Source organism: Clostridium grantii DSM 8605, from assembly GCF_900129965.1.
Taxonomy (GTDB): domain Bacteria; phylum Bacillota; class Clostridia; order Clostridiales; family Clostridiaceae; genus Clostridium_AF; species Clostridium_AF grantii.
In genome coordinates this window covers 1-57671 of sequence record NZ_FQXM01000019.1, presented here as the reverse complement: position 1 = coordinate 57671, position 57671 = coordinate 1, and the positions used below count along the sequence as shown (strand labels likewise).

The following is a 57671-nucleotide window of genomic DNA, read 5'->3' as shown; positions in this document are numbered from 1 at the left end:
TATTTGTAACAATGAAGGGTGCAAAATATTTATCAATACCATGAAAAAATTTGTTAAAAGCATTTCTATATGTATATTCTGTTATGCCTTCCAGCGGTGCTAAGTAATATCTCATTTGTAAACTCCCTATAACTTTTTACTTCTATTATATCTAAAAATCCTATATTTATAAACATACCTTAATATTCTAATACATATATTTGATTATACTCTAATATTGAATTACTTTCATCAAATATGAATCTTTCTGTAAATTTATAATCAAACTCCTCTAATTTTATATTGTTATTGAAGTAATTCTCTTTATATCTAGCCCCATTTGTATCTGCTGATACTTCAATAATTTCATATTTGAATAATATCTCTTCTAAATTAGTAAACATTCTTTTCCCCTCCTTCTGATACTATATTTGCTACTTTGTCTATATCATATAGCATTTACAGAATTTGAGAATTTATGCGAATATATGTTCAAAGGTTCAAAAATTCCTTTATAAGTTTAAATTTTATAAATCTATCGAAGTAGTGACTACAGTAGAATAATATTTTACATTAAATAGGCAAACTAAAAAACAAAAGCACCGGCTAAAAGATCCGGTACAATTTGTTTGAGTATATATGAAGTTATTTAAATTATTCTCATAAACAAAAAATGAATTAAAAGAACTGTTAAAGATTAATTTAGAAGAAGTTCTGAAGAATTATCACATAAAACTAATATATATATTTGGTTCTTATGCTAAAGGAAGTAATAATTCTAAAAGTGATTTAGATATAGCAATTCTTCTCAATAATAATTATAATCCATTGGATAAACTAAGTTTAATAGGTGATCTAAATTTACTATTGTTGACATTCTATTTTATTTACATAATATTTTTTATGTAATATAACTAGTTTTACACTGAAAATAAAAATAACCAACACTGGTTAAGTATTAGTTATCTTTATTTTACACTTAATACCTCTTATATTATAGGTATTTGCTCATCAAGTCTATTTCCAGCAGCTTTTCTGAAAAGTTTACTTTTTCTAGTTAAAATTTTATGAATTATTGCATCACCAGTTTTGTTAGAACTTCAATCAATAACAATCCAGTCACCAACTGCAGGATATTCCCCTTTTTCAAAATTATCGTTCATAATCTTACCAGAAACAACTGCTAATACTTCTTCTTTTTCTTCAGTTACCACATTATAGCTACCCCTATTCTGTATAACAACTCTACCCAAGACCATATCGCTATAATCTTTACTGAACTCTTTTCTTTTAAAGAGCCAAGCATGTATTTTTATAAATTGGGTAATGATTTAGCCTTTGTTTTGATACTGCCATACTGTAATACTATTTCAGGCACATTTAATCCTTTGTGTGCATGAACACTTGGATTAATATATGGATGTCTTTTATCAATGTGTTTATTTATATTTAGTATTATCTTTTTTATATCCATTGTTTCATCCCCTTAAATTATTTATCACTACTATTTGCCAATTTTTCTGAATTATTATGTAATAAAGTAAGGTAATTATATAGACAGGTTTTATCTTCCTCAGAAAAACCATGGAAAAGATCCTCTTCCACATTCTTTTTCACCAGCATAAGTTCATCAATAATTTTTTCACCTTTTTCCGTTACATAACATTGAAAATTCCTTTTATCCTGCTGATCAACTTCTCTACGTATAAAATTGTCTTCTTCTAATTTTTTTAAAGCCTTTGTTACACTAGCCTTTCCAACCTTTTTAATTCTTCCTATTTCCAACTGATTGATACCAGGTATATTAAATATAAGTAAGAAATATTCATATTGACCTTGCTTAATGCCATATTGTTCAATATTTAGACCTATAAAATAATTGACATTAGCTGTTATACCTCTGATTAATGAACCAAATTCTATTGCTTTCATAGCTTTTCCTTTCGTTATTTATTCCTACTTTTTTTTAAGTAAGCACTTTTAATTTTTTCATAATCTCCTGATGTAAATGGACATTCCTTAATGCAAATACCACAACCGTAATGTAAAAATCCTTCACAACATTTCTTATAATCAATGCATGTGGGGTTTACTCCATCTAAAGTTATTGATTCTTGAAGAATAGCTCCAGATGGACATTTTCGTATACACTTACCACACTTTTTACAAAATTCTCTAATCCATTCCATATCATGAGTATCACTTGTAATGAATTTATCTAAATTTACTATATCCGTGTAGACAATAGAAATTCTATGACAAGCCCCGTTGTTTTTTGTTATTGCCATACTATGTCTTCCTACAATTGCAAAGCCTGCCCATTGTGCTCCCATAGAATAGTCCAATTGCCCGCCCATAGAATGATTGGGGCTGGCACCAAACCCTTCCTTTTGTAAAAACTCTGCCACCTTGTTTGCTGCATCACCGGTTTGATGATATACCTTTGCCACCTCTAACTGACATTCTATGCTTGGGGCTGTTTTGAATGCAGCTTTATCCATTGATGAAGAAATCACAAGTGCATATTTATGTGGAACACCACAGTTTTTAAATACTTTGTCTGGTGTAATTTCAAAATAACCATAATTATCTACCCCAAGAGTTGATAACAACTTTTTTAATTTATCAAATTTCTCTTTTGACATATGACTATTGGAACTTGGTTTATCTTTCTCAATCAACTTCATTGTCCTATATAATGTGTGTGGAATCTGGTATACCTTTTTTAAGTTCTTAATTAAATATAAAAAATCACTCTTATTTAAATTTGGTTTTTCCCCCTCTACATAAAGTCTTTTTGTAGGTGAGTTCTTATTAGCGAATAAAATTGCTTTTTTATTCAATTTATTCATTTGTGGCTTTACAACCTTATTTAAACTTAATCCCATATAATCCCCAACTTTCATATACCTTTTGCAAATCATTCACCAGTAAACTAATTAATTCAATTATAAATCTAATTAGTTCACTAGTCAACTAATCAGTAAAATAATATACAGAATTTTTATTATTAGTTAAAAAATTTAAAGATTAGAGTTATAATATACCTAGTAGTGTTTAGCAAATATATAGGAGGAATCTGCTATGAATAAACTTAGAATTGGCCTTGGTCAAATAAATACCCGCACCAACGTAGATGAGAATTTTAAAGTCATTAATAAAATTGTATCTGAATGCTCACAGCAAGGAGCTGAAATGGTTATATTTCCAGAATGTTCTACTTATTTATCTCAGAAGGGTGCTATAGAAAATGCACAGTTTTTAAATGGGACTATTATAGATAAATTTAAAAGCTTGGCAAAAGAATATAATGTTTATATCCATAATGGAAGTTATATAGAAAAAGATGAGAATAGTGATAAAGCTTTTAACACTTCTGTACTAATTAATCCAAAAGGCGAGATTGAAGCCACTTATAGAAAAATACATTTGTATGATGTAGATATGGGTGAAAATCTAGTGTATAAGGAATCAAATATATTTAATAGAGGAGATTCCATTGTTAATATCAGTAATGAACTTGGAGATTTTGGCATGACTATTTGTTATGATTTGAGATTTCCTGAATTATTTAGAAAGCTTACATTAAATGGAGCTAAATTGATTTTCGTTCCTGCTGCCTTTACTGTGCATACTGGAAAAGATCACTGGGAAGCATTGTTAAAAGCTAGAGCAATCGAAAACCAAATTTACATTGTTGCGGTAGGTCAAATTGGAGAAAGAGCTGATAAAAAAGTGTCCTTTGGAAATAGTATGGTAATTGATCCTTGGGGAACTGTTATAGCAAAAGCTTCAGAACGGGTATGTTCAACTGTGGTTGACGTCGATTGGGATTATCTTGAACATACAAGAAAAATATTGCCTAGTTTAAACAATCGAGTTGATATTGATAAATTAAAAACAGTTAAATAAGCTAGCTTTTTCAAATACCTACAAAATTAAGGAGCAGACTAACATGGAAAAAATACTTATAGTAAAAGGAAATATTTTATTTACAAAAACCTTAGATAAATTAACAGTTTATAAAGATAGTTATATAGTAGTCAAAGATAGTATAGTAGAAGCAATTTACAAGGTACTCCCCCAAAAATATATGAATTATCAGATTAAAGATTATAAAGAAAAATTAATAATACCAAGTTTTGTTGATTTACATTTGCACGCTGCACAATTTCTTCAATGTGGAATGGGAATGACAAAACAATTACTGGACTGGTTAAATGACTATACTTTTGATTTAGAAAAAGAATTCAAAAATGAAGAATTTGCAAAGGAAGTTTATACAAAATTTGCTGACAAATTAATTGCAAGTGGTACTCTTAGAGCTTGCATATTTGCATCTTCTTCAACTGCGGGTACGGAAATTTTATTTGAAATATTAAAGGCAAAAGGTATTGGTGCTTATATTGGTAAAGTTAATATGGATAGTAATGCCCCTGACTTTATTCTTGAAAGTACTGAGGATTCAATAGATGGTACTAGATATCTTATAGAAAAATATAAGGATGAGCCTTTAGTTAAACCAATTATAACCCCCAGATTTGCTCCCACAAGTACGAATAAGTTATTAAAAGAACTAGGTTCACTAGCTAAAGAATATGCTTTACCTGTTCAATCTCATTTAAATGAGAATCTAGATGAAATTAGATGGGTGCAAGAACTTTTTCCTAATGCAGAAAATTATTTAGATGTATATAATGATAATTCTTTATTTGGACAAACTCCAACTATATTGGCACATGGCGTTTACTTATCTGATGATGAAACTGAAATTATAAAAAGAAATAATGTTATTTTGGTTCATTGCCCTGATTCAAATATTAATGTACGAAGTGGTATAATGCCTTTAAGAAAATATTTAAATTTGGGACTTAAAATTGGACTTGGCAGTGATATAGCTGGTGGACATAAAATAGCTTTAAATGAAGCCATGGTTAGAGCAATTCAATTATCAAAATTATTAAGTTTAAGCAACCCTGAATATACCCCTCTTACTGTTTCTGAAGTGTTTTACTTAGCTACTAAAGGTGGCGGAGAATTTTTTGGTAAAGTTGGTAGTTTTGAAGAAGGCTATTTCTTTGATGCCTTAGTTATTGAAGATGACTCTCTTACTGCTGATAGATATTCTTTAGAAGATAGATTAGAAAGATTTATATATATAGGTGATGATAGAAACATAATTGCTCGTTACGTCGAAGGTAATAAAATTACTTAAACCTAAAAAAGAATAGATAAATTTGCAAAATGCAAATTTATCTATTCTCAAATTCTTATTGTCTTACTGGTTTAGCTCCTCCAGGATTTCTCCCTGCATTACCACCACTTCCAGAATTGCCTTGCCCATTATTTGTGCTTGGAATTTTTCCTGAGAGTTGTTGTTCTACATTAGCCACTCTTTTTTCAACAAAGCTCATTAAACTTAAAGAGTTTCCTTCATCTTCAAACAAAGCTGTTTCAAATTGTTGGTAGGAATAAAACGCTGTTGGATCTGTTTCTACATAATCCTTAATCATATTATAAGTTGATTGAACTTTTGAATTTATATTATCTTCAGCTAAATATCCTTCACTTAGAATTTGAAGATATTCATGATATTTATCTACATATTCTTCATTCTTAAATATTGCTTCTATTAATGGATAATTTGACATTGCACCTGATACAGGTTCATCTATTAAATGTTCAGTTGCTTCCTCATCTGAAGCCGCTGATCTAGAAAAACCATTAAATATCTCATTTAAATCCCATGCAATCCACTCAAAGACACCATTGTTATTATAAAGATAATAATTATGAAACATGCCGCCTTGATAGCCATCATAATTAATAGTCATAGTGCTAACAGCTAAATACTTTAAGAAAGAATCTACGTTAAATATTGATTCTAAATCTCCACCTTCGTTTATTGTTTTTATAAGCTGAACTAATGCTTCATTATCATATTCGTCCATGTCATCAGGTACCATTCCCGTATAATCCATACCATTATCAGAAATATATGATAAATCCGCTCCTACTCCTTGCTCTGGTTTATATAGCTCTCCAGAATCATTACCATAGTTTTCATCTAAAAATAAACTATTCACTTGCTCTACTGCTAAATATAATCCAAAATATTCTCCATTTATAGATAAAGAAACATAAGTAGTTCTTGCAGCAACTGCATCTAGATCTTCAAGCATTTCGTAGCCTATATATTCTGCCATCATTGTTGGATCTTTATATATATTATTAAGATTTATTTTAGTTACTCCTAAAAAGTCTTGGTCTTCTTCATAATAATTAAAGTCAATTTTAAAACTATATCTATCACTAGTGGATTTTGCTACTGAACTTAAACTAGAATTGCCTTTTGGTCTTATGGCTACACTATCAAAGGTATAACCATTGTAAGTTATATCAGCCATAACATATTCTTCTTCTGTAGCATTATTATTCATTTCTTCATATAGATCTTCATCAATTTCAATATTTACATCTACAACTTGATCATGAGGAAAAATCACACTATCAACACTTGCATTATTATCCTCTGTTGTTGATTTTACTTCTTTTGTTGAATTTGTTTCACTATCTTCACTAGCTGTAATACTGGTACTATCAGTTTCAGTTTTATTTGATGAACTATTAGAAAATAAACCAAATTTTATAGCCACTGCTATTAATATCACTAAAATAACTACTGACACACTTTTTATCCATTTCATTTATAATTCCTCCTATCCAAAGATTGATTCTTAAGTTAATTTAACTTTACAAGATAAATGTCACAATTACATTACATTGTTTTATTACCTTTGTATATAATCAATAAGGATATTAGAGAAAATTTATCTATATCTACTGATTTTTATAATTCTTAATGCAATCGGATATATGGTTATTCATTATACCAATAGCCTCTAAGTAAGAATATGTTGTAACACTACCCATAAACTTAAATCCACGCTTTTTTAAATCCTTTGAAACTTTATCAGATAAATCATTAGTTTGTACAATTTTATCATCTTCAAGATAAACAATCTGATTATTAGTAAAGGACCATATATACTCACAAAAAGTACCAAACTCTTGCTGCACCTTTAAAAAGCATAAAGCATTATTAATTGTTGCTCTTATTTTAGCTTCATTTCTAACAATCTCTTTATTGGATAAAAGCTCTTCAACTTTAGTTTCGCCATAATCCTTTATTATAGATGGATTAAAATTATCAAAGGCTTCTTTAAAGGCTTCTCTTTTATTCAAAATTATAAGCCAGGATAAACCACAATGGAAAGATTCAAGTATCAGCATCTCAAATAAGTAGTCATCACCATAAGAAGCCACTCCCCATTCATTATCATGGTACTCTTTGTACGTTTCACTTCTATCTAAATTTTTCCAATTACATCTTTTCATTTTATTTTTCTCCTATCTAGGTATACCGGTTCAACTATTATGGTTTTTGATTATTATTTTGAATTTTAAATACCTTTTTCTTCTCATTCCATTTCGCTAATATACGCAGTTTCCTATATCTTATAGATTTCTTACAGCAATACACCATTTTTTGATACTTCAGTTATAGTGCAACGACTATGATCAAAACAGCAAGGTCTTTTTTTCCCGGATGCCACCATTGAACATAATGTTTTTATTCTTTTTTCACTTGTTTGAGGATTATGTGTTGATCGAATCCATCGAATCCATTCCCAGTGTGCCTTTGTTGTAATTGTGTCCCATTGGTTCTCCAACTTGCATAATTTTAATGCATTCTTTAAGTCCACAGGTAATTCTGGTTCAGGCCACAATTCAAGCGGTTTAATAGAAATTTTTGCAATTACTCCTAATTTTAAGTTTGCTTTTTCCCACAAATTGTCACTTACTCTAAACCAGTGGCTTCCCGCTCCATCCGGTTCTAGTTCAGTATGAAAATCCACACCATTAATAGTTCCTTCAATCATAACCATTCCCCTTGATGAAAACTTAGCGCTACAACTCTCAGGAATTCTAAATATTAACCAATCATTTATCTTTGATAGTGTTGATTCGAATTGTATAAATGTCATGTTTCTGATTCTCCTTTCCATCCTTTGTTCATTAGCTTCAGTGCTAGATCATAAACTAACTTCTTTCCATTTTCACCTTACTTCCTCCTTCCCCTGATTCTGCTGCTGTCACCAATAACTTTACAGGCACTCTATTTTTTATTGAGTCAACATGACTTATTATTCCAACTTTAAGTTTATCATTATGTATCTTCTCTAAAGCTCCCATAACAACTTCAAGTAAATTATTATCAAGAGTACCAAACCCTTCATCTAGGAAGAATAGTTCAAGAGGTGCAGTTCCTTTTAATTGAATTTGTGAAGATAAAGCTAGTGCTAGTGCAAGAGAGGATAAAAATGTTTCTCCACCTGATAAAGTAGATGCATCTCTTTCTGCCCCACCATTTTTATAATCTCTTATAATAAACTTAGCATTTTCATCTACTTCTAAAGCATAATTTCCACCTGTTATTTCTTTTAAAATCTTTGATGCTTCAACAGAAATATATTTTAGTTGATTTGATGCTACATATTCTATAAATCTCTTTCCCTTAAAAAGTTTTTCTAAATCATCCAATAAAGCTAATTTATGATCAATTTTTGCCTTTTTCTTTAATAAACTTAAGAGATTTATTAATTTTTCTTTTATTGTATTTATTTCCACTTGTTTTTTAATCCTAGCTTCATCAAGATCTTTTACTATTACTTTGATTTCATCTTTTTCTTTTTTCAATTGTTCCCATTGTTCTTCCAATAAACTTTTCCCATTAATCTTTTTATTAATATTTTCTATAGATCCAATAACCTTAGTTAGTTCATTTAAATACCCTTCTATCTGATTTTTATAAGAATCTATTTTCTGCTTATCTATGTAGAATTTTTTTACCTTTTGTAGATCTTCAAAATTCTCTTCCATTAACGATTTTTCTAATTTATTATTAGCTAATATTTTACTTTTAATTAAAGTTTCTAATTGTCCTTTCCCACCTACGATGCTATCATTTATTTTCTGATATTTGCTATCTATATCTTTTTTTCTTTCTTCAGTAATTTTAAAAGTCTCTTCAATTTCTTTAATGGTTTGAGTGATCTTTTTATTTAATCCAACTAAATCCTCCTCATCACCCACTTTATCTTTAATTGATGCAATCTTTTCATCTTTACTAATATTCTTTTCAGTTATGGTAGTAAGCTTTTTCATTATTTCTTCTCTTAGTTCAAATACTTCTTTGCTTAATTCCTCTTTTTTCTTGGAGAAATTTTCAAATTCAATTCTATGGTTTTTAACCTGTTTTTCTAAGGTTTCTCTTTGTTTCTCCTTTAATAAAATTTCTTCATTTTTTTCTTCAAAATCTTCTATATTTAACTCTTCTGTTATAGCTTTCAGTTTTTTCTCAACCTTCTCAATTTCCTCTTTTAATTCTTTTATACTATCCATAAAATCATTATATTGCTTAGTATTTTCTTCAAGACTTGCACTTGCACTACTAAATTTGTTTTCTGATTTATTTTTTTCATCTGTAGTTTTCTTAATATTCTCTTCTATAATATTCTTCTTTTCATTAAATTCTTTAAATTTATCACTAAACACATTAAAATTACTTTCTAACTCTGTTACACTCAATTCTTTAAAAGCGTTTCCTAGTTCATCAATTTCTCTTGATTTATCTTTTGATTTATTTACTTCATTTTCAATATTAGTTTCTTCTCTTGTTATGTGCTGCTCAAGTAACTTCAAGAGGTTTTCCTTTTCAACAAGGTCTTTTTTTAACCCTTCAATTTCAGATAAATCATTAATTTTTATGCTTTCAATATGATGTTCCCTTGAACCACAAACCGGACAAATATCCCCCCATGAAAGTTGTTCTCTCAAAACCTGTGCAAGGCTTTCTGCTTCACTTCTTTTTAATTTTTTCTTTAATTCCTCTACATTATTTTTAAGATTGACTTCCTCTTCTTTTTTGATAGAAATCTCTATTTTTAATTTTTGAACTCTATCTTTTATTCCTTTAGTATCTTTGGTTAGTTCATTAAATTTATCCCATTTATTTTTCCCATTAATAAATTTTTCTTTTAACTCTAATAATTCCTCACTAGTGCCTGGAAATTCGTTTTTTATCATTTCTAATTGAATAATTAAGTTTTTTAAACTATTAGAATTTTCATAAACTTCTTTTTTAAATAAATTGTAATTTGTAAGATTTAAATCAATATCTTTTTTAATTTTTAAAATTTTCATTTCAGTTTTTTCTCTTTGACTTATTAATTCAGAATACTGGTTTTTAATTAAAAGTCCTTGTTGAACTTTGTTTTTATAATCTAAATCAATTTTAACTGACTCCATATCTTCTTCTTTCTTTAAGATAGCAGCCTTGAGATTTTCCATATTATTCTCTAGTTCTTTTCTTTGTAAATCTTTTTCTTTTAGTGTTGTTTTTAATTCATTATGTTTTTTTTCTAGTTGTTCAATTTCTTTAATAAGAATATCAAATGAATTCTTTTCTTTAATTGCCTGTGAAACTTTTTCCTCTTTAACCCTCAATAATGGTAATTCATTTTCTTTTTTTCTACTTAATTCTTTTAACTTTTCTTCAATCATAACTTTTTCTTTATTAATAAGTTCTAATTCTTTGTCTAAATTCATTAATGTTTTTTCAACAATATTAATTTCATTTAATATACTTTCATATGTATCTATATAAGGTTTAACCTTTAATGCACTTTCCCCTAACGCAACTTTATTTTTTATATTATTAATATTTTCTTCTTGCTGTTTTAATAAATTTTCTTCTTTTTCATAACTTATTAATTCCTCTTGAAGATTCCAAAGTTCTTGACCTTGCTTAAAATTCTCATCAATTTTATTCTGGTTCTCTTTAGCATCTTTTAATTTGTCTAAAATAGTTTTTAATGCTTCATTATTATCCTCCAAAGCTTTTTCACTAATATTCTCATATTCTTTTAGTTCACCAGTAAGAATATTCTCTTCGCTTCTATTTTTTCTCATGGCCAAAATAAGCTTGCTTGATAATTCATCACCATATTTTTGTAGATTAAAAAGTCTTTCAAGCATTTCTCTTCTAGATTTGCCCTCCAACTTTAAAAATTCGCTAAATTTTCCTTGAGGTAATACAACTGTTCTTGAGAAATCATCTATTTTTAATCCAATTATTTCTTCACACATTTTATCAACACTTGTCTTACCTTCTGCCAAAACTTCTACTTTATCACCAATTAATTGAACAATCTTAGTATTACCACTTCTAGGATTGCCTGAAGCTTTATCTCTTTTAAATTCTCTATCTACAATGTATGTCTTAGTCTCTTTCCCTGAAATCTGAAATTTATAACTAACATTTGCAGAATTGCAATTTGTATTAATAAAATTTTTACTATTTCTTGCAACTACTCCGTACAAAGCTAATGTGATGCCATCAAGTATTGTTGATTTTCCACTACCCGTATCTCCAAAAATCCCAAATAATCCTCTATCCGTAAGTTTTTCAAAATCTATTTCTTGCTCTTGGATAAAACTATTTAATCCTTTAATCTTTAGCTTAATAGGTTTCATTTTCTTCACCATCCTCGTTAACAATTGATAATAATAATTCTACTAATTCCTCATCTGGATTTACATTTCTTTCTTTTAAATAGAATTCAGTAAAAATTTCTTGGAATGATTTTTCTGATAAACTATTTGCATCAGTTTCCTCACTTTCTATTCCTTTAATCAGTGGAGTAATTTCTAAAATATCCTTTTTTAAATCTTTCATTTGTTTTATTTCATCTTCTCTAATATATCTGTCAGTTGATATTTCTAAATAAACCCAGCATTCTTTATTTTTATTTTCTTCACATTTCATAATAGCGGATTCAATATTTTTACACTTCCATATTTCTATAGGCTTATAAACTTTAAATTCAACTTCTTCAATATTACATGGTATCCCAGCTTTAGCATCAATTACATAACACCTTTTAGTAAAATTAATTTCTTTTTTACTGTAATGAATAGGCGATCCAGAATAACGTGCTCGACCCTCTGTTCCTGGAACAATTTGTGGTTTATGAATATGGCCTAATGCAATGTATTGTGCCTCACTTGGGAAACAACTTCCATTCACAATAAAACTTCCTCCCAATTGTATACTTCTCTCAGAACCTGATTCTTGACTTCCCATTGCAAAAAGATGAGATGCAACTAAATTTATTGTATCTTCTCTATAATTATCTTTTAATGAATTAAATAAAGAATAAATTCTATCACTATATGATTTTAATCTATCTTCATCTTCATCCATTTCTCCATATAAAACTTCATTTAACCTTTTTTCACTAGGATAAGGTACAGTTAAAATAACTGCTTTTTCTCCATTTATGTCTAACTCCACAAATCCCTCCCCTGATTTTACGACTTTATGAATGCCATATTCCCCTGTGTCAACAACGGTCTTAGGTGTACCCACCATTATTATGCCATGATCTCTAGCTAGAGGACCTGCTGCAACTAACCTTTCTGGGTTATCATGATTTCCTGAAATAACTAAAGTAAGCCTCTCTCCATTTGAAGACAGTTTCTTTAAAGTATCATAGAATATTTTTTCGGCATAAGCGGGTGGATTGCTATGATCATATATATCCCCAGCTATGATAACTAAATCTATATTATTCTCCTCCACTATTTGCAGAAAATCTTTTAAAAAAGCTTCTTGCTCTCCTAATCTACTTTTACCCTCTAAATTCTTACCTAAATGCCAATCACCAGTATGTAGTATTTTCATCATTAACTCCTTTTTTTATGATTTTATTTAATATATCTTAACTGTAACTTATTATTTTTACGCTTTAACAAAACCTCATCATGTAGATTTATTAAAAATATTAACCATCTATCTGAAGGCTTTGTTATATATATTATACCAATTTTTTCATTGAAATTCATTCCCTTTATTAACCATTACCCTTATACTATTTCCAAGAACTTGAGTTTATATGCATACATATGTTCTTTTTTAATAACAACTTTTATGATTTTTCATTTTTACCTTTTGACTACACTGTTTTATCAAATCTAGTTTTGCTTTGCTTTGTTTGATGATTATGTTATTATTGTAATGTAATTTTTCTGCGAAATAGAAGTTCTTTTATTGTTAAATAACCTAATGTAATTTTATTTTTACAATATAATTCATCTACTAACAAAAGAAAAAAATCAAAAAGATGTATCCTCTACTCCCTTTAATACTGAGGGTTTAGAGGATACAAAATCTTATTTCTTTATAATGCTATCTAATTGCTTGTATTTTACATGGTGCCGACTTCAATCCTAAAGTTTTACAAATTGCCACTACCTCAATCTGGCCTTCATCAATTGCTTGTAGAATCATCAAAGCTCTACCTTGACTAGTGACAATACTATTATTTTGGAAATTTTGAACATTGTCTGGATGACCATTATCTACTCCTAAAATTTTAGCATTTCCTTTTATATTAAAAAATAGTTCTTCATTGACTATTTTGACTGGATGCCCTTGTTTATCTACAAGTTGTACAACTATATGTGCCACACTGTCTGAGGAAACCTTTATTATATTTTTGTCAGTAGTTAAATCTATTTTATCAATTGGTCCAGTAGTTGGAATATTATTCTCAACTTTTTTATTACCCTTTCTACCAATTGCTTTAACTGTTCCTTCTGTATAAGGCACAAACCATTTATAAATATTATCCTCAAACTCATTAAGATGTCTTGTACTTACAAGCTCATCATTGACATATAAAGAAACTTCTTCACAATTTGAATAAACTTCTACAACTATACCTTCTTCACTCATGTAATTCCAATGAGGATTAACATCATGCCAAAACCATAATCTTTTCTGCCAAGCATCTTTTTCCTTTTCAACTAAAATCCCATCTTTATCAAGATTATATAAAGATTTATCTAATGTTTGCGTAAATATTTTTATATGAGGTTCTTCATTCCATAACCCTTTAAACATATGATAAGATGGTTTATCAAAACCAGCTAAATCTATTAATCCTAAATTTGAACCTTTTCTTGGCCATGGACCCTGAACTTGTGCTTCCCCAATATGGTCACAACCAGTCCACAAAAACGTTCCTGCAATATGTTCTTTTTCAAGCACAGCCTTCCATTCATGCCATTGAGGTACATTTTCAGTTCCCATTATAGGTTTTTCTGGATAATGAGTATGACCATAATCATATATCACTCTTCTATAACTATATCCAACTATATCCAAAGCGTCTGTATACCCTGTTTCATAGCTAACACTTGGCAAAATACAATTTGCTATAATAGGTCTTGTTGTATCCATTTCTTTAGTCCAATTAGCCAACTTCTTAGCTGTGGTTCCAACATCATAATAATCCCTAGGAATTTTAGAAATATTTTCTTTAATTACATCAATATCATTAGGTGGCAACTTCCAAAAGTAAGACCCATCTGCATCAATACCAAAATAACCTGTAGCATTATTGTACTTAGTATAGGTCCATTCAATCTCATTACCAATAGACCATTGAATAATGCTAGGATGATTTATATCTCTTTTAATAGTATTTTGTAAATCATCTTGAGCATACTCTCTGAAAAATTCTGTATAGCATCTTGATAAATAGTCAACGGTTTTTTCTTCTCCATTTTGACGTTTATCTTTTGGATTGTCCCATTCATCAAAAAATTCTTCTTGAACCAAAATTCCTAATTCATCGCATAAATCAAGAAAATCCTCTGACACTTGATTATGAGCTGTTCTTATAGCATTACATCCACACAATATAAGGGCATCTAAACGCCTTCTCCATACATCTAATGGCACTGCTGCACCTACTGCTCCTCCATCATGATGCAAACAAACACCTTTGATTAAAGTTCTTTTGCTGTTAATAAAAAAGCCTTTATCTGCATCAAACTTAAACTCTCTTACCCCAAATTTAACTATTTCTGTTTGAATAATATTATTATCTTTAAGTATACAAACTTCAGCTTTATAAAGATGTGAATTTAAAACTTCCCATCTAACTGGATTATTAATTGATACATTGAATTTGATGTTACTTGAAGAATGCTCTGAAAGTTTCACCCTTTGTTTTTCTTCAACAACTTTCTTACCTTCTTCATCTATAATTCTCATTAAAACTTCAATATCTTGATTTTCACTGAACTCATTAACTAGCTCTACATTACCTTCTACTTCTGCCAATAAATCTGTGATTTTTGGAGTTATTACACTGACTCCCCAAACAGGAATATGAACTTTTGGTAATATATGCATAGATACTTTTCTATATATACCAGAACCTGTATACCATCTACTATCTGCATGTCTTGAATGATCAACTCTAACGGCTATAACATTCTCCTCATTTAAAGGATTTAAGTATTTAGTGATGTCCGCAAGCACAGGTGTATACCCATTTGGATGAAAGGTTATCATTTCTCCATTACAATAAATAGTTGAACGGCAATATATTCCATCAAAATTCACTATTACCCTTTTATCTATCATGTCTTCTGCGGTTTTAAAATGTTTTCTATACCATCCTATGCCTCCAAGAAGAAAACCTGTGCAAGCTTCCCCTTCTTCTTTGTTAAAGGGAAGTTCTACACTCCAATCATGAGGCAAATTTATTGTTCTCCACTGAGTGTCATCTTTTGATAAAAGATGTGCTTCTTTTATATCCCCTAAATTAAACTTCCAATTACTAATTATTTCTTTTCCTCTCATATTTTCACCTTTCCTTCATAGTTTATCAACTTATAATAATTTATTGATATTTTTTATAATTAAATATTTTGCTTTTACAAGTTATTTATATTATACTATTGTTAAAACTAAATTTCTTTAAGGATTAACGATAGTTTTATAACTATTCTGTTATATGGATAATATGAAAAATAAACCCGAATTTCAAAGAATACAATTAAACCCTAATTTTCCTGTTACCTACGTTGAAATGAATTCACAGCCAGATATAGATTTATTTTATTGTCATTGGCATCCAAATATAGAGATTATTTATGTAGATAAAGGTACTATCTCCATGAAAATAGATACTCAAGATTTTCAATTAAATACTGGTGATATCTGCATTATTAACCCAAATCAAGTACATTACGGCATTTCAGCAAATAACACTTATTGCTCTGTTAAACTATTGGTAATATCCTACGATATACTTTCTATGGAACTAAACAATCCTATTTATGAACGCTATATTGAACCTTTAAACAGTGGCCGATTATTATTGCCAAATGTGATTCCACATATTAGCACAAAAAAAGACACCCCCACATGGCAATTGGAGTGTCATCAATCAATTTCAAAATTACTATCTTGTATTTCTCAAGATTATATAGGGAAAGAACTTGCTATACAAAGCAGCTTCCTAATGCTATTAGCAACACTATACCGAAGTGATAAATTAATAGGTAAAGCCTTTATTCAAAACAAAACATTATCCACACGAGAAATGAATATTCTCAACTATTTAGAAGAACATTTTACAGAGTCAATTTCCATACCTGTGTTAGCCAGCCATTTTCATGTTAGCGAAGACTATTTTTATAAATTATTTAAAAAAATCACAGGCCAAACACCTATAAAATATATTTTACAATTAAAAATTCAATATGCAAAACAGCTATTAAAAACCACCGATATCAGTATTTCTGACATAGGCTTTCAAATAGGCTTTGAATCTACCAGTTATTTTTCTAAAACATTTAAAAAACTAACTGGATTTACGCCTATGACATATAGAAAAATAATTCAATAATTTTATGTTTTATTCTTTATAATTACAAATTCTTAAATAACTCCTCTGCATGCTGTTGTACTTTTATTACATTATCGCAGAAAAGATCAAACTCTTTATCTTCAACTTGAACTTCAGGGTGGGATAATATATATTCAACACACTGTCTAACACCTTGATCAAATCTAGTGGTAGCAACGTAATCTGGAACAAGCCTTTTAATTTTGGTATTATCAAATACTACTGAATTGGATTTATCCCCTACTAAACCACCTTCTAAATCAGCTTGGCAGGCCACAAGAAAATCAGTGGATACATGCATTTTTTTAACTTCTACATCAAGGGCTTCTCCTATACAATCATAAATTCTATTCCAAGTAAGAGACTCATCTGAAGTTATTTGTACAGACTCTCCAATAGCTCCGCCATTTCCCATAAGGCCAACAAAAGCTTTAGCAAAATCCGAACTATGAGTAAGTGTCCACAAAGAAGAACCATCACCATGTATAATTACTGGCTTTCCTTTAATAATACGGTCTATCACTTGCCAGCTTCCTTTTTTTCCATGAATAGCTGTGGGAATACTTCTTTCATCATAGGTATGACTTGGTCGCACAATAGTTATAGGAAATTTATTTTTACGATATTCTTCCATTAAAATTTCCTCACAAACAATTTTATCACGAGAGTACTTCCAATAAGGATTATCTAAGGGAGTACTTTCTGTTATCTTGTAATGAGATAGTGGTTTCTGATAAGCGGATGCCGAACTAATAAATATAAATTGTTTGGTTTTTTTAGAAAAAATCCTTATATCTCTTTTAATCTGTTCAGGAGAGTAAGCTATAAAATCAACTACCACATCAAACTTCATATCTTTTATAAGTTCTACAACGGTTTCTTCATGATTTATATCTGCTTTAATAACTCTAGCTTTTTCTGGAATTCTATCAGTTTTATTTCCACGGTTAAGTAAATAAAGATCCCAATTTTTTTCTACTGCTAATTTTGATATTGCTGAACTTATTGTTCCTGTTCCACCAATAAATAATGCTTTCATTATTATCACCTCATATTTTCTTCTTTAAATTGTATCTTTTTAGATTATACCATAATTACATTATTTTATTCTCTCATTGTATTTTAACCCAACCCTAGTTCTTATTCTAAAGAATACATTTCCTTTTGTCAAAAATAATTATGCTACTACTAAAAAAGTTCTAAGTACTCACCATATCCTTCTTTTTCTAAATCTTCCTTAGGTATAAATCTAAGTGCTGCTGAGTTCATGCAATATCTAAGTCCAGTAGGTTCTATACCATCATCAAATACATGCCCCAAATGTGAGCCTGAGATTTTACTTTTTACTTCTGTTCTAACAGAAAACAAACTTCTATCTTTTTCATAAGCAATATAAGCATCATCTATAGGTTTTGTAAAGCTGGGCCACCCAGTTCCTGATTCATATTTATCTGTAGAACTAAATAAAGGTTCTCCCGATACCAAATCTACATATATCCCTTCTTTTTTATTATCCCAATATTCATTATTAAAAGCTGGCTCTGTCCCCTTTTGTCTTGATACCTCATATTGATTTTCTGTTAATTTTTCTTTTATTTCTTTTTCTGGCAAAGTGCTATATTTTTTCATTTTATCATCTCCGTAAATTATAGTTTCAAATTTTTTTTCTTCTCCCCAAATTTCTTTTAAATAATCATCTCTTCCAGATGCATTTCTATAATATTTATATTTTAAACTATTTTTCAAATAATAATCTTGATGATATTCTTCTGCTACATAAAATTCATCAAAAGAAATAATTTTTGTTACCACAGAAGCTTCATAAATACCCGATTTATCAATTTGTTCTTTTGAAATTTGAGCAATTCTTTTCTGTTCCTCATCTTTATAAAAAATAGCTGAACTATATTGTTCTCCTCTATCTACAAACTGCCCTAGTGCATCTGTTGGATTTATTTGTTTCCAGAATACATCTAATAATTGTGCATATGAAATTACTTTAGGGTCATATATAATAAACACAGATTCTAAATGACCTGTTGTCCCACTAGAAACGTCTTTATAACTAGGATTTTTTACATACCCACCAGTGTACCCAGATACTACAGCTTGTACTCCTTCAAGTTTTTCAAAAGGGGGCTCCATACACCAAAAACATCCTCCGGCAAATATTGCTTTTTCATATTTAGTATCATCGTATTCAATTGTTGTTTTATCTTCATTTGATTTATCATTATTTTTATTTGATATAGTAACCCTTGCTATAATAAGGATGATCAAAAATACTAGGGATAAACTAAATATAATTTTTATTCTTTTTTTAACCATTAAATCACCTTCTTTAATATTTGTTATTAATCGATAATTGTTATCACTTATATTATACATCTACATCTTTAAAAAGTAAATTGTTTATATTAAATACTTATATCTTTATTTATATTTTTGTTTTAAATTAGCTCTGGTCTTGCGTGTCAAACATTCTGTTTAGCAGCACATGCTAAAGGTGTTGGAACAGTAATTATGGGAGTTATTGATGATGACTCAATTTCTAAAATAGTAGGGTTACCTGAAGAAGAAACAGTAGCTGCACTTATTGTTTATGGTTATCCAGATGGAGCACCAGCAGCAACTCCAAGAATGTCAGTTGATGAAATTAGTAGATTTATTTAATTTAAATATAAAGTGCTTAGTTCCCTTTAGTGGAAACTAAGCACTTTCATTTTTATTAATATGTTTAGTATTGCCTTTTAGTCATGTATTAGCTAGTTTTTTTTCTGGTGGTGATAGCCAGGTTTTATTTCATACAGTTAATGCAATGGGTGTATACTCTATATCTGTAATCCCTTGGGCAGTATTTCAATTAACTAATGGTGTTTTCCAAGGCACTGGGCAAACTAAATATAATATGATTACTAGTATTGTTAGAATATATTGTTTTAGACTACCCATTCTATTATCTTTAATAACATAACTTTAATTCACTAATTTATTCACTATATGTGTTATTGTACCACCTATGAATCTAATATTCTATGTTATAATCTAAATTTTAATATAAATGTAAAAAAATATATATAATATGTAAAAAAAAAGAAAAAAAATTGATTATAAGTGGACTTTATTGTAAACTAAATATAAACTAAAGTATTAATTAAATTTATGAATTCAGGAGTAAACGTTATGAAAAATAATAAGAAAACTATTGGTATATTAATTCCTTATATAGACCAAAACTATCAGGTAGATTTGTGGGATGTAATTGCTGAAGAAGCAAGAGCATTAGATTATAATGTTTTGTTTTTTTGTGGTTCAGTGCTAGATCCACCATTAAGTAATCAGAAAGAAAATAATATCATATATAACTTACTAAATCTTGATTATATACATGCCATTATCTCTATTTCAGGCACATTATCCAATTATGCTGGAGAAAATACTTTTAAAGAATTTATGAGTAAGTTTGATAAGGTTCCTGTAATAAATATATCCATAGATAGTCAAAATATAAGTTGCATAACAATGGATAATTATGAGAGTATGCGTAAAATGATGGAACATATAGTAAAAGAACATAATTATAAAAATTATGCTTTTGTTTCTGGACCAATGAAAAACAGTGAATCAAATGAAAGACTACAAGCCTTTATAGATATAATGAATGAATATGAAATACCTAATAAAAATATAATATTATATGAAGGTAATTTTTCAAAAGAATCAGGTATGATTGCTATAGAGTATTTTTATGACGATATACATTTTTCACCAGATATAATTATTTGCGCTAATGATGAAATGGCATTAGGTGTCTATAGTGAGTTGAAAAAACGTGGTATACATATGCCAAATGAAGTTGCATTTACAGGATTTGACGATATAGAAAATGCCACAACATTTTGGCCAACTTTTACTACAATAAAACAACCTTGCGTGGAAATGGGGAAAGCTGCTGTAGTTGGGATTCATAATCTATTAACTAAGAAAGCTACAATAATTAAGCAATCTTTTTGTGGTAAACTTGTTGTTCGTGAATCCTGTGGTTGTTTTAATTTCTTAGAGAATACTTTCAAAGAAAATCAAGAGAATCAGCTACAGAACTTTAAATCTATCCAAGGAATTAAAGATGAATCAATAGGTAATATAATAAATAGAATAAAAAATAATTATTTAGATGAAATTATTTCGTTCACAGATAAAGATAACTCTAGTAAATATGAGATTCAATTAATTAATTTGCTTGATATCCTCGTAGCGGAATTAGAGAATAAAGTACAAAAAGGAGCCTTTTTACACTTGTACTTTAAAATTATTTATCAATCTTTTACAATTGAATCCAATGGACCGGACTGGACTATTTTGATACAGTGGCTTAGAGATAAAATTTATGATCTAGGGGCACTAAATATTTGTAATGAATTAAATAAAATTTTCTATGATGCTACACTGATTTTAAGCAATCTAGCAATACGTAGACAACGCAAAGAGAATTACGAGTTTAGTGGAATGTTTTATTATTCCTCAGATATGATTATGCAGTTAACTGAAGTATCAACCACCGAAGACCTTTTTAAAGTAATTATACCTTACTTGAAGGAGTACAATATTAATGACTTTTATGTTTGTTTATTTGATGAACCTATGACATTCAGTAGTAATAAGACCTTTGTCTATCCTTCAGAAGTTACTATGGAATTAGGAATTGATGATAATGTGATATTGCCAAAGTGTCGATTTGAATCTAGTCAGATGCTGCCCTCACATCTATCAGAATCCAATAGACATCATGAATATGTATTCTATCCATTGTTTTTTAAGAAAACTCATTTTGGCTACGTTATTTGCAATTTTAATTTAAAAAACAAATCCATGTTTGGTATAATAAGAGCTCAAATTTCCAATACACTTGAACGCTTGATGATTCAAGATAAAATAGAAAAATATAATTTACAATTAAAGATATACAACCAACAATTAGAGGAAATATCAATCAAAGATCCATTAACAAACGTTCTCAATAGAAGAGGTATTTTTGAATATATTGATAAGGTATCTTCAACGGAAAAGTACAATTATGAAAGCATTGGAATCGTATACGGTGATATTGATAAGTTAAAATTCATTAATGATGCTTATGGTCATCAAGAAGGAGATTTTGCTATAATAAGTATTGCAAATATTCTTGAACAAGCCTTGTATGGAACCGGAAAAGTTGGCCGTCTTGGTGGTGACGAGTTTATTTGTATTATAATTAATGCAGATGAATCTAATTATAAAGAAACTTTTTGTGAAAATGTTGATAACTTACTTGAAATTCATAATAAACAAGAGAAACGTTTTTATAATTTAAATATAAGTCTTGGTTTTTCATTGTGGAAACCTAATGGTGAACTTACTCTTAACCAGTTACTTAATAGAGCTGACACCAATTTGTATAAAAATAAAAGAAAAAAGTAATTAACAGGGCTATTCACTAATTTATAGTGTAATAGCCCCATTCATGTTATGATATCATCAAATCAATAATTCAATTAAACATTAACACTTTCAATTAATTTCATTAAGTACTTAGATTGAAACTTCTCACTTACCAATAGTTGTTTCACTGGTGGCAATCTTAGAAATGCACCTGTAAATGCTGCCATAAATCTATGGCTAAGCATAGCTTGATAATCAAATATTAAAAAGTAATTAAATCTTGTCTCACATCTTTTTATTACTCTATCAGATATAATATCTAATTTTTTTGATTGATTTCTTACTTTTAGTCATAAAAATAAGGCGGATTTTTAACCATAATATGGTATAATCCACCTTTGCAAATTTCTTGAGTTTTATGTTATGACAATCGACTCTTATAATCATCAAAATTAAATGACTTCACAAGAGTTATATCATTATCATCCATAACCATAATAGATGGTAGATTTACACCATTAAAGGTGTTATTCTTAACCATTGTATAATGGGCCATGTCCTTGAAAATTAATTTATCTCCTACTTTTAGTGGTTTCTCAAAAGAATAATCACCAATAACATCCCCTGCAAGACAAGTATGCCCTGCCAAACGATAAGTATATTCTTTTTCTGAAGATAAGAAACCATTTTCGATTTCAGGTCTATAGGGCATTTCTAAAACATCCGGCATGTGACAAGCTGCTGAAGTGTCTAATATAGCAATATTCATATTATTTTTAACAATATCTAATACTTCTGCTACCAAGTACCCAGTATTTAAAGCAATTGCTTCACCTGGTTCTAAGTACACTTCAAGATTATATTTTTCTTTAAACTTCTTTATTATATTAATTAATTTCTCTACATCGTAATTTGGTCTTGTGATATGATGCCCACCACCAAAATTTATCCATTTAATTTTATCAAATAAGTGACTAAATTTTTCTTCTACAACTTTAAGTGTTCTTTCTAATGTATCAGAATTTTGCTCACACATAGTATGAAAGTGTAATCCACTTAACCCTTCTAAATCAGCATCTTCAAGATTTTGTAGAGTAGTTCCTAGTCTAGAATTAGTTGCACATGGATCATATATTTCTGTTTCAACCTCTGAGTATTCTGGATTAATTCTAATTCCACATTCAATACCAAGATCAAGTGCTTTATCTCTAAATTTATGATATTGGGCTACTGAATTAAAAACCATATGACCACAGTAACTCATAATCTCATCTATTTCAGAATCTTTGTAAGCTGGGGCATATATGTGAACTTCTTTTCCCATATATTCATAACCTAATCTAGCTTCAAATAAAGAGCTTGAAGTAATACCTTCCAAATAGTTACCCACAAGTGGAAAGGCTTGATGCATAGAAAATCCTTTTAAAGCTAATAAGATTTTACAACCTGATTTATCCTGAACTTCACGTAATAATTTCAGATTTTTCTCAAGTAATCTTGTATCAACCACATAAGCCGGTGTTTCAATAGTACTTAATTTTTGTATATCTTCTATATTCATAATATTTCAAATCTCCTTACTAATCAATCAGTGTAGGATTGAAATCCTCATGCCAAGGTAATCCCTGTTTATTTAATTCATCCATAAATGGATCTGGATTGAATTCTTCAACATTATAAACACCAGGTTTTTTCCATTTACCTTCTAATAACAATTTAGCACCTATCATTGCTGGTACACCAGTTGTGTATGAAATTGCTTGTGAACCAACTTCTTTATAACACTCTTGATGATCACATATATTATAAACATAATATTTTACTTCTTTGCCATCTTTAATCCCTGTACAGATACAACCAATATTAGTTTTACCTTTAGTTCTTGGTCCTAGTGTAGATGGATCTGGTAATACAGCTTTAAGAAATTGTAAAGGTTGAATTTTCATACCTTCATACTCAATTGGTTCAATTGAAGTCATACCAACATTTTGTAATACAGTTAAGTGATTAATATAATTTTGTGAAAAAGTCATAAAAAATCTTATTCTTTTTATACCAGTAATGTTATGTGCTAAAGATTCTAATTCTTCATGATACAATAAATAAGTATCCTTTGGTCCAATTTCAGGTAAATCATAAACACGTTTTATTTCAAGAGGCTCAGTTTCTACCCAATTACCCTCTTCCCAATAACGTCCTTTAGCTGTGATTTCTCTAATATTGATCTCTGGATTAAAATTTGTTGCAAATGGATATCCGTGATCACCAGCATTAGCATCAACGATATCAATATAATGTATCTCTTCAAAATAGTGTTTCAAAGCATAAGCTGAAAAAACACCAGTTACACCTGGATCAAATCCACAGCCTAAAATTGCTGTAAGTCCAGCTTTTTCAAACTTTTCTTTGTAAGCCCATTGCCATTTATACTCAAATTTCGGTGTTTCAGGTGGCTCATAGTTAGCTGTGTCTAAATAATGAACTCCAGTAGCTAAACAAGCATCCATTATAGTTAAATCTTGATAAGGCAATGCTACATTAATAACCAACTCTGGTTTATAATCATTAATTAAATCTATAACTTCTTGAGTATTATCAGCATCTACTGCTGCTGTTGTAATAACAGTTTTTCCACCATCTAATTTTTCTTTTATAGCATCACATTTTGATTTTGTTCTGCTAGCTATACATATTTCTTCAAATATTTCTGGATTCATACAACATTTATTAATTACTACATTTGAAACTCCGCCTGCTCCAATAATTAAAACTCTACTCATAATTTTTCTCCTTTTCTCTGGGCAAATCTTTAAATCCCAATTTCATATTTTATCATAAAAACGCATAGTAGCATAGCATACTTATCTTTTTTTTTAATAAAATTAGAATTTAATATAATAATCACAAGTTATACCCTGTCGAAAAATAATAAATAATACAAAAATGTAATATCTTCCAAAACACTTTTCAATTTATTGATAATATTACCTTTAAAGTATATAATTTAATAAAGTCTATTAATAGCAATATTGCTATTAATAGACTTTATTCTAAAAAATGGGGGTTTTGAAAGTGAAAATATCAATAATTTACCATAGTGAATCTGGAAATACAAAGAAAGTTGCGAAACTTATTTCAGAGGGTGCAAAAAAAGTAGAAGGAATTGAAACAAAATGTATGTCTATAGATGATGTTGACAAAATATTTTTAGAACAATCAAAAATAGTATTTTTCGGAACACCTACTTATGCAGGAACTTATTCATGGCAAATGAAAAAATGGTTGGATACATGTAAGCTGAATTTTGCCGGAAAAGTTGGTTGTGTATTTGCCACTGAAAACTTTGTTGGTGGTGGAGCTGATAACGCTGAATTAGCACTTATAAGTGAACTAATAGTTAAAGGTATGTTTATACATTCAGTAGGTGCTAGTGCTGGTTTACCTTATACCCATTTTGGCGCTGTATGTATAAAAGATGGAACTGAACAGCAAAAAGAAAGAGTATTAATTTTTGCTGAGAGAGTAGTGAGAAATGTTGAAAAATTTATTAGTGCATAAGATAAAATTAAAAATTACATTAGCAAGGAGATAATTCCCATCTATCTCCTGCGACCTCTGTAGTGTAATTTTTAAAAGTTCATCTGCGAATAAAGTATTGTGTAATAGAAAATGATGATAATCACTAATATTATTTTCAAGAGTTTTTATTCCTCTTATTAGCAATTTGAGTTGCAATTCCAATAATAGCAAATATAAAACCAATTACAAATATCCAAAACACTTCACTACCAATATTGTTGATAGCCAAAAATATGTTAAGTAAAGCAAGTGCAATTAATCTAATTATCCCAAAATTTTTCACAGAAAAGCCTCCTATTCTATAAAGTTTTTCTAGCAAAAATAAATATAACTATCAATCCTATGAATATATATATATATCCCTCTAATGAATATTTCTTCCCTTTGAATTTATTTAATTCAATTTTGATATGCCTAAGTAAGTTCAAACGAATTTTTTTATCAATCATTTTTAAATTGATTACTATACTTGAGAAATTACAATCTATATTGATTTTCCCTTTATATCTGCCTGATAAAATTAGTTCATTTTTTTCTTGTGCTATTTTTACACCTTTAAAAGTTAAATATTCTCTAATAATCTCAATAATCTGTTCACTATTCACGTTGCAGATTATATATTTGTTTTTTTCATTTAAAATCATGTATATAATAAAAAATAAACCACTAATTATTAATATAGCTATACTTATTCTACCTTCAACGATACTTGAAGTTATGAAACCCGCCCAAAGAACAAATAGCCAATATATTCGTTCAATAAGTTTTGGAATTACAAACTTCTTTCCTGAAAGAATAATAACCCCATATATTATTAAAATTACAGCACTCACTTCTATAATTAAAGCCCCCATATTTTTTCTTCCTTTCGTTTTTAATAGTACAATTTCTAGTTTAGAAAAAGAGCTACTAACAATTCTGCAGCAAGTAAAAATTCTTTACACCTAGAGACCGTTACATCTACTCGACCATAGTTATCCTGTGCCCCATGATAGTGTGTGAGAAATTAGTATATTTTAGAGTTATATAATAACTTCTTCAATAACTGACTCCCCTTTTGAAAAATCACCTGATGTCCATTCCCACTTTTCATTCAATCTTATTCTGCCCAAACTATATCATCTTCTTGAAAATAATAAAAAGTTGTTTCACCATTTACTTCTGCATTGTTACTAGTAGCTGCAGCTTTAAATATTTTTCCATTATAATTAATCTTCATCGTAGTCGCTCCCTTTATTTATATTTTTAATTTCTCTTAATATAAGCCTTGTACAAATAATTAAGGTAGCAAATATAAGCCCTGCTCCAATATAAATTGGTCTTAAGTTGTCATCTCCACCTGGAATTAATAATGGTAAATACTCACTCATCATTAAGCTAACAAATAAAAAACCCAGATAAGAGACAAACCAAATCACTGCTTCAATAATTTTTGACATTATTTACTCCTCCTCTTTAATTCACTTTAGAATATGAGTTATAAATACAATTGAGATACCTATAATAATACCAATATCTCCTGGAATACTTTTATCTCCTTTGTTCTTTTTAAGCAATGAGAGACTTTCTCCTATTATAAAAAGAAATAATGCTATGCCTATAGATATTTTACTAAATAAAGAACTAAAGGTAACATCAGTAACAAGTAATATAGATATTAATATTTGTTTTAATATCTATATTTTAGTATAATTAAACTATTATTACAATAAATATTCATTGTAACCTTTGAAATAATGTATAATTTAGGATTAAAGTGTAATAGTTCTACTTTATCTTAATTTCATAATCAAATAGATTTTCCCGCCATAGTTCTAAATTTTCCTGGTGATATTCCTTGGATTTTTTTAAAAACTTTTGAGTAGTAACTTTGATCTTCAAAGCCAACCATATTAGGAACATCTATTAAAGGGATTTGTGTATCTATAAGTAGTTTCTTACTTTTTTCCACTCTTAGATTTTGAAGATAATTTTTAAATGTAGTTTTCATTTCATCTTTAAAAATCTTTGAAAAATATGTTGGACTCAAATGAACATAGTTAGATATTTCTTCTAAAGTGATTTTTCTTCTATAATTTCTTTTTATATAATCTAAAGATTTATATATGACGTCTATATGTCTAATTTCATTCATATTAAACACTAAATTAGAAAATTTAATGGTTATTTTATAAAGCCAGTCCGTCAAATCCTCAACATTAGTGAAGGAATTTACTTGATGAATATATTTATAATTTAGTCCAAAAATTTCTTCACTATTTCCTCCCCCTTCTAGAGAAGCTCTTGAAAGTAGTATTATAAGTTCAAGAATTCTGATTTTCATTTTCTCTAGACTTCCCCCTGTAATAAATAAAATAGATCCTAATATTTCATTCAAGATACTATTAGCAGCTGTAACATCTTTTGATTTTACACATTGAATTAATTCCTTTTCTTTTTCTATTGGATAGTTTATTTTAATTTTCTCTTGTTTATCCAAACTTTTTATATATTGAACGTATTCTGAAATATCTGATTGCTGTTTCTCTTTAAGTTGTTTATTAATATATCTAAAATGATGAATATCAGAGATATGGCTTGAAGTCACAAAAAGCATTTCACTCATACTATTAACCTTTTGTGGGTCAATAATATCAATAACCTTTAAATTATTCATTACGTAATCAACATCATTTTTATTAATTAAAAATTTCTTTACTATATCTTCTAAAAGAATTTTATCAGGTACTGTCATTAATATAGGGCCAGCAATTACTGCTCCTTCCATAATACCATTGATAGTTATAGGGGAAACCCAATTCACAAAACCAATAGGACAAAAGAATATGTATTTTCCCTCGAATCTTTCCGCTTGATAAGCACCATATAAACGTGATTGTTTACAAAAACAATTATTTGGCATGGTAGCTTTGATATAACTGCAAATAGCGCAATTTTGAGTTAAATTTGTTTCAAAAACAACATTTCCTTCTAAATCAATTATTGTAGAATCTACCCCGGTGGATTGGCTATAATTTTGTACAATTTTTTCTGCATAAACCAAATCGAATTTTACATCATATAAGCTATTATTTGTATTCAACTAATCATATCCTTTCAATTTATTTGTATCTAAAATTTTTCTATACTCCAATAATAATTTACTATATAAATTTATCAAATAATATAATTTACATTAAAGATAGTAAAAAAGTACAAAAAATAGTGATTTTTTTATATAACCAACCTAAGTAATATTCTATTATTATTATAAAGAGAAATGAAAATAGCTGATTGGGGACAGGAATTATTATATTTCAAAGATGATGCTGCATGCCCTAACTATAACAATAGATTTATAAAAAGTGTAGAAGATTATAGAAAAATATGGAGATAAAACTACTTTAATTGCTTGTTTAAATCCTGGTTGGCTTGGTAGTGCTACATCAAATGAAGTAGTAAAAGAAAGAAAAAAGCTATCATCATGCACATGGCATATGATAGCTTTAAAATTCATTTTAGCTTTCCGTTTCAAGAATATTTTTTATATACTCAGTTTCCAAAGTCTCTTTTAATCTTACCAAACCTTCCATCATTACCTTTGTTGGGCATGCTATATTCATACGCTCATAAGCATTTCCTTCTTCACCAAATACATATCCTTCATCGAAGAATACAAAAGCTTCCTCATGCAGTAGTTTTTCAAGCTGATTTTTATCCAAACCAAGACCATTGAAATCCATCCATTGTAAGTAAGTCCCTTCAAGATCGAACACCTTAATTTTCGGAATGTTTTCTTCAATGTATCTTTTAAGTTCTAAGTGGTTGTGATAAATTAAGTTTATTAGATCATCTAGCCACTCTTCACATTCTCTATATGCAATCTCACATGCTTTAAATCCTAAAATGTTAAGAGTAAAAAAACCCTCAGATTCAACCTCTTTACTATATCCATGTCTAAGTTTTTTATTTGGTATTATGATATTTGAAGTTTGCATTCCTGCTAAGTTAAATGTTTTACTTGGAGAAGTACATACTATCATTATATTTGCTAATTCCTCTGAAATTGAAGCAAATACTGTATGTTTATATCCTGGCATAATAAGGTCAAAATGTATTTCGTCAGAAATAATTAAAACATCATTTCTTAAACAAATTTCGCCTATTTTTTCTAATTCTTCTTTACTCCATACTCTTCCAGTAGGATTATGAGGGCTACAAAATAATAATATTTTATTATTTGGATCTTGTGCTTTCTTTTCCAAATCTTCGTAGTCAATTAAATAGGTAGAACCATCATTTATTAATGGGTTTTTAACTAGCTTTCTATGATTTTTTTCTATAGCAAAATAGAAAGGATAATAAACTGGAGTCATAATTATAATCCCATCTCCAGGATTTGAAAATGCCTTGATTGCTGAGAAAAAAGCACCTACTACACCCGGTGAACCAATAATCCATTCAGGATTTATTTCCCAATTATGTTTTTTTTTCATCCAGTCACATACAGCTTCCAAATAACCTTCCGTAGCCTTTGTGTATCCTAAAATAGTAGAATCAATATATTTTTTTAAACCCTCTACTATTTCCGGTGGATTTTTCAGTTCCATATCTGCAACAGAAAAAGGAACTATACCTTCTGGTACATTAGGATTCCAGTCTTTCATTTGCTCCCATTTTGCTGAGCCAGTATTTCTTCTATTAATAACCGTTTCAAAATCATATTTCATATTGTACCTCCTAATAATTCACAAATTTCAATAGCATGAATTGTAATTTCTACATGTTTTATATAATTAAGCTATATTATATCATTTAATCAATGATTAATCATCCATGTTTATTGCCAATATCTTTTTATATTTTACCGCTTTTATTATCTATTATTACTTGGGTAAAAAAGCCTTAATTTCTATGCATAATAAAGGGTACCGACATAAGGCGGAACTATAAAAATTTTAGACTTACTAAAATAAAATAACTGATCTCACTAAGAAGATCAGTCATTTTACATAGCAACTACATTCAATTATTCTTTGATTTTTTCAAGACAATTTTTACAAATATTCTTACCTTTAAAATTTGTGATGTCTTTAGCATCTCCACAGAAAATGCAAGAAGGGTTGTATTTCATAAGTATGATTTGATCCCCCTCAACATAAATTCCTAAAGAATCTTTGATTTCAATATCTAATGTTCTCCTCAACTCTATAGGTATTACAATTCTACCTAATTCGTCAACTTTTCTTACTATTCCTGTTGATTTCATTTATTCTATCCCCTTATTACCGTATTTTTAATTTTTAACTACAAATATATATTACCATAAACACTATAATAAGTCAATTAATTACAAAATATTTCTACAGAAAAATATCTATATTATATATTTAAGTAAGTGCTTTTCAGCTTTTTTCACATTGTAACCCATATCTCATAAATCGAACATAATCTTCAAGATTTTTAGCAACTTTCTCTTTTTCATATTCAGATGAAAATTCTTGCTTGTTAAAAGCATCTTCTATCATAACAATAAGAATGTCTGTAGAGTCACCACCAAGTGCTTTTAACGCAACTTCATAGATTGGATTTGACTTTTCTTTAGAAAACATTTGACTTAACTTAAAATATTTAGGATGTTTATCTGCAAAACCAAAACCTAGTCTGGCTTGATATAGAAATTTATCTGTTAATGCCATTACTGCTTCAATATTTTTTTGGTTCTTTGAGTACTTACTTGAAGATACACTTTTGCTGTTCTCATCAAAGTATTGTCCTGTTATACCTTTCACCTTTAAACTAGTAGCAAGATACACATATTTTTCAGCCATCTTCTGAGGTGTTGTGGAAAAAGTATATTTTTTCACTGGATTAATGGAATTGAATTACATTTTTAAACTGAAAAAAGAACCCTAGTTAAAGGATTCTTTTACCAATTAAAGTATAGGTTTTAGTTTTGAAGTAAAGTGTCTTAACACCTTAGGTTGCCAAGTAATTTCATAACCATTAACCTCTGCTGCTCTACTCTTAATCTCTACAAGTGCCTCTACCACTACATCTAAGTGAGCTTGAGTATAAACTCTTCTAGGGATTGCAAGCCTACAGAATTCATTTAGAGATTCAAGTTGTTCTCCAGTTTCTGCATCTACCCCTAACATATATGACCCAATATCACAAGCTCTTATTCCGGCTTCTTTATATAGTTCAATTGTAAGTGCTTGACCGGGAAATTGATGAAATGAGATGTGAGGTAATAATGCTTTTGCATCTAAAAATATAGCATGTCCTCCGGCTGGATATTGGAATGGGATTCCCGCTTCTCTTAATTTATCTCCCAAATACTCTATTTGTCCAATTCTATATTTTAAGAAATCATAATTTATCCCTTCTTTTAATCCAATAGCTAAAGCTTCCAAATCTCTGCCCGCAAGTCCTCCATAGGTTACAAAGCCTTCATAGGCAATAGTTAATTCCTTTACTCCTTGATATAAATCCTCATCATCTTTTATACAAACAAGTCCCCCCATATTTACGATAGCATCTTTTTTAGCACTCATAGTAAGTGCATCTGCATAACTAAAGGTTTCTTTTGTAATGTCTTTAATTGATTTTTCTTTATAATCTTCTTCTCTAGTTTTTATAAAATAAGCATTTTCAGCAAATCTAGCTGCATCGATAACTAATTTTAAATTGTATTTTTTACATAAAGCACTGGCATCTTTGATATTTTGCATAGAAACTGGTTGTCCCCCAGCGCTATTATTTGTAATTGTCATAACTATCACAGCTATATTTTCTACGCCAACTTTATTAATATAAGCTTCTGTTTTCTCAATATCTAAATTTCCTTTAAAATCATAGTAATTTTCTGTATCTGCTGCTTGCTCACATACAAAATTAATAGGTTTTCCTCCGCTTAATTCCACATGAGCTCTAGTTGTATCAAAGAACATATTAGAAATGGCATGTTGTCCTTGCTTTATTAATAAAGGAAACAAAACTTTTTCAGCAGCTCTTCCTTGATGAACTGGTTGAACATATCTATATCCAAATATATCTTGAGCATTCTCAACTAAATGTGCATATCCTCTTGCACCAGCATAGGATTCATCCCCTATCATTATGCCTGCCCACTGCGAATCACTCATTGCACCTGTTCCACTATCTGTTAATAAATCAATATAAATATCATCAGATTTTAAAGCGAATACATTATAATTAGCTTCTTCTAAGTAATTTATTCTTTCTTCCATTGTGGTCATCTTAATTGGCTCTACCATCTTAATCTTAAAAGGTTCTGCAACATATTTTTTCATGATTTATATCCCCCTATATTTTAAAAATCGATTTTTTTCTCTAAACTTACTTCATTAATCATAATATAATTTTATCACTTAAGGATAATTGCTGTATATTGTCTTTAATTTGTCTTTAATTAAGAATATTATTAGTATATAATTGAATTATTGTAGGGGCGGGTTTCTATGCACGTCCTTGTATATGCAATAAACCAATTACATTTAAAATTGGAGGTCTCCCATGTATTTAAAATTGGCACTTGTCGGTCACAAAAGAAGAATTAAATTGATTAATGAAATTGTTAAAACATATTTCAAAGAAATTGAAACCATAGATATAGAATTTGAATCCCTAGCTCAAAGTGAGAGCATAAAATCCATTATCAAAAATCAAGAACAATATTTAGATGGAATATTATTTACTGGTAAAGCTCCCTACCAGATTATTAATAGTAAAATGATACCTTCAATACCTTGGGACTATCTACACAATGATGAAAGTCAACTTCTACGAGCAATATTAGAAGCTACTCTCATACATAAATATAAGGTTTCTAAAATTAGTATTGATTCTTATGAAAAAGAAAAGATATTAAAGATTTTTAATCAGATAGGAATAAATAATAACAATGTTGATGCTTTTATTTGGGAGGAAACTGAATATGATGAGAAATTTCTTGAGAAATTAGAGCTATTTCATAGCCAAAATTATTATAATCAAAGGGTTTCTTGTTGCTTTACTGGCTTTTCAGCTGTATATGAGAGTTTAATTAAAAAGAATATTCCTTGTATTAGCTTAGATCCAACCTTAGATACAATTGTTAATATACTCACCAATTTTGAATTAAAGCAGGAAGCATTAATAAATAAGAAAAGTCAACTGGTTATTTTATCCATAGAGATTGATTTGCCAAATGAATACTCATTAATCAATGAAAATGAATATGAGACCATGTTGGAAAAAGTGAAGGTTACTAAGGAAATTTATTTGTTCGCTCAAAAAATCCAATCCACTCTAACTGAAGTTGGTGATAAAGGATATCTGCTTTTTTGTACAAAAAGTATCCTTGAAACAGAAACTAACAATATTGATAACTTTGATCTATTAGCCACTATTGCAAGAAATACCTGTAGCACCATAAGCGTTGGCATTGGCTATGGAATTACCGCTAGAGAAGCAAAATATAATGCAACTATAGGTATGAAAAAAGCTCAGAAAAAAGGAGGTAATAAAGCTTTCGTAGTGTATGGCGAAAATAATATTATTGAACCCATATCCCCTACTATTATTCATCCACCTGAAAAGGAACCTTTTATTGATAACACTTTTCATAATATTGCTGTAGAAACAGGTTTAAGCATTAACACGATTTTTAAACTTCACTGTATCTCAAATGAAAATACAAATGAAAGTTTCACCTCTATGGAGCTTGCTAAAAGTTTTGGCATTACCCCTAGAAGCATGAATAGAATCATAGATAGATTAGAAAGACATAATTACATCAAAATAGTAGGTAAAAAAGTACTAGGCAAATCAGGTCGACCTAGTAGAATTATTAAATTATTGTTCTGATAATTTTTTTAACAAGACATAACAAGACAAAATCCCCGATAAAAATCGCGATAAAAATCGGGGACGGTTCAGTAATTATTTGAATTTTTATCTTTAATAACATTCAGATAAATTCTCATCAATTCTCCATTTTGGTGGTTTTCCATTATCTTCCCAATATTCTTTTCACATTTTCAGCATATTCCTCATTATAATCTTTATCTTCAAATTTGCTTAAATTTGTAAAATCTATATTTTTTCTAACACCAATTTGTAATAATTTTTCATCTATATGTTCTATAGATAGTTCGTACGCATCATTATCGCTATCTATACTTGCTGAAATTAGATTGATAATTTTCCCATCCTTTAACTCAATTTTATAGTACAAATTGTGATCTTTATCTTTTGAAATCCCCGTATAAATTTCACTCACATCAGAGTAATCATATACTTTTCCAGATAAGTTTAAAATATTATGTACTATTATTTTATCCTCTGTTATCACATTAAAAGTTCTATAACCATAAAATAATCCTAATATAGATATTAGTATAAATGTAAAAACTATTTGATTTTTATATCTAAATTCAATTACCTTTGGTTTTTCAGTTTCACTATTCACTATATTAACCAATTCTTTTTCATTCTTAGTATCTGTTTGATTCTTCTTCCCAATTCTCCATGAAAATATTCTTATTAATAAAATCAAAAGCCAAATATATATAATCACTATTGCTATGCCAAAACTTATAGATGGTGTTGAATATATAACGTAATCTTCATACCCTGATAAAAGATTGCTTGTTATTGCAAAAAAGGCCATTGGAACTATAGCCATAATAACTATTAACATTAATGCTAGAATAAATTTACCTATACCTTTCAAAAATAAAATTATATAATTTGTTTTCATGAAAAATTACTCCTTATAAATAAGAACCAGGGACGGTTCAGTATTTATTTATTTATTTTATTGGCTATGTTTTAAGATAATGTTGATAATAATATAGGACAGCCTCCTGTATAAAGGTTGTCTTATTGTTGCGTACTTTAAGAAAATCCAATACCTTTCTATGTAAAAATGGTTGAATCAAAGGATATGTTAAATCATTAGAGGAATTTCCCACGTCTGCCTGTTTTTATGCCTTGCATAAATCCATTTTCCATTAAACTTTGCCATTATCACAGCAAATAATAATTTTTTATCTTCAACTGTATTTAAATCATAAAAATTTACTTTAATCATTCATACCCCTTACTTTGTTAATTATAATTGCTTTTCCATTAATATATAATCAGTTCCACCTTTTTCAAAGATTTTAGTGGTTTCTATTAATCCAAATTTCTTGTAAAAACTAGTTTTGTTTCTTCTTGCATTACAACAAATAGTTTTAGCCCCTTGAATTTTTGCTTCATTTATTACATGTTTTAATAATTTACTTCCATATCCCTTACTTTGATACTCTTCCATTGTAGCAAATTTTCTAAATTGAGCTTTTTCATTATCAATAAAAAGCGAAATTACAGAAACTAATTGATTTTCATGAAAAATACCATAATGTATACCAAAGTCATCATCCTTTAATTTTACATAATCTAATTCTTTGTTAGGCCACATTACTTTATGCCTTATTTCCCATGTTTCTTCTTTACTTATCTTTTCTACTATCATTTCATTTGTTTTTCCATGCTTTACAAAAAAGTCCCCAAATCCCTTATAAGTAAAATCTTTAGTTTCACTTATATCATCATGAATTGCTTTAAAAAAACAGGAAGGAATTTCCCCTTCTTTAAGGCATTTTTTGATGCATAAATCACATCCCAAAGAATGATTATGAGGATTAAATTTACAATCAAGGTCTGTACATGTACAAAAGTGTGTTTTATTCAATTTACCCATTCCTCCTAAAAACAAATAATTCTTATTTCATTTTGATTTAATTAATTTTCCTTCTTTAAATACCTCCTTATACTCCTGTTGATTATCTTTATTAAACCTTATCCATACACCATGTTTCTTGTGGTTATGAAGATTTCCTATTTGCCATAATTGTCCATTCTCCCTGAAAAATTTCCATTCACCGTTCATTTGCTCATTTTCAAAAGGTCCCTCTGCTTTTAATTTCCCATTTTTATAATAGTAGGTAAGTTTATTTTCATAATATGTGTAAACATCTTGACCATTTGCGTATTTCTTTTTTTCTAACATACAATCTCCTTTCTAACATTAAGTAAGAACATTATGTTTTTACTTATTTGAAAAACATTTATTTATCTTTTGAAATAGCCTTAATCACCATTCTAATTACACCAACAATAATAACTACCACTGCAATAACATAAAAATAAAATCCAACATCTTGTGAAATCTTTGATATTACTATAACTGATATTAATGCAATAATACCGCCTATGTAAGGTAACAATACTTTTTTATTAACATTTTCTTTCTTCATAAATGATTTCTCTCCTTTGCAATAGTATTTTCAATAGCATTTTAATTAACTAATTCTTACAAATTTTTATCACCTATAATTTGAGATTTTTCAAAGCACAGCCTTTAATTAATATATAATAATTTATAGTTTAATCTTTCTTTTTTATAAAATAGTCATCATATTCAAAAAGTTTCTCATTGATTTATTCTAAATAACTAATCTTCATTCTTTTTAGCTATTTTTTCTGTGGTTCTTTGATCTATTTCTTTCTTAAGCTCTCTTAAATAAGATGAGAATTCTACCTTGTCCGCACCATAAGTAAACTGTAGGTCATATTCTAGCGGAATCCAAGTGCTAATATCCGCCTCGTTATGCTGAATCACTGCTTCTAAATTATCTAATGCTTTGTAAAGCTTCGCTTCATTAGTTTTAAGTTCATTCATTTCCTTTAATAGCTCTGTGAATTCCTCACGATAATGAGTAGGGAAAGTTGCAATCCATTGGAAAAATATCTTATCCTCTTTTTCACTGTCTTCTTCTCGCTTCTCAAAAGTAGGAATATCACCAGTAAAGGCTTCTCCTAAATCATGAATCAAACACATACGAATTACCTTATCCATATCAATCTCTGGAAATTCATCACGCATTAACAATGCCATTAATGCTATACGCCAGCTGTGTTCTGCTACGCTTTCATGACGTCCACTGGATGTCCATGAGTGCCTAGTATTACATTTTAGTTTTTCTGCTACTGTTAATATTTCTAAAAATGTTGCTGTATTCATATAAAGTTCACCCTCACAAATTCTTCATAAATATCTTTCATCATTATAATTCACCCTTTATAATTCACCATTGCATCTGATTTTTTCCATAATACTTTTTTTGATTTTTTTATTTTCTTCTACTGGAATATCCTTAGTATTATAATACTCAATTACATCAACTATTTTTACTTCTAGATCAGAAAGTGATTTAACCATACCTTCTACTGTATATCCCATAGATTCTTTTGTTTTTCCTTTACAAACACCTAGAATTATTGCTCTTTTGTCTTCTGTCAAGCGACTCTTACAACCATCTTCGTAATCATTCAAACAAAAAGTTCTATCTAATAAAGCTTTAATTTGAGCCGTCATGTTATAATTGTAGGATGGGGAAGAAAAAATATAGCCATCCACAACTTTCATTTTATCAATAATTGAAGAAACATTATCATTAATCCTACAAATCCCAGTGCTTATACAGTACTCACACCCATTACAAGATGAAATCTTTTCACTATCCAAAATATATTTTTCAACATCAATGCCTTTCTCGTTTAATCCACTTATTATATAATCTGTTAGTAGTTCTGTATTTCCACCTTTTCTAGAACTACCCACTACCGCTATCCATTTTTGTCTCAAATTAAATCCTCCTATAAGGCAAATACAAACTTTTATACAATTAAAGTTTTATACAATTAAAGCTGAATCCAGTAACGTTGAATCAATTCACCATCTTCTAGAACCTCATTTTCAAGTACTCCACCATTTTTAATAATTGTTTTAGCGGAAGCTAAATTATCTTTATCACATACAATTAAAACTTTATCAATTCCCAATTCCTTTGCAATGGGTAGAGACATAGCTAACATTTTTGATGCATATCCTTTTTTTCTCTCAGATGGACAAATTCCGTAACCAATATGTCCACCAAAGTTAAATAAATAGTCATTTAAACTGTGTCTAATATTAACTGCTCCTATAATTTTTTTATTATCTAGCACTAAAAAATAAGTATGTGCAGAAACCCATTGAGATGGACAAGTATCCTTATTTTCAATTTTATATGTATAATCCAGCCATTCTTCATAATTCATATCCAATAACCTGGCCGCATATGGTGTGATTTCTTCTTTATTATCTTCCCATTCCTTGATAAAATCTTTATGTAGTTTTTCTATTTTTACTGTAGGTCTTACTAATGTTAAGTTCATTTTTTTCCTCCTTAATGATTACATAAATATGGCATAACTAAAATCCATAAGTGTATGTGCTATAATTGTTGAAGTTAAGTTGTTATATCTAGTGTATAAATAAACTAGATATATATGAATAATGAAAGTAATAAATAAATGAGCACAGTCATACATCAAGAACTCTACCAAATTCATATGAGCTACCATCATTTGAAAAGGTATATGTATTGCAGCAAACAATACTCCAACAACAATTATACCTATCCATTTTCCTTTTATAAGCTCAAAAATACGAGTTTGAATAAATCCTCTAAAAACTACTTCCTCAACAAATGCTATACATATTAGAAAGTATAAAAAAATATAAATAAAATCTAATATATTTGTGTTAATGTTTTTTCCAGCTTGTAGTGCTCCATTAATATTAAGTAGTGAGAAAGGTATAGCCCCAACTATCCCTATTAATAAAGATTTAAAAAGATTTCTGCAACTTAAACCTATGGTTTCTAACCTTTGATTTCTTACTTTAAGTATAATAAAAATTGGAGCAACACTTATAACCGTTATAGGTAAGTAGAATATAATCCTAGCCAAGTAATTATTAGTAAATAACTTACCTACCTCTTTATATATACTTGTGTTAAAGCAAATCAGTCCGAATCCAATTAATAGTATAATATAGTACCCAAAATAAAGTAAACTAATTATCCCATCATTTTTCTTTAATTCATCAATCGTATTTCTAGTAAATTGAACCTTAAATTTATTTATGCTCATAACTTTTAGCCCCCTTAACTAATTCTATAATTTCTCAGTTTTTATTAAATCAATTATAACATAATTTCCAACAATTCATTATAGTTATATTCTTTTGACTTGCTTGTGATGATACAAAAATAATTCATAGGAAACATAAAAAATCTTACTTGACAAAACCCAAAAATATAATTAAACTTATACATAGATAATATATGTATAGATAAAGGAGGTATAAGTATGCAAATTGATAAATCCCTTATTAAAGGCAGCACCACCATGTTAGTTCTGAGTTTACTAAATACTAGTGAAATGTACGGATACCAAATGACAAAAGAATTAGAATTACGTTCTGACAATACTTTCACACTGAAAGAAGGAACTCTTTACCCAATTCTTCACTCTTTAGAAAGTGATGAAATGATAGAATCTTATTGGGAAGAAACCTCTTCTGTAAGAAAGCGTAAATACTATAGAATAACAACAAATGGGAAAAAATATTTAGAAAACAAGCAGAAAGAATGGCAATTCTACATTAATAAAGTAAATAAAGTTATAGGAGGTCCTTGCATTGAATAAATATGTTTCTGAATTTCTAGAAAAAGTATGCACAGAAGTTAAATATAAAAAAATCCACCCTGAACTATCTAGAGAACTACAGGGACATATTGATGAGTTAATAAGTGAGTATATAGACAAGGGTATGAGCGAAGAAGAAGCTTCCACAAAAGCTGTTAAACAAATGGGGGACCCTTTTGAGATTGGAAAAGAATTAAATAACACCCATAAACCTAAAGCTGAATGGTCTATTATAGCTTTAATTATTGCTATGATTTCCATAGGTGGAATTACTTTTTTCTCCTTTTATAACTCCAATTATATTTATACATCACTTGGAAATTATATAGCTTATTTATCACTAAGTATTATACTTTTCACAGCCTGCTATTTATTTGATTACACTAAAATCGAAAAATACTCATTACATATATTTATATTAACTTTAATAAGCTTTGTATTTTTATTATTTAGTCCAATATTTACTGTAAGAGTTAATGGTGTTCCTTTTTTACAAATAGGTCCATTTACTGTTTCACTTCCTACTATTGTAATACCATTACTTCTTGTTTCATTTGCTGGACTTTTAAATAAATGGGCTACAGGTTCCATAAAGGATATGTCAAAACTAATAGCATTGGCTTTACTAAGCATTTTACTTTTTACAATCATTCCATCGGCTGCAAATATTATAATATTAAGTTGCAGCTACATGGTAATGCTTTCAGTTGCTATTAAAGGTAAAAACTTTAAGAGAAATAGCAAAAAATCACTTATATATTTTTGGGGTAGTACACTAACTTTAATTCTTTTATCTGCCTTTAGTTTTATTGTTTTTTCACCATATCGCGTTCTTAGATTGTTAACCTTTTTTGATCCCTACTCAAATCCTAACGGTGCAGGTTATCAATATGTTGTTTTGAATAAACTGATTTCATCTTCAAAACTTTTTGGAAGTAGTAATAATTTATATATAAGATATAATGGAACTAATCAATTAGCTTTACAAGATTTACATACAGAACTTGTCTTTACTTATATAGTTTCAGCTTTTGGTTATATCGCTGGATCAGTTGTGTTAATTATATTTACATTGACAATTATTCGAATGTTCTTAGCAACTAAAAAAATCTATTCTTACTATGGAAAGTACTTAGCTTCTTCCATAGTAACTGTGTTTTCAGTTCAAGTAATCACAAATATTCTTATGAATCTAGGGATACTCCCTATAGTAGGGATTAGTTTGCCCTTTATCTCTTATGGTGGTTCAAATTTTATGACTAATATGATTTTATTAGGATTGTTACTTAATGTTTATCGTAGAAAAGATTTAGTTGGATTATTATTTCCTGTACAAAAGAAGCTATAATGAATTATTCCGGATTAAAAGAAAAAAGGCTTGTAATCTATATTAGATTACAAGCCTTTTTTTACACTACTATATTACCGTAGAAATACACATAATAGCGCAAATTAGGAATTCAAAAAATTTATTTCACTACATAAATTTTATTGTTGAATTTTATAATTTCTTCTCCATTATCCATTTTTGAATTTCCATTATAATGTCATTATCATACTTTTCTTTTAATGTTTCCAATTTATTTATAATATCTTCATTTGTAAATTTTATTCCATGCAATGATTTTTTTATATCTAAAACCAAACTTGAATCCATGGCATCAGAATATACTACTACTTCATTCACATATGAATTTTTTAAATTCAGAAGAAGTTCAATATCACCAAAATGAAATCTTTTATAAAATTCTATTTGGAATTTTGGAGTTTGTCCATATCTCCATTCCCAAGAAGAATATTTTTCGTAGATATTGTTAATTTCATTTATATCTGTATCAGCATTTTTTTCAATTCTTTCACTTATATTACAATCATAAATTTCTGTAAAACTTTCCTCTAAAGCATCACTGAGCTTTTCAATAGTTAACATGGGATTTATATCTTTAAGGTTTATAACTCTTGATTTTACAGATTTAATTCCTTTAGATTGAATTTTTTCTTTGCTAACTTTAAGATACTTCGCTAATTTTGTCATATCTGCGGAAACTAACAATGTGCCATGATGATAACATCTATCACCATCATAATAAAATGCATTTCCCGAAAATTTCTTTTCATCTGTTACTATATCATTTCTTCCTGAAAATTCCGACTTTATCCCAAGCTTATTTACAGCATTAATTATAACTTGTAATTGTCTATCTATACTAAAGAAATTCTTTTTCATAATAAATGTAAAATTTAGATTTCCTAAGTCATGATAAACCGCTCCCCCACCGGAGAGCCTTCTTGCAAGTTTACCTCCATCCTTTTCTAACTCATTATATCTACATTCTCTCCAAGGATTTTGATTTCTTCCAATTACAACAGTATTTTTGTTTTGCCATAAATATAAAAGTATTTCATTATCACTCACTTCATAAAAAAGCTTTTCTTCTAGAGCTAAATTATACCATGGGTCATAGCTCAATGATTTTATAATTTTTAATTTAAAATTATTTTGCAAAATTCAACACCTCTTCTTTTGAAAATAAGCTATATAAGCAAACTTTAAGTAAATTTAATATAATTTTATATTATTTTATAGAATAAATCAAACTAAAACCTACCATCTTAAGTATGGTAGGTTTTAAAATTATTTTGCCATTGATTCATTTGAATATACTGCATTAGCAGTAGCTTGCATTGGATCGGATTCTGCAATTGCTCCTGTAGATGAAATACTGACTTTGTTACCTACTTGAAAATCTCTTGAGATATTTGCAATTCCCAAAGAAGAATCAGGAGATTCATTTTCAAAAAAGTTTGTTTCCTCTGTTATTGTTACCCATACCTGTCCTTTAACATTGTCTGTAGTACTATCAATTAATAGAGCCAAGTCTCCATCATTTCTTACCTCTAAGACTTCTCCAATTATATCTGGTGCTAATAAAGATGCTCCCATCCCTGGATTATTGCCGTTATTTCCATTGTTATCCATAGGTAAACCTTGATCGTTACTTCTTGTTCCGCAACTAGTTAACATAAACATACCCAATACTATAATTATTATAGTTAATATGTTGTTTTTTTTCATTTGTATCTCCTCCTTATTATCCGAATTTTCTTATATAGACAACATACTTCAACTATAAATTAAGTCTATATAATGTTTATCTATAATATATACGAATATAAAACAGAAAAGTTCTTATTAATTACTAAATTTTCAGATTTAATTCTTGAAATAAATCCGCCAATCTTTTCTTTTCTTTTTCTTCAACTGGAAAACTTGTATTATATAAATTATGTTCTAGAACATCTGCATCTTTGAGGATTTCATCATAAACCTGGTCTACGTTATATTTATTACTGTGGTTAAGTATAGCATTACAAATAATATCGATTTCCTTCTCATTAAAACTATTAGTCTCATTTAAAATTTTTCTTGCTTCTATTGAACCTAATTTTGCATGATCCACGCTAGAGCCTGTTTTATAAGTTACTATATCATGTAACATCCCTGCAATTGCGCATAGCTCAGCGTTTAGTCCACGCTTAATTGCAAGTAAATTAGAAAATGATGCTACCCCATAGATATGAAGGAAACCAATCCTTCTTAGCTCTAAATTAGCTTGCTCCATTAAAACATTATCGACTATCTCACGAATTTCTTCTAATCTATCCATAAATATTTCCTCCTTAATTTATTCCATCATTGTAGAATTTTTATTATGCTTTCAGCAAGATTTTTTATTTTTTAATTTCCCATTTTACACCTACTATTCCAAAAGTTTACCTTATATAAATAACTTAATCAAAATATAAAAACTCAAGTCTAATATATACACTACTAAACTTGAGTTTTTTCCTTTGATGAATTGAAAGATTTCTGAAGAAAATCTTTATATTTAATTAATCCGCTTTAATAAAACTTGATCCTTTTTTTATAACCATCTTTATTTTCGACATGACAAAAGCATAACTTTCTTCATCATGAGGCTTGGTACATCCCGAACAATCTTTAACTCCATTAGTAACTTTAAAATTACCACCACATTCATTCCCTAACATATACAGCGGACAATAACAAAACAAACAATTAAATTTATCTTCATCCACCCCTTTATGACAGGGAAAATATTCACACTTTTTATTTTGATTAAACTTATAATTTTGCATAAAACTCTCCTTATAATAAAAATTAACTGGCCTTATATTAACTAAATTTATGCTTATTTATTAGTAATTTTTTTTGCGAATTCTGCTGCTTCTTTTAAATCCTTTTTATCTGGTTTTCCACGATGCAATAAAGTAAAACTACCTCCACAATGATATTCTTTTTGCTCCTTGATTTTTTTACTTTTTACAGTATAATTATTACATACACACACCAATTTGAAAATACATCTATTTTTAATAGATACTATCATTTTAGATACTGAGAGGAGGTATGATAAATGAATCAAAAATATTTAGATGAATGTGGTTCTTGTCAAATAAGTGAAGATGTTAAACAATCACTTTGCCCATATTGTATGGCACAAAAAGTTATAAACTGATAATTAATAGAATCAAAATATCATTTATACTTTTTATTTTTTAGCACCTAAAATATCTTCTATAATTATATGGAAAAATTTCAGGCGCTAATCGATCAACAAAACCATTGTCTTTAACAATATTGCCATCAATACAAGTTAACCCATAATCACAAAAATAACACTGAGAAAATGCACCCACTAAAAACTTTGATACCTCTTTTCGTTTATTTGTTTTGAATAGCTGATAGTGCTGTCAAAGTCTCACTTGGTTCAAGTCTCTTAGTATAATCTGTATTCACATAAGCCATAACAATTTCACCCTTACCATCAATAACATAAGTAGCTGGAAGAGGCACTTCATATTTATCATTTCCCTGACCTGCTTCAACATCAATTCCAAACTTCTTGTAAACCTCAATAATTGCTTCATCCAATTTGAAAACTAATCCAAACTTTTTGGCAACCACATTCTCTAAATCACTAAGAATTTCAAATCCAAGTTCATGTTTTTCAATTAATGAAAATGAATTATCAGGAAGTTCTGGTGAAATGGCCACTAAATTAGCACCTAATTCTTTGATCTGTGGAAGTATATCTTTATATGCTTTCAATTCCAGGTTACAATATGGACACCAAGCCCCTCTGTAGAAACTAATAACCATTGGTCCTTCAGCTAAACAATCATAAATATTAATTTCTTCCCCGTTAGCATTACCTAATGTAAAATTAGGAATTTTATCGCCAACTGCAAGCGCATTCTTACCTATTTTATCTTTAACTAGTTGCTCTGCTGAATTAGTCATAATATCTATTATTTCTTGCGGTCTCTTTGCTGCCGCTGCTTCATTATATTCTTTTAATGCTTTTTTTAAATCCATAATTTATCCTCCCTTTTCTAATTTTATACTGTTAATAATTTTCCATTAGTTTTAAGAACTTCAGTTAATGGTAGTCCCATTGGTTTTAATTCAAAACCTAATGCTTCAATCTCATCAACAACTCCAATCTTTGTTGCACAAGCTATACAAAAGCGAACTTCAACACCTTTTGCCTTAATATCTAATAATTTTTCTTGAATATGTTTATTTTCTGCAACTAATTTCGCTGTTGAACCCCAAACGATAATCTCAACATCTTCCCACCACTTGTATGTCAATGAAGCTTCCGCATACATAAACACCATCATTTCAGCCGTAAGAGGATCTGCATTTGTCCAAAGTATAGTTAATTTTTTATCTGTATTATTATTTTCCACTTTATTTACTCCCCTATTATTGTTTTTATTTATTTATTTACTTATTTATTTATTTATTTATTTATTTACTTATGTTGCCCTATAAAACTTATACTTATTTTAAGCTTTCAATTATCTTAACAAAAGCATCCACTGGTTGTACCCCATATACTGCCTGTTTTTCATCAAATACAAAATAGGGAACCCCATTAACTCCTCGTTCATAAGCACTTTGTTCATCTTGTCTTACTTCATGGCTAAAATCTGTTGTATTTAAAATAATTAAAGCTCTTTCTTTATCTAAACCCACCTTTTCTGCGATGGATACTAATACTTCAGCATCTGATATAAGCTCGCTATCTATAAAATAACTTTTCATAACAGCTTCAGTATATTCTTTTAACTTTCCTTCTGCTTTTGCATAATGTGATAATCTATGTGCATCAAAAGTATTTGTGTACTTTAAATCTTCAAAATTATAATCAAGCCCTAATTCCTTTGCAGCACTTATAATATTCTTATTATTGGCCGCAGCTTGTTCAAGACTTACACCATATTTTTCGGCTATTAATTCATTAATATTTTTGTCATATCTTTTCTTAGCGTCTGGATTTAATTCAAAAGATTTAAATACAATTTCAGTATTTTCCATCATTCCTGTTTCTTTAAGTGCCAATTCAAGTTTTCTTTCACCAATATAACAAAACGGACATGCATAATCTGACCAAATTTCTACTTTCATTTTAATTTCCTCCTATGCCTCACATATGGCAATATTTTTATTTTATATTTTGCAATGAACATTGCATAAGTTTCAAAAAATTTTATTTCACTGCTTTATTACTACATAATCATGTTTATAAATTTAACTAAATATTTCAATAGCTTAAATTAGTATTTCCTTTAAGTTTACTATTGTTAATAATTATACAACACCCGTTGCACAATAGCAAGGAAAAGTTTATTTACTTAAATCGCTTAAAGTTATTGCTACTTTAGCGAATACTCCTTATTCAAGTATTCTATCCATTAGTTTTTTACCATTGAAGTAATTTCTATTCACCTCTTGGAATAAATTATTAAAATATGAATCCATCGTATTTTGTTGTTCTCTTCCAATTTCTTTTGCCTTTTCAGTATACAGTTTTAGAAATAATTTATTTAATTTTCGATTATATTCTCTAAATAAAGATGCTCCTTCTGATGGTATTCCCTTAGTAGGAAATCTATGTTCTCCAACTAAATACAAAGGTTCTTCAATTTGTCCCCCAAACAATATGGCTCTTGCCACACCAACAGTTCCTGTTAAGTCCAATTTATCTGCATCAAAAATAATTTTTGCTTCTATTGTTTGTGGTTCTCTACTTTTTTTATATCTATGCGTAAGGATGCAATTAGCAATATGATCTGCTTTTTCTTCCCCGTATCCATTACCAATCAGAAAATTCTTTGCTTTTTCACTTCCTACTTCTGCATGACAAAGACTTGGATTTTTCATTTCATCTACTCTACCTATATCATGTAAAAGTGCTGATATTATAACAACTTCCGTATCTACATTCTCCATAGCATCTGTAATTTGAATTGCATAATTCAAAACCCTATATACATGTAAAGAATTATGAACAGTATCATCCATGTTTTTTAACATAAAACTTTCAATTCTTTGGAATTCTTCTCTTTTCATAATTTGATACTCCTTTAGATTAATGGTATAAAACAATTCTTAACTTCAGCTATTAATCTTTTTAAATTATTAACTATAAAAATAGAGGTCATACAGAATATAACGTATGCCAGATATTGATTTGCATCCTTAAAATTGATTTAAATATCAATTAAGGTTAAAAAGTCATCCATAATAAGTCTACAGTTTTTATCCGCATAAGCATTTTTAGAATAGATAGACAAACCTTGAATCATTACAACTAGCTGTTTTGCTTTTAACCCAGGGTCCCCAGAATAATTCTCATTTTCTACTGCGTATTTTAATTTTGTTTTAAAAGCTTCTTCTAAATTATTAAAATACTTATTAACAAATTGAAAACTATCTATATCTACACAATTTCGCTCAGATATGGTGTTAGAAAATAAACATCCCACAGGGGTTTTGATGTTAATTTGGTCTAATAAGTCAGCAACAGCTAATACAAAATCTCTTACAGCTCCAAGTCCATTCTCTTGTATCAATTTTTCATAAGGTTTATCTATATTAATTTTATAATACCATTCTAAAGCTTCCTTAAACAAACCATTCTTTGATTCAAAAATATTATACATGCTACGTGTTGTCATACCTGTTGCTGCAACAAGATCTTTCATAGATGTAGACTCATAGCCATAGCACCAAAACAATTCCATGGCTTTACTAAGTACTTCCTCTTTATTATATTCTATAGGTCTAGCCATTTTAATCACCTCAAAGGGATTATATAACAATCGTTGCATAATTGCAAGTATAGAAAAATCTTATTTTATAAATATACCTTAAATAATAATCATAGCTACCAATATAGTCGCTACAAAACCCACACCTACTGGGAAAAGATTTTTTCTCACTAGGTCCATTGGATTTACTTTGCATATTGCAGCAACCGCAATAACACCCCAAGGTATAACCGTTCCACCACCAACCCACATAGCAAATATTTGTCCTAAAGAGGCAAGCCTTGTTACATCAATATTACCCACACTTGATAACGTCTTTGCTATGGTACCGACTAAAGGCAATGCTGAAAATCCTGCTCCCCCTAGTCCGGAAATACCTGCAGTAACTGCTTGAATCACAATAGCCATAGGAATAGATAAGGATATTTTAGTAGATAAATAAAGTCCTACGTCGCCTAAATAACCTGATGCGCCTTCACCTAATATTTGTATTGCTGTCTCTTGATTTCCTATAAAAAAAAATGCACCTACAACTAAAATTGGAGCAAAAGTTTCAATACCAAATATAAAACCATTTTTAACGTACATACTTAGTTGGTTTAGCAGATGTTCAAAATCTCCTTTAATAGACACACAAATTATAGTAATAAATACTGCTGATCCAGTTAAAAGAGCTGCTGCGTCTCCACCTTTTAGTTCATATCTATACATAATAAAAATATTTACTAAGAAAACAACTGGCGTTAAGACAGCCACAAATTTTACCCAAATACTTTCCCTTGGTATATCTTTCACTACAAATACCTCATTTACCTTCGGTATATTTTTATCTTTTGTGATTTCTGTATCACTAGCTATTTCTCTTTTTATATCTTTTAACATCATTATATAAGCTGTAACCACAGTGACAATACTCATAGTTAACCAAAGTGGAAACCCCTCTTTCATAATTACAGTGGGATCTTCTATATTAATAGCTTTAGCAGTAATGGAAGGAGCTCCTTGTATAAAATAATCTGCTGATAAAGCTACGCCATGCCCAAAGAGGTTCATTGCAACCGCTGCCCATATCTTAGGTAGACCCGATTTCACTGCAACTGGTAAAATAATTGCCCCAATTAATACAACAGCAGGAGATGGCCACAAAATAAAGGAAAAACCCGTCATCAATAGCCCTATAACCCAAAAAGCAATTGAAGGAGTTTTGATAAATCTATTAAAGGGTTTTATCATAACTACATCTACTCCAATATCCCTTAATGCATTTGACATAGCTACAATTAAAGAAATAGTAACAATAATGCTCCAAAACTCATTTCCTGAAACAATAATTCCTTTATATATGGTTTCAATACCATCTAACACGTTTTTATTATATAAAGTACCTATGATAAATAAGCCAAGGATACAAACAAGTACAATATCCTTTTTTAAAACCATTAATACTATAATTAGTAAAATTAGTAGCATATAAATGTAATGTATATATCCGATTTCTATCATTTTATTTACCTCTTTATAAGACTATATTTGATTATTATGACCAAAGAGAGGTAAAATCATTCATAGGTAGTTTATGTCCAATTGGTGTTCGTTTTTTAAATAATTCAAAATCACATTTCTCTGAAAGTCTGCAAGAGGGTATATTTGCACAATCAATGTTTAATTAGACAGTTAATATCATTATTTAAAAAATAATATATCATCATAATTAATTAACTCATTCACTAATGAAATATAACTTATTAACGTTCTTCTATATCTAATTCAATAGTTTCACTATCATTACTTTCATCAGGGTATTCTATATACATCCTAGCTTTTAAAACATAATCTACATCTATTTTTTTGTCACTAATATTTCGCCCACTGAAATCCACCTTAATATTGGTACCATCACAAATTGAATAAGACTCAGCAAATATAATGTTTTCATTAGCTAATGTCATTAATATTAAAACTACACAAGTAATATATTTCCTCAATACTGTTTCCTCCTTAGCTATAGTAATGTTCACTTCGTAACTCCATACTCTTTCATTTTCTCCTCAATAAATCTTTCCTCGTATAATCCATCAATAATATCTTTTATTTTATAAGCTATCCCGCTATAAAAAACCACAAGATCTGCCTGTCCTTTTATATTAATTGTAAGCTGTATTTTATCTTTTTTATCTTTTTTATATTTTTTTAATATTTTAACTTCATAATTGTATATTTTTTCATTCTCAATTATCCTGTTAGCATATAATAAATAAGTATCCCCTTTATAAACATTTAAGATATTTTGACCATTGAATATATTAAAACAATTCATTATATTAATGTAAAGTATAAATGTGGAGGTAAAGAAATAATCACTGTCACTCATAATAGAAAATAAAATATAGTAATAAAATGCTAAGTATAACACATATCCTACTATCATAATTCTGTTTCTAGCCTTGGAACTTATAATTTTTTCAGCATTATCAATAGCTTTAAAATACCTTTTGAAAATCATATCATTAATAAAAATAGCAAGAAAAATTTCCGTAAGAATTACAATTGCAATAATAAATACAAATCTAAAAACAGAATACTTTCCCATTATAGAATAAATAAATATTGGTAAATTGACTATGCTCAAGATCAATATGATATTTAAAATATTACGCTTGTCTTTTTTTATTTCAATTAAATTCAATTTTTATCACTCCTGAATACTTAGTAATTTTAATGTGCTTACTTTAGTTAAATATTATCGCATCTCTTTTGGTATATAATTTAAATAATGATATAAAAAAATTATGCCAAAAGATAAATTCACTAAATTTAACTTTAAAATTAAACCCGCTGCTACAAATAAAATTTTATATCACTAATCGATAAAAGTCGCAGCTAAACTGCTACGCCTTTGTTCTTTTAACTATTCTCATGATCCGTCCACGTAGCATGACCAAGTAACACTGATGCCAACACCAAACTTATTAATAAAATAGTATATATAATTTTTTCATTTCCTACTTTAGTTTTAATTGTTGCTACTAGTAAAATACATGCCATCACATTACTTATTATCAATGGTCCTAAAGCTCTGATTTTATTTTTCAAAAATTCCACCTACTTTAACTACGTAAATTATATCATAATTTCCAAATTTTTAATATAATTTTTCATATGATTGCTTTTACATCCTCATGTTTAAAATCCTCAACTTTTGCACCTGTGTAATCATAGCTAATAATCATAGTTTCTATTCCATAAGGAGGATTATGAGCCCCTACAAAAGTTTCAACCCTTATTTTTACTTTATACTTTCCTTCTGACTTTACAATATAAATAATTCCTTTATTATTGTAAAGTCTACCTTCACCATAATATTCTGTTATAGCTGATTGAATGTAGGGATTTAACGTCATTAAAATAAATTCTTCATTAAGTTTATCAGTAAAAACATGTTTTGGTAGCGGATTACCTGAAAAATCAATGTTTGTTAAATATAGATTAGGTAGTTCTCTCAGCTTTCCTATATCACTTATACCATTATTGGAAATATCTAGCTTCTTAATATTAGTTAAATGACTTAAGGGTGTTACATTAATTATATTATTATTACTCAAATATAAAGAAGATAATTCTTTAAGAGAACTTAATTCATCTAAGGAAGAAATTTGGTTATCAGATAACCCAAGAATTTCTAAGTTTTTCGTAGTATCTACGCCTTTAAGATTTTTTATATTATTTCTAGCTAGTAGTAATATTTTTAAATTTGAAAGTTTGCCTAATGAACTAATATCTGAAATTTCATTTTCTGATAAATCTAAAAATACTATGTTCTTCAACTCTTTTAGTGGAATAATATCATTAATATTATTTCCGTATAAATATACTTCCATTAATTCTGTTAGATTACTCAATGGCTTAATATCAGTGACTTTGTTCTCGCTTAACTCCAATATTTTTAGCTTTTTTAAGTTTGTTAGAGAATTAATACTGTTTACCTTATTCATTCCTAATGATAGATTAGTAAGATTTTTTAAGTATTTCAATGATTCGATTTCCTGAATTTTATTTATATATAAATTCAAATCTTTTAAATTGGTTAATCCACTTAAAGGTTTTAAATTTTTTACTCGATTATTGTATAAATTTAATACTTCTAAATTTATAAGACTGCTTAGGGGGCTTATGTTACTTATTTTATTACTCTGCAAGTTTAAATTTTTTAATGTGGTCAAATTACTTAACCATGAAATATCAGTAATTTTATTATATCCTAAATCCAAATTTTCTAAATTCTTTAAATCTTTTAAAGAACTTAAATCATTAATATTATTGAACATTAACTCTAATTTTCTTAGGTTAGTTAAATATTGAATTCCCTCCAAAGAAGAAATATTTTTATTATTTAAAGATAGTTCCTCTAAGCTCTTCACATCATCTTTTGTTAAGTTTCCTTCAGGTTTATTCAACTTTTCTCTTATTCCCTTTTCCAGATTTTTGTCCTTGAAATTAATTGAATTTTTATTTTCTTGTATACTTGTAATAATTTCAACATAAAAATTTTCTATATAAGCTACCTCTACATTCTTTCCTTCAACTGCTTTACAATTAAAACTAATTATCAATATAATCAATATAATGTGAAAAAAAATGCTGTGTTTTTTCAAACTTCTCCCTCCTATAAAAATCATATGAAGATTATCCTTACTATTTAAGTAGATGATTTACTATATATAATTTACTTTTTGAGGTAATTTATTCTTATATAACAATGGCAAATATATCTAAAAAGTCGCTGAACTTCACCAAGAAATTCTAATTCCTCTACTAAAAACCTTGTAAGCTTATTTCATAGATGATTATTCTTGGATAATTGAATTTAATTGTTTTAGTGCTTTCTTCCATCTTCAAGAACATATAATGAAGTATAGAAAATATGGGGGACGGTTCATTATTAACTTGATGATTCCAAGCCAAAAATATGGGGACGGTTCAGTATTAATTAGTATTAATTGGATTGAGTATTATTTGAATTCAGTATTATTGCAAGTAGTTCAGTTCAGCATTACTAAGCTTAATTAGGAATGTTTCTGGCTAAATTACGTTGCTAAAAATCTTTTCAGTCGTTATAATTAATATAATTAATATTATATGATTTTGTATTAACTTTAAATTTTGTATTGAGGGGTGTTAATTTTTGAAGGTAGAAATGGTAATTAATAATAATGATTTAATTGGAGAATGTCCAACATGGAACTATAATAACAATACTTTTTGTTGGATAGATGTTGAAGGTAAAAAAGTTTGTAGTTTAGATGAAGAAAAAAAAATCTATAATGAAGTAACCTTAGACAAACGAATTGGATTTATAAGTTTTGATGAAAACAATAGTACTATTATGGGATTAGAAGATGGTGTATATATAGATAATAAATTAATATATGTTCCATCCACTCATCAAGATTTCGTTAGATTTAATGATGGAAAAATAAGCCCTGCAGGCAATCTATGGGCTGGGACAATGGCCATAGATCAAAGTGAATATAGAGCCAAAAATGCAGCATATCTATATAAATTCTCAGAAAATCAAAAATGTACTCCTTTAATAAAAGATGTAACAATTTCAAATGGATTAGAATGGAGTTTAGACTTAAAAACTTTTTATTATATTGATTCTCCAACTAATCAAATTATATCATATGAGTATGACATTCAAGATGATACTATAAAAAATCCAAAAATCATTATACATTTCAATGATAAAAATAGTGTCCCCGATGGAATGACTATTGATGATGAAGGTATGTTATGGGTAGCAAAATGGGGTGGCTACATGGTACAACGAATAAATCCTATTACTGGAGATATCATTGATGAAATTGATTTGCCAACTGCCCAAGTAACTAGTTGTACTTTTGGCGGAAGGAATTTGGATACTCTTTATATTACGACTGCATCTATAGGTATGAATGATGAATATGCTGGAGCTGTATTCAAAGTAATTCCAGGCGTAAAAGGAAGAAAAACTTTTCAAATGAAAAATCTATAGACAAGTTTGCAAGTTATAAGTCAGGGACGTAAGTTAGGGACGTAAGTTAGGGACGGTTCAGTATTTTTGAAAATACTGAACCATCCCTAACTTTTCTTAAAAGTTCTAAATATATAAAAATATTTTAAGCTATCATGATTTATTTCTCTTTTTTTGGCAATAATTTTAAAAAACTGTGTTACAAACACAAACAAAGAAATTGTTACCGAAAGGATGTTTTATATGCCAAGAACTGAAAGAATAATAAGCGCTACTGGACAGGACCACATTATGGTAAAAGGATTAAAAGAGTGCCCTCTATTTAGAGATAATATGGATAAAGAAAAATATTTAGAACTACTTGAAAAATACAAAAAAATTCACCCTATTAAAATATATGCTTATTGCATTATGACAACCCATGCTCATCTGATTACAGATTCTAACGAATCCAATTTAAGCTCATTTATGAAATCAGTAAATCAATCTTATGCTATTTATTACAACAAGAAATATAATAGGGAAGGTCATGTTTTTCATGATAGATTTAAAAATAAGCCTATTTTAACTGATAAATATATGAAAAATCTTTCATTATATATTCACCGAAACCCTAAAGATATAAAAAAATTTAAACATAATACAGAGAAATATAAATATTCCAGTTTGCCTATTTATTTAGGATTAAAAGATGAAGCTAATAGTATAATTGATAGCAGCTATGTTCTTCAGCTTTATGATGCTAATATTAACGAAGCACGTAAAAAATACTTAGTTGCCATGAATCAGGATGATAAATTTACTGATATTGATCTAATAAATGAATTTAATACCCAAAAAACTCACTATAAAAGCGACATAAGAGTAATAAATTCAAGGTTTGAAACAGAACATATAGTTGAATTTATAAGGAAAAATTTTGATAGAACCTTTAATATACATTTAAAGTATGATAGGAATAATATAGAATATAAAGCTCTTTCTGTTGTATTGATAAAATACTATTGTAATTGTACTTACAAAAGTATAGGTCATATGATAGGAAATATGACTTCTTCAAATGTATCTAGGCTATGCAAAAAAGGCTTGGAATTAATTGATTCTAAAAAGGAATATAGCTTTATTTTCGATGATTTGTTAAATTTTTATTCATAATTAAGTTTCTTCTCTTATATATGCTAAATTTTAATTTTTTTTAACCCTTATCAATGACTTCAAATTTTTTAAGCAGTACTTTTATTTGAAGTATTCTATTATATATTAAGACAAGCTTATAAATTCATATACTTCATCCTATATTAAATAGCGAAATAACGTAGTTAATTTTTACTTTTAACAATTAAAGTATATTCCTTATAATCTAAAAATAAAAACTAGTCATAGAACTAGTTTTTATTTCTAACTTTATATTTAAATTTAATTAACCAAATTTCATGAACCGTCCCTAATTTTCTAATTTTTTCTAATTTTTTCTTTTCTTTAATACTTACAAACTTCCATATCTAATAATTTAGCTAGTGTTTCAAGTTCTTCTGCTACGTTAGCATAAATTACAACAAAGTGAGGTTCCCATCCGTCTTTAACACTTTTATTCACTAATTCTGCAGCGTTAGTATCTGGCTTGATAACTACTGATGTTCCGCAAAATTGTTTAGGTACATCTAACGCTTCCCCTGTTGAAATAAAGAATCTAAATTGACCATCAGGTTTTCTACCCACTCTAAATATAGTAACTTCATCAGCTGGTTTACATCCGAATTCCATTGTTGGTCCTATTTTTCTGTTAGGATGAACACCCATTTCGGAACCTGTATCTTTTCTTGCTAATGAACAAGCTGCCGTTCCACAATGCCAGAAAGTAACAGTATTATCTTCTTCATCAAGTGATACAGGATCTCCAAAGAATGTTGGCCCTCCTGAAAGTTCCACACCTATATACATAGAAATAGCTCCAAATAAATCTGATTCACAACTTGCAGCTATATTTATATCATTTAGCATACCCAGAACTGCACAAACGGGTGTCCCATATTCTACAAAGTAATCAGGCCAACATCTTGATGCTAATGCTTTTATATTTTTAGAATCTATAAACTCTTTATATGCTTTATAAAGTCTTGCAAAAGCGTCTACATTTCCTTCTGGTAGCTTATCTAAACCAACCATTTTAGTTCTTGCTTCTGCCAAAACATCCTCATATTCTTCTTTTTTGTATGTTTTAGCTTTTAACATCAATTCTCTAGCCTCAATAGACTCTAAATTTGCTCCGAAAGCTTTTGCAACTTCAGCATCCAATGCTCTTCCAAATCCAAAGCCCTGAGGCGTTTGTCCCACAGCTGCTACATTTAAAAAACGTAAAGATTTTTTAACTTCTGCTGCACGTATTGTTGCATTAATTTTTGCTATAACCTTTTCTTCTGTAGGAGCACCAAATATATATTCAAATTTTTCTCTTCCTAAATGATGCATAACATTTCCTGCTGAATAAGCTCCTGTTAAAGAATTTAACCTAAGTCTTCCACCATCAATTACAGGTTCTCTTAAAGTCCATAGAAGTATTGGACAATCAAAGGCTCTTAGAACCTCACTAGCATAAGCAGAATTAGCAAATGTATTATTTTGTAATACAATCAAATCCGGATTAATTTCTTTTAAAAATAGTTTTAAATCATCAATAGTCAATAATGGTTTCTCAGGATAAACCCCATTATTCGTTAATGTTTGCATCATATCCACTGATTTTTTGAACTGATCATTTGCACTTTCTAAATGGAAAGTTGGAACTCCTATTGGAATATAAGCTACTTGAAAACTTGACATGATTTTATCCTCCTAGGTATATAATAAACTCTCGGAATTAACCGAGTGTTATGTTTTAAGGGTTTCCTCAAAACACTTTAGTTGTAATCCTCCTACTTTTAGTAGGAAGTTTTTTATTTTCTTAAAGTGAAATTGGAAATTTCACTTCTAAAAAACATTGTTAAAACTCAAAAAAACACTTGACTTTTGAAAATCAACCCAATAATCGCATTGAAGGGATTACTTCCTTTACTAACTGTGATTGGGGTGTTACAAATGAAACCTAAATATGTTTCTCATGAATCTTATCAAAACTTTGTATTATCAAATCTTCAAAA

General features: G+C 28.7%; 61 protein-coding genes and 2 pseudogenes (1 of these 63 running past the window's edge). 13 read left to right on the top strand and 50 right to left on the bottom strand.

Annotated features, from left to right (window positions below; translation table 11 throughout):
• On the bottom strand, positions 1–115 hold the beginning of the coding sequence (locus tag BUB83_RS15050) for a tRNA dihydrouridine synthase (RefSeq protein WP_073339360.1). It extends 845 nt beyond the left edge of the window; 115 of the gene's 960 nt are visible here — the first part of the coding sequence; the start codon lies at positions 113–115; the stop codon falls past the left edge of the window.
• 64 nt (positions 116–179) lie between these two features.
• Entirely contained in the window at positions 180–383 is a 204-nt protein-coding gene (locus BUB83_RS15045; RefSeq protein ID WP_073339358.1) for a hypothetical protein, read from the bottom strand.
• Positions 384–666: 283 nt separating this feature from the next.
• Between BUB83_RS15045 and BUB83_RS22975 the strand changes: the two genes are divergently transcribed.
• Complete coding sequence (locus tag BUB83_RS22975; protein WP_084133598.1) at positions 667–888, top strand: nucleotidyltransferase family protein; 222 nt, start codon at positions 667–669, stop codon at positions 886–888.
• Between the two features lie 403 nt (positions 889–1291).
• Here BUB83_RS22975 and BUB83_RS22015 read toward each other — a convergent pair whose 3' ends face one another.
• Genes BUB83_RS22015 through BUB83_RS15030 form a run of 3 tightly spaced genes read right to left on the bottom strand, consistent with a single transcriptional unit; the run spans position 1292 to position 2867 of the window.
• The gene (locus BUB83_RS22015; RefSeq protein WP_159434098.1) at positions 1292–1453 is read right to left on the bottom strand and encodes a hypothetical protein; all 162 of its coding nucleotides are present in this window, start codon (positions 1451–1453) and stop codon (positions 1292–1294) included.
• 17 nt (positions 1454–1470) lie between these two features.
• Positions 1471–1911 (bottom strand): MarR family transcriptional regulator, encoded by a 441-nt coding sequence (locus tag BUB83_RS15035; RefSeq protein WP_073339357.1) that lies wholly within the window; start codon positions 1909–1911, stop codon positions 1471–1473.
• Between the two features lie 14 nt (positions 1912–1925).
• Entirely contained in the window at positions 1926–2867 is a 942-nt protein-coding gene (locus BUB83_RS15030) for a 4Fe-4S binding protein (protein ID WP_073339355.1), read from the bottom strand.
• A gap of 196 nt (positions 2868–3063) precedes the next feature.
• Between BUB83_RS15030 and BUB83_RS15025 the strand changes: the two genes are divergently transcribed.
• Together BUB83_RS15025 and BUB83_RS15020 are read left to right on the top strand one after the other, a co-directional pair.
• A complete protein-coding gene (locus BUB83_RS15025; RefSeq protein ID WP_073339354.1) occupies positions 3064–3891 on the top strand; it encodes a carbon-nitrogen hydrolase family protein in 828 nt (275 codons plus the stop codon).
• Positions 3892–3934: 43 nt separating this feature from the next.
• Entirely contained in the window at positions 3935–5194 is a 1260-nt protein-coding gene (locus tag BUB83_RS15020) for an amidohydrolase family protein (protein WP_073339352.1), read from the top strand.
• Between the two features lie 55 nt (positions 5195–5249).
• Here the strand turns inward: BUB83_RS15020 and BUB83_RS15015 are convergent, their stop codons facing one another.
• The 6 genes from BUB83_RS15015 to BUB83_RS14990 all read right to left on the bottom strand — a co-directional run bounded on the left by BUB83_RS15015 (position 5250) and on the right by BUB83_RS14990 (position 15760).
• Positions 5250–6686 (bottom strand): CotH kinase family protein, encoded by a 1437-nt coding sequence (locus BUB83_RS15015; RefSeq protein WP_073339351.1) that lies wholly within the window; start codon positions 6684–6686, stop codon positions 5250–5252.
• Positions 6687–6819: 133 nt separating this feature from the next.
• Positions 6820–7377 carry a DNA-3-methyladenine glycosylase I gene (locus BUB83_RS15010; protein WP_073339349.1) on the bottom strand — a complete coding sequence of 186 codons (558 nt, stop codon included), beginning with the start codon at positions 7375–7377 and terminating at the stop codon, positions 6820–6822.
• 131 nt (positions 7378–7508) lie between these two features.
• Positions 7509–8027, bottom strand: a complete 519-nt coding sequence (locus tag BUB83_RS15005; RefSeq protein WP_159434097.1) for a YdeI/OmpD-associated family protein — start codon at positions 8025–8027, stop codon at positions 7509–7511.
• A 55-nt stretch (positions 8028–8082) separates the two neighbouring features.
• On the bottom strand, positions 8083–11577 hold the full coding sequence (locus tag BUB83_RS15000; protein ID WP_073339345.1) for an AAA family ATPase: 3495 nt from the start codon (positions 11575–11577) through the stop codon (positions 8083–8085).
• Entirely contained in the window at positions 11564–12787 is a 1224-nt protein-coding gene (locus BUB83_RS14995) for an exonuclease SbcCD subunit D (RefSeq protein ID WP_073339344.1), read from the bottom strand. Before BUB83_RS14995 ends, BUB83_RS15000 begins: the two co-directional genes overlap by 14 nt.
• A gap of 504 nt (positions 12788–13291) precedes the next feature.
• Positions 13292–15760, bottom strand: a complete 2469-nt coding sequence (locus tag BUB83_RS14990; RefSeq protein ID WP_073339343.1) for a glycoside hydrolase family 2 protein — start codon at positions 15758–15760, stop codon at positions 13292–13294.
• A 163-nt stretch (positions 15761–15923) separates the two neighbouring features.
• Between BUB83_RS14990 and BUB83_RS14985 the strand changes: the two genes are divergently transcribed.
• Positions 15924–16811 carry an AraC family transcriptional regulator gene (locus tag BUB83_RS14985; protein ID WP_207649339.1) on the top strand — a complete coding sequence of 296 codons (888 nt, stop codon included), beginning with the start codon at positions 15924–15926 and terminating at the stop codon, positions 16809–16811.
• A 22-nt stretch (positions 16812–16833) separates the two neighbouring features.
• On the opposite strand, the gene BUB83_RS14980 is transcribed toward BUB83_RS14985, so the two are convergent.
• Both BUB83_RS14980 and msrB read right to left on the bottom strand, forming a co-directional pair.
• Entirely contained in the window at positions 16834–17850 is a 1017-nt protein-coding gene (locus tag BUB83_RS14980) for an SDR family oxidoreductase (protein ID WP_073339339.1), read from the bottom strand.
• Positions 17851–17999: 149 nt separating this feature from the next.
• A complete protein-coding gene (gene msrB / locus BUB83_RS14975) occupies positions 18000–19139 on the bottom strand; it encodes a peptide-methionine (R)-S-oxide reductase MsrB (RefSeq protein WP_073339337.1) in 1140 nt (379 codons plus the stop codon).
• Between the two features lie 126 nt (positions 19140–19265).
• Between msrB and BUB83_RS14970 the strand changes: the two genes are divergently transcribed.
• From BUB83_RS14970 to BUB83_RS14960, 3 genes and pseudogenes are all read left to right on the top strand, one after another.
• Positions 19266–19484 (top strand): nitroreductase family protein, encoded by a 219-nt coding sequence (locus tag BUB83_RS14970; RefSeq protein WP_084133595.1) that lies wholly within the window; start codon positions 19266–19268, stop codon positions 19482–19484.
• 55 nt (positions 19485–19539) lie between these two features.
• Positions 19540–19785 (top strand): annotated as a pseudogene (locus BUB83_RS22970) (MATE family efflux transporter); the annotation flags it as partial.
• Between the two features lie 209 nt (positions 19786–19994).
• Positions 19995–22268, top strand: coding sequence for a diguanylate cyclase domain-containing protein (locus BUB83_RS14960; RefSeq protein ID WP_073339334.1), 2274 nt, complete (start codon positions 19995–19997; stop codon positions 22266–22268).
• Between the two features lie 382 nt (positions 22269–22650).
• Here BUB83_RS14960 and nspC read toward each other — a convergent pair whose 3' ends face one another.
• On the bottom strand, positions 22651–23790 hold the full coding sequence (gene nspC, locus BUB83_RS14955) for a carboxynorspermidine decarboxylase (protein WP_073339332.1): 1140 nt from the start codon (positions 23788–23790) through the stop codon (positions 22651–22653).
• Positions 23791–23809: 19 nt separating this feature from the next.
• The gene (locus BUB83_RS14950; protein WP_073339330.1) at positions 23810–25009 is read right to left on the bottom strand and encodes a saccharopine dehydrogenase family protein; all 1200 of its coding nucleotides are present in this window, start codon (positions 25007–25009) and stop codon (positions 23810–23812) included.
• Positions 25010–25301: 292 nt separating this feature from the next.
• Between BUB83_RS14950 and BUB83_RS14945 the strand changes: the two genes are divergently transcribed.
• Entirely contained in the window at positions 25302–25787 is a 486-nt protein-coding gene (locus BUB83_RS14945) for a flavodoxin family protein (RefSeq protein WP_073339328.1), read from the top strand.
• 136 nt (positions 25788–25923) lie between these two features.
• Here BUB83_RS14945 and BUB83_RS22010 read toward each other — a convergent pair whose 3' ends face one another.
• The 10 genes and pseudogenes from BUB83_RS22010 to BUB83_RS14905 form a co-directional block, all read right to left on the bottom strand.
• Positions 25924–26091 (bottom strand): hypothetical protein, encoded by a 168-nt coding sequence (locus BUB83_RS22010; RefSeq protein ID WP_159434096.1) that lies wholly within the window; start codon positions 26089–26091, stop codon positions 25924–25926.
• A 16-nt stretch (positions 26092–26107) separates the two neighbouring features.
• Positions 26108–26662, bottom strand: coding sequence for a hypothetical protein (locus BUB83_RS14940; protein ID WP_073339327.1), 555 nt, complete (start codon positions 26660–26662; stop codon positions 26108–26110).
• A 168-nt stretch (positions 26663–26830) separates the two neighbouring features.
• Positions 26831–27027, bottom strand: a pseudogene (locus BUB83_RS23075) (avidin-fold protein).
• On the bottom strand, positions 27017–27247 hold the full coding sequence (locus tag BUB83_RS14935; protein ID WP_073339325.1) for a hypothetical protein: 231 nt from the start codon (positions 27245–27247) through the stop codon (positions 27017–27019). Before BUB83_RS14935 ends, BUB83_RS23075 begins: the two are co-directional and overlap by 11 nt.
• A gap of 350 nt (positions 27248–27597) precedes the next feature.
• Positions 27598–28890 (bottom strand): PocR ligand-binding domain-containing protein, encoded by a 1293-nt coding sequence (locus BUB83_RS14925; RefSeq protein WP_073339321.1) that lies wholly within the window; start codon positions 28888–28890, stop codon positions 27598–27600.
• 207 nt (positions 28891–29097) lie between these two features.
• Positions 29098–29304, bottom strand: a complete 207-nt coding sequence (locus tag BUB83_RS21680) for a hypothetical protein (RefSeq protein ID WP_143160562.1) — start codon at positions 29302–29304, stop codon at positions 29098–29100.
• Position 29305: 1 nt separating this feature from the next.
• Positions 29306–30517: a MalY/PatB family protein gene (locus tag BUB83_RS14920; protein WP_073339320.1), complete on the bottom strand. Its 1212-nt coding sequence runs from the start codon at positions 30515–30517 to the stop codon at positions 29306–29308.
• 299 nt (positions 30518–30816) lie between these two features.
• Positions 30817–31056 (bottom strand): AbrB/MazE/SpoVT family DNA-binding domain-containing protein, encoded by a 240-nt coding sequence (locus BUB83_RS14915; protein ID WP_073339318.1) that lies wholly within the window; start codon positions 31054–31056, stop codon positions 30817–30819.
• Between the two features lie 136 nt (positions 31057–31192).
• Positions 31193–31603 (bottom strand): hypothetical protein, encoded by a 411-nt coding sequence (locus tag BUB83_RS14910; protein WP_073339316.1) that lies wholly within the window; start codon positions 31601–31603, stop codon positions 31193–31195.
• 120 nt (positions 31604–31723) lie between these two features.
• Positions 31724–33103: a tryptophanase gene (locus BUB83_RS14905; protein ID WP_073339314.1), complete on the bottom strand. Its 1380-nt coding sequence runs from the start codon at positions 33101–33103 to the stop codon at positions 31724–31726.
• Between the two features lie 223 nt (positions 33104–33326).
• Between BUB83_RS14905 and BUB83_RS14900 the strand changes: the two genes are divergently transcribed.
• Positions 33327–34658, top strand: a complete 1332-nt coding sequence (locus BUB83_RS14900; protein ID WP_073339312.1) for a helix-turn-helix domain-containing protein — start codon at positions 33327–33329, stop codon at positions 34656–34658.
• Positions 34659–34803: 145 nt separating this feature from the next.
• On the opposite strand, the gene BUB83_RS14895 is transcribed toward BUB83_RS14900, so the two are convergent.
• From BUB83_RS14895 to BUB83_RS14855, 9 genes are all read right to left on the bottom strand, one after another.
• Positions 34804–35553 (bottom strand): hypothetical protein, encoded by a 750-nt coding sequence (locus BUB83_RS14895; RefSeq protein WP_073339310.1) that lies wholly within the window; start codon positions 35551–35553, stop codon positions 34804–34806.
• A gap of 189 nt (positions 35554–35742) precedes the next feature.
• Positions 35743–35886, bottom strand: coding sequence for an NUDIX hydrolase (locus BUB83_RS14890; protein ID WP_242950690.1), 144 nt, complete (start codon positions 35884–35886; stop codon positions 35743–35745).
• A gap of 21 nt (positions 35887–35907) precedes the next feature.
• A complete protein-coding gene (locus BUB83_RS22235) occupies positions 35908–36540 on the bottom strand; it encodes a DUF6485 family protein (RefSeq protein WP_207649338.1) in 633 nt (210 codons plus the stop codon).
• A gap of 27 nt (positions 36541–36567) precedes the next feature.
• Positions 36568–36849, bottom strand: coding sequence for a toxin-antitoxin system YwqK family antitoxin (locus BUB83_RS14880; RefSeq protein ID WP_084133592.1), 282 nt, complete (start codon positions 36847–36849; stop codon positions 36568–36570).
• 58 nt (positions 36850–36907) lie between these two features.
• Entirely contained in the window at positions 36908–37096 is a 189-nt protein-coding gene (locus BUB83_RS14875; RefSeq protein WP_073339308.1) for a hypothetical protein, read from the bottom strand.
• Between the two features lie 197 nt (positions 37097–37293).
• Positions 37294–37863: an HD domain-containing protein gene (locus BUB83_RS14870; protein WP_073339307.1), complete on the bottom strand. Its 570-nt coding sequence runs from the start codon at positions 37861–37863 to the stop codon at positions 37294–37296.
• A 57-nt stretch (positions 37864–37920) separates the two neighbouring features.
• A complete protein-coding gene (locus BUB83_RS14865; protein WP_073339305.1) occupies positions 37921–38487 on the bottom strand; it encodes a flavodoxin family protein in 567 nt (188 codons plus the stop codon).
• A 56-nt stretch (positions 38488–38543) separates the two neighbouring features.
• Positions 38544–39059, bottom strand: a complete 516-nt coding sequence (locus BUB83_RS14860; protein ID WP_073339303.1) for a GNAT family N-acetyltransferase — start codon at positions 39057–39059, stop codon at positions 38544–38546.
• 18 nt (positions 39060–39077) lie between these two features.
• Positions 39078–39818, bottom strand: a complete 741-nt coding sequence (locus BUB83_RS14855) for a CPBP family intramembrane glutamic endopeptidase (RefSeq protein WP_073339301.1) — start codon at positions 39816–39818, stop codon at positions 39078–39080.
• Positions 39819–40037: 219 nt separating this feature from the next.
• Here BUB83_RS14855 and BUB83_RS14850 point away from each other — a divergent pair, with 219 nt between their 5' ends.
• Both BUB83_RS14850 and BUB83_RS14845 read left to right on the top strand, forming a co-directional pair.
• A complete protein-coding gene (locus BUB83_RS14850) occupies positions 40038–40376 on the top strand; it encodes a PadR family transcriptional regulator (RefSeq protein WP_073339299.1) in 339 nt (112 codons plus the stop codon).
• Entirely contained in the window at positions 40369–41724 is a 1356-nt protein-coding gene (locus BUB83_RS14845) for an FtsW/RodA/SpoVE family cell cycle protein (RefSeq protein WP_073339298.1), read from the top strand. Before BUB83_RS14850 ends, BUB83_RS14845 begins: the two co-directional genes overlap by 8 nt.
• A 153-nt stretch (positions 41725–41877) precedes the next feature.
• Here BUB83_RS14845 and lplA read toward each other — a convergent pair whose 3' ends face one another.
• From lplA to BUB83_RS14770, 15 genes are all read right to left on the bottom strand, one after another.
• A complete protein-coding gene (gene lplA / locus BUB83_RS14840; RefSeq protein ID WP_073339297.1) occupies positions 41878–42882 on the bottom strand; it encodes a lipoate--protein ligase in 1005 nt (334 codons plus the stop codon).
• Positions 42883–43011: 129 nt separating this feature from the next.
• The gene (locus BUB83_RS14835) at positions 43012–43452 is read right to left on the bottom strand and encodes a hypothetical protein (protein WP_073339295.1); all 441 of its coding nucleotides are present in this window, start codon (positions 43450–43452) and stop codon (positions 43012–43014) included.
• Between the two features lie 124 nt (positions 43453–43576).
• Complete coding sequence (locus BUB83_RS14830; RefSeq protein WP_073339294.1) at positions 43577–44044, bottom strand: HD domain-containing protein; 468 nt, start codon at positions 44042–44044, stop codon at positions 43577–43579.
• Positions 44045–44270: 226 nt separating this feature from the next.
• The gene (locus BUB83_RS14825) at positions 44271–44537 is read right to left on the bottom strand and encodes a cysteine-rich small domain-containing protein (protein ID WP_073339293.1); all 267 of its coding nucleotides are present in this window, start codon (positions 44535–44537) and stop codon (positions 44271–44273) included.
• Between the two features lie 53 nt (positions 44538–44590).
• On the bottom strand, positions 44591–44788 hold the full coding sequence (locus tag BUB83_RS22230) for an NADPH-dependent FMN reductase family protein (protein ID WP_200801483.1): 198 nt from the start codon (positions 44786–44788) through the stop codon (positions 44591–44593).
• 335 nt (positions 44789–45123) lie between these two features.
• The gene (locus BUB83_RS14815; RefSeq protein WP_073339292.1) at positions 45124–45777 is read right to left on the bottom strand and encodes a peroxiredoxin-like family protein; all 654 of its coding nucleotides are present in this window, start codon (positions 45775–45777) and stop codon (positions 45124–45126) included.
• A 23-nt stretch (positions 45778–45800) separates the two neighbouring features.
• Complete coding sequence (locus BUB83_RS14810) at positions 45801–46154, bottom strand: DsrE family protein (RefSeq protein ID WP_073339291.1); 354 nt, start codon at positions 46152–46154, stop codon at positions 45801–45803.
• Between the two features lie 94 nt (positions 46155–46248).
• Positions 46249–46875: a DsbA family oxidoreductase gene (locus BUB83_RS14805; protein WP_073339288.1), complete on the bottom strand. Its 627-nt coding sequence runs from the start codon at positions 46873–46875 to the stop codon at positions 46249–46251.
• Between the two features lie 267 nt (positions 46876–47142).
• On the bottom strand, positions 47143–47820 hold the full coding sequence (locus tag BUB83_RS14800) for an HD domain-containing protein (protein ID WP_073339286.1): 678 nt from the start codon (positions 47818–47820) through the stop codon (positions 47143–47145).
• A 140-nt stretch (positions 47821–47960) separates the two neighbouring features.
• The gene (locus BUB83_RS14795) at positions 47961–48542 is read right to left on the bottom strand and encodes a TetR/AcrR family transcriptional regulator (RefSeq protein ID WP_073339284.1); all 582 of its coding nucleotides are present in this window, start codon (positions 48540–48542) and stop codon (positions 47961–47963) included.
• A gap of 78 nt (positions 48543–48620) precedes the next feature.
• The gene (locus BUB83_RS14790; protein WP_073339282.1) at positions 48621–50024 is read right to left on the bottom strand and encodes a hypothetical protein; all 1404 of its coding nucleotides are present in this window, start codon (positions 50022–50024) and stop codon (positions 48621–48623) included.
• Positions 50025–50266: 242 nt separating this feature from the next.
• Entirely contained in the window at positions 50267–50506 is a 240-nt protein-coding gene (locus BUB83_RS14785) for a hypothetical protein (RefSeq protein WP_143160560.1), read from the bottom strand.
• 29 nt (positions 50507–50535) lie between these two features.
• The gene (locus tag BUB83_RS14780) at positions 50536–51207 is read right to left on the bottom strand and encodes a hypothetical protein (RefSeq protein WP_073339278.1); all 672 of its coding nucleotides are present in this window, start codon (positions 51205–51207) and stop codon (positions 50536–50538) included.
• Between the two features lie 218 nt (positions 51208–51425).
• Positions 51426–51614, bottom strand: a complete 189-nt coding sequence (locus BUB83_RS14775) for a hypothetical protein (RefSeq protein ID WP_073339276.1) — start codon at positions 51612–51614, stop codon at positions 51426–51428.
• Positions 51615–51676: 62 nt separating this feature from the next.
• Positions 51677–53173 (bottom strand): leucine-rich repeat domain-containing protein, encoded by a 1497-nt coding sequence (locus tag BUB83_RS14770; protein ID WP_073339274.1) that lies wholly within the window; start codon positions 53171–53173, stop codon positions 51677–51679.
• A gap of 530 nt (positions 53174–53703) precedes the next feature.
• Between BUB83_RS14770 and BUB83_RS14765 the strand changes: the two genes are divergently transcribed.
• Positions 53704–54555 carry an SMP-30/gluconolactonase/LRE family protein gene (locus tag BUB83_RS14765; RefSeq protein ID WP_073339272.1) on the top strand — a complete coding sequence of 284 codons (852 nt, stop codon included), beginning with the start codon at positions 53704–53706 and terminating at the stop codon, positions 54553–54555.
• Between the two features lie 222 nt (positions 54556–54777).
• Positions 54778–55689, top strand: coding sequence for a transposase (locus BUB83_RS14760; protein WP_073339270.1), 912 nt, complete (start codon positions 54778–54780; stop codon positions 55687–55689).
• 324 nt (positions 55690–56013) lie between these two features.
• On the opposite strand, the gene BUB83_RS14755 is transcribed toward BUB83_RS14760, so the two are convergent.
• Entirely contained in the window at positions 56014–57354 is a 1341-nt protein-coding gene (locus BUB83_RS14755) for a fucose isomerase (protein ID WP_073339268.1), read from the bottom strand.
• Positions 57355–57671: the final 317 nt, after the last annotated feature.

Excerpts from the sequence above, each read along its gene's own strand:
- BUB83_RS22235 (WP_207649338.1), bottom strand. The coding sequence starts at position 36,540 with ATGGGTAAATTGAATAAAACACACTTTTGTACATGTACAGACCTTGAT.
- BUB83_RS14995 (WP_073339344.1), bottom strand. The coding sequence starts at position 12,787 with ATGAAAATACTACATACTGGTGATTGGCATTTAGGTAAGAATTTAGAG.
- BUB83_RS14860 (WP_073339303.1), bottom strand. The coding sequence starts at position 39,059 with ATGAACTTAACATTAGTAAGACCTACAGTAAAAATAGAAAAACTACAT.
- BUB83_RS14805 (WP_073339288.1), bottom strand. The coding sequence starts at position 46,875 with ATGAAAGTAGAAATTTGGTCAGATTATGCATGTCCGTTTTGTTATATT.
- BUB83_RS14830 (WP_073339294.1), bottom strand. The coding sequence starts at position 44,044 with ATGGATAGATTAGAAGAAATTCGTGAGATAGTCGATAATGTTTTAATG.
- BUB83_RS14895 (WP_073339310.1), bottom strand. The coding sequence starts at position 35,553 with ATGAAAACAAATTATATAATTTTATTTTTGAAAGGTATAGGTAAATTT.
- BUB83_RS14760 (WP_073339270.1), top strand. The coding sequence starts at position 54,778 with ATGCCAAGAACTGAAAGAATAATAAGCGCTACTGGACAGGACCACATT.
- BUB83_RS14940 (WP_073339327.1), bottom strand. The coding sequence starts at position 26,662 with ATGGGGGCTTTAATTATAGAAGTGAGTGCTGTAATTTTAATAATATAT.
- BUB83_RS14850 (WP_073339299.1), top strand. The coding sequence starts at position 40,038 with ATGCAAATTGATAAATCCCTTATTAAAGGCAGCACCACCATGTTAGTT.
- BUB83_RS14950 (WP_073339330.1), bottom strand. The coding sequence starts at position 25,009 with ATGAGTAGAGTTTTAATTATTGGAGCAGGCGGAGTTTCAAATGTAGTA.
- BUB83_RS14935 (WP_073339325.1), bottom strand. The coding sequence starts at position 27,247 with ATGTCAAAAATTATTGAAGCAGTGATTTGGTTTGTCTCTTATCTGGGT.
- BUB83_RS14980 (WP_073339339.1), bottom strand. The coding sequence starts at position 17,850 with ATGAAAGCATTATTTATTGGTGGAACAGGAACAATAAGTTCAGCAATA.
- BUB83_RS15015 (WP_073339351.1), bottom strand. The coding sequence starts at position 6,686 with ATGAAATGGATAAAAAGTGTGTCAGTAGTTATTTTAGTGATATTAATA.
- BUB83_RS14755 (WP_073339268.1), bottom strand. The coding sequence starts at position 57,354 with ATGTCAAGTTTTCAAGTAGCTTATATTCCAATAGGAGTTCCAACTTTC.
- BUB83_RS14880 (WP_084133592.1), bottom strand. The coding sequence starts at position 36,849 with ATGTTAGAAAAAAAGAAATACGCAAATGGTCAAGATGTTTACACATAT.
- BUB83_RS14800 (WP_073339286.1), bottom strand. The coding sequence starts at position 47,820 with ATGAAAAGAGAAGAATTCCAAAGAATTGAAAGTTTTATGTTAAAAAAC.
- BUB83_RS14890 (WP_242950690.1), bottom strand. The coding sequence starts at position 35,886 with ATGATTAAAGTAAATTTTTATGATTTAAATACAGTTGAAGATAAAAAA.
- BUB83_RS15030 (WP_073339355.1), bottom strand. The coding sequence starts at position 2,867 with ATGGGATTAAGTTTAAATAAGGTTGTAAAGCCACAAATGAATAAATTG.
- BUB83_RS14990 (WP_073339343.1), bottom strand. The coding sequence starts at position 15,760 with ATGAGAGGAAAAGAAATAATTAGTAATTGGAAGTTTAATTTAGGGGAT.
- BUB83_RS15010 (WP_073339349.1), bottom strand. The coding sequence starts at position 7,377 with ATGAAAAGATGTAATTGGAAAAATTTAGATAGAAGTGAAACGTACAAA.
- BUB83_RS15025 (WP_073339354.1), top strand. The coding sequence starts at position 3,064 with ATGAATAAACTTAGAATTGGCCTTGGTCAAATAAATACCCGCACCAAC.
- BUB83_RS14900 (WP_073339312.1), top strand. The coding sequence starts at position 33,327 with ATGTATTTAAAATTGGCACTTGTCGGTCACAAAAGAAGAATTAAATTG.
- BUB83_RS14915 (WP_073339318.1), bottom strand. The coding sequence starts at position 31,056 with ATGAAATCAACAGGAATAGTAAGAAAAGTTGACGAATTAGGTAGAATT.
- BUB83_RS14960 (WP_073339334.1), top strand. The coding sequence starts at position 19,995 with ATGAAAAATAATAAGAAAACTATTGGTATATTAATTCCTTATATAGAC.
- BUB83_RS22230 (WP_200801483.1), bottom strand. The coding sequence starts at position 44,788 with ATGATAGTATCTATTAAAAATAGATGTATTTTCAAATTGGTGTGTGTA.
- BUB83_RS22015 (WP_159434098.1), bottom strand. The coding sequence starts at position 1,453 with ATGGATATAAAAAAGATAATACTAAATATAAATAAACACATTGATAAA.
- nspC (WP_073339332.1), bottom strand. The coding sequence starts at position 23,790 with ATGAATATAGAAGATATACAAAAATTAAGTACTATTGAAACACCGGCT.
- BUB83_RS15000 (WP_073339345.1), bottom strand. The coding sequence starts at position 11,577 with ATGAAACCTATTAAGCTAAAGATTAAAGGATTAAATAGTTTTATCCAA.
- BUB83_RS15035 (WP_073339357.1), bottom strand. The coding sequence starts at position 1,911 with ATGAAAGCAATAGAATTTGGTTCATTAATCAGAGGTATAACAGCTAAT.
- BUB83_RS14835 (WP_073339295.1), bottom strand. The coding sequence starts at position 43,452 with ATGAAAAAAAACAACATATTAACTATAATAATTATAGTATTGGGTATG.
- BUB83_RS14985 (WP_207649339.1), top strand. The coding sequence starts at position 15,924 with ATGAAAAATAAACCCGAATTTCAAAGAATACAATTAAACCCTAATTTT.
- BUB83_RS14855 (WP_073339301.1), bottom strand. The coding sequence starts at position 39,818 with ATGAGCATAAATAAATTTAAGGTTCAATTTACTAGAAATACGATTGAT.
- BUB83_RS14795 (WP_073339284.1), bottom strand. The coding sequence starts at position 48,542 with ATGGCTAGACCTATAGAATATAATAAAGAGGAAGTACTTAGTAAAGCC.
- BUB83_RS15005 (WP_159434097.1), bottom strand. The coding sequence starts at position 8,027 with ATGACATTTATACAATTCGAATCAACACTATCAAAGATAAATGATTGG.
- BUB83_RS14790 (WP_073339282.1), bottom strand. The coding sequence starts at position 50,024 with ATGATAGAAATCGGATATATACATTACATTTATATGCTACTAATTTTA.
- BUB83_RS14825 (WP_073339293.1), bottom strand. The coding sequence starts at position 44,537 with ATGCAAAATTATAAGTTTAATCAAAATAAAAAGTGTGAATATTTTCCC.
- BUB83_RS15020 (WP_073339352.1), top strand. The coding sequence starts at position 3,935 with ATGGAAAAAATACTTATAGTAAAAGGAAATATTTTATTTACAAAAACC.
- BUB83_RS14815 (WP_073339292.1), bottom strand. The coding sequence starts at position 45,777 with ATGGATTTAAAAAAAGCATTAAAAGAATATAATGAAGCAGCGGCAGCA.
- BUB83_RS14870 (WP_073339307.1), bottom strand. The coding sequence starts at position 37,863 with ATGAATACAGCAACATTTTTAGAAATATTAACAGTAGCAGAAAAACTA.
- BUB83_RS14875 (WP_073339308.1), bottom strand. The coding sequence starts at position 37,096 with ATGAAGAAAGAAAATGTTAATAAAAAAGTATTGTTACCTTACATAGGC.
- BUB83_RS15045 (WP_073339358.1), bottom strand. The coding sequence starts at position 383 with ATGTTTACTAATTTAGAAGAGATATTATTCAAATATGAAATTATTGAA.
- BUB83_RS14920 (WP_073339320.1), bottom strand. The coding sequence starts at position 30,517 with ATGAAATATGATTTTGAAACGGTTATTAATAGAAGAAATACTGGCTCA.
- BUB83_RS14905 (WP_073339314.1), bottom strand. The coding sequence starts at position 33,103 with ATGAAAAAATATGTTGCAGAACCTTTTAAGATTAAGATGGTAGAGCCA.
- BUB83_RS21680 (WP_143160562.1), bottom strand. The coding sequence starts at position 29,304 with ATGAATTTTAAAGCTATCATATGCCATGTGCATGATGATAGCTTTTTT.
- msrB (WP_073339337.1), bottom strand. The coding sequence starts at position 19,139 with ATGGTTAAAAAAAGAATAAAAATTATATTTAGTTTATCCCTAGTATTT.